The sequence below is a fragment of the Nocardioides luteus genome (genome assembly GCF_000960475.2).
Taxonomy (GTDB): domain Bacteria; phylum Actinomycetota; class Actinomycetes; order Propionibacteriales; family Nocardioidaceae; genus Nocardioides; species Nocardioides luteus_A.
In genome coordinates this window covers 1-57,487 of record NZ_JZDQ02000036.1, presented here as the reverse complement: position 1 = coordinate 57,487, position 57,487 = coordinate 1, and the positions used below count along the sequence as shown (strand labels likewise).

Genomic DNA, 57,487 nt, shown 5'->3' with positions numbered 1-57,487 from the left:
AGCCAGCCGTCCAGGCGGCGTACGCCGGCCGGCGGGTCCGCGTACTTGAACGACGGGTCCGGGGTGCGCCACTTCGGGCCGTAGATGAAGGCCAGCATCTCCTCGGGCTCGGCGGGAGCCGGGAAGTCGTAGCCGTGCAGGTTGATCGTCGAGACCGGCACGATCGCCTCGCGGCGCAGCCGGCCGGAGCGGTTGCCGAGCTGGTAGAAGACCGGCTCGCCGTCCTTGTCGGGCACGTAGAACGCCACGAAGATGTCGATGTGCACCTTGCGGCCGTCGGAGACCTCGAGCAGCACCTTGATGTCGCCGCCGGACATCCGCAGGATGCTCCAGCCGCGCTCGCGCATGGTGCGCTCGATGGCGTACGACTCGGTGATGATGTCGGCCGGGAAGGTGTGCTTGGAGAGGTAGCAGACGTCGGTGTCGGAGTCGTGGCCGAGCATCCGGCCCTCGCGGATCGCACCGAGCAGCGCACCGTAGTTGAGGTAGGCCTCGACGCCGACGACGTCGCGGAGGTCGGCGAGGACGCGCTGGGTGCCCTCGAGGATCTCGGCGCGGATGCTTTCGTCGGTGGCCTCGAACGAGCGGGTCAGGTGGCCGACCTTGTCGACGCTGAGCGGGTGGCCGCTGCCGTCGACGATCGAGATGGCTCCCTCGCGGGTGCCGAGGGAGACCTTCTCCTCGAAGAGCACCTCACCGTCGTAGTCGGCGATGGTGATCGTCGCGGAGCCGTTCAGGAACCGGGTGAGCACGGTCGGCCAGGGCACCATGGTGCCGCCGTCGACCGCGTGGCCGTCGCGGTCGGGGGTCAGGGACCAGACGTATTGACCGTCGACGGAGAGGACCAGGACCGGCGTCGAAGAGTTCCGGACGAGGACACCCTCGTCGGAGATCTCGAACTGTCCGCCGGAGGTGGGGGCACTGACGGTCACGAGACCTGGGCGCCTTCTCGCGCGATCGCCTTCCGCAGGGCGGTGCTGCTGGTCTGGAGCGTGTAGGGGAAGTAGACGACCTCGACACCGACCGACGCCATCTTCTTCTCGAGCGCGTCGCCCTTCTCGGTGCCCTTCCAGTCATCGCCCTTGAAGAGGTGGGTGAACCCGACCTCACGCCAGGAGTCGACCTTGTCGGTGGTGCGCTCGGCGTAGACCGCGTCCACGATCCCGATCGCCTCGACGATCTCCAGCCTCTCGACGAGCGGGACGGTCGGGATGATCCCCTTCGTCGTCTCGCAGACCTCGTCGGAGACCACACCCGCGATCAACGTGTCGCAGCGCTCTCGCGCCTGGCGCAGCATGTTGAGGTGACCGATGTGGAAGAGATCGAACACGCCAGGTACGTAACCGATGACCGGTCCCATGCCCACGCTTCCTCCAAGTGTTTGTCGATTAGTTTGGGCGACTTTACACCCTGCTCCCCCACGACCTCGAGATGAGGCCAGTATCCATACCACCCTGCGCATCTCCGCAATCACCAACGCGACACGCGGACGTGCACAGGAAGCCCGGCGACCTTACACGAAGATGAACGGCGCATGGCCATTGTTGCCCGATGTGTCAAGCCGAAACGCGGCTGCTGAGCTAGCGTCGAAGCATGGATGTCGTGGAGATCGACGGGCTCAATCTCGCGTTCCGGCGGGCCGGGAACGGACCCGCGGTGGTGTTCGTCCACGGCGGCGCCGAGGACGGTCGCACGTGGTCCCCGCAGCTCGACGCTCTTGCCGACGAGTTCACCGTCATCGCGTGGGACGAGCCGGGAGCCGGCGGATCCTCCGACGTACCCGCGGGCTTCGGGTTGAGCGACTACGCCGACTCCCTGGCCGGCCTGATCCGCGCGCTGGACGTCTCCCCGTGCACCCTTGTCGGGATCTCCTGGGGAGTGACCGTCATCCTCGAGCTGTACCGCCGCCACCCCGAGGTGGTGCGGAGCCTGGTCCTCGCGGACGGCTACGCCGGCTGGCGCGGCTCGCTCGGCGCCGATGAGGCCGACGCCCGCCTCGCCGGCCTCCGCGATCAGCCGGCCGACAGCTTCGACCCGACCCTCCCCGGCCTCTTCGCCGGCCCTCCGCCGGCGCAGTTCATGCCTCTGATGGAGGCGATATCAGCCGACGTACGCCGCCACAGCATGCTCACCGCCCTGACCGCGATGGCTCACGCCGACCTGAACGACGTGCTCGACACCATCCGGGTGCCCACCCAGCTCATCTGGGGCGCCCTCGACGCCCGCTCGCCCTTGTCGGTCGCCCACGAGTTCCGGCGCCGGATCCCGGGCGCCGACCTCGCCGTCATCCCCGGCTGCGGCCACGTCAGCAACCTCGAGGCGCCCCAGGCGTTCAACGACGTCCTCCGCTTCTTCCTCCGCCGCACATGACGTCGTCGTTCACGGGTACCGATCCGAGCATCGGCGTTCATCCTGCGTGCCACTCGAGGTGACCACGCCTCCCCAGGAAGGCCAACCGCGTGAAACCAGCTGATGTTGTGGTTCCTGCTGACGACCGTCCGAGCAGGCACGGACTGGCTCACGCCGTCACCGGCTCGATGGCGCGAACGGGCGGCCGTGTGCTGCAGACCGCCGTCGACGTACTCGCCCGCCTGCGCCCCGCCGACAAGCCCCTGCACCCGCACGGCACGGTGCGCCTGGCCGTGCTGCGGCGACACCCGGGGGCCACCACTGGCGCCGCGTTCCTCGATGAAGGTGGGTCGCACGAGGTGGTGGTACGACTCTCCCGCGCAGTGGGCCTGCCCGAGCCGGTGCCCGATGTCAACGGACTCGCCTTGCGCGTTCCCACCAGCCGCGGTGAGCACGCCGACCTCCTGCTCGCCACCACCGGGCACGGTCGATGGACCCGATTCCTGCTGGCTCCCAGGACCCGTCTCTCCGACGGGTTCTTCAGCACGCTGCTCCCGTACCGCACGCCCACCGGGCCGGTCTGGCTCGGAGCGCAGCTCGTCGGCGAGGCCACGTGGCAACTGGTGTGGGCACGGCCAGGCACGGACTGGAAGTCATTCGCGATGCTCGAGCTGACCACCGAGTCCGACCGCGACCCCCTGCTCTCCTTCGACCCGACCCGCTCGACACCACCCGGGCTCGAGATCTACGAATGGCACCGCCGCCTACGCGCGCCCGCGTATGAGACGGCACGGCAGTCGCGAGCCCGGTAGAGCGGCGGTCGACGCCGATTCACCTGTCTGGCGTTCAAGAGCGCCTCATTGCTGATCGCGCCACGTACCGGTCCATTCATAGAGCGGGGCACTGGTGGCGTACTCACGGAGGTAGGCGAGGCGATCGCCACGGAGCCTCGCGATGGCCGGCCTGGCCTCGCCAGCTGCAAACGCAGTCATCGGTCAGCGTGGCCAGCACCGCGTCGATGTCATAGCCTGATCTGCCGATGCGCAGGTTACGAAACACTGCTCCCCGGGTAGGAGTCGAACCTACGTCGCTAGTCCTGATTCAAAGTCAGGCGGGCCCTGCCGGCAGACCAACCGGGGAACGTACGCCGAAACGCACGGGACAACTGTAGACGGCACAGGCTGCGCTCACCGCACTGACTCAGCATGATCCGGCACCGGACTGGGCGGAGCGCGCTATCGTCGAATCACCGCCCCCGTGTCGCACGCGTCTCCTCGTCGCGTTGTCGGCGGATGCGACACATCCTTTCGAGGAGCTCACGTTGGCTGATGAAGTCACGATCGATGGTTCGACCATTCGTACGTCGCGGGTGCGGCTTCGGCCATGGCGCGAGGACGACGCCCCTGCGGCACTCGAGATCTACGGCAGTGCCCAGGTCTCCCGCTGGCTGGCGCCGGCCATGGAACGGGTCACCGACCACGACTCCATGCTGTCGACGATCAGCAGCTGGCTCGCAGCACCTCCCGGACCTGCCGGCCGAGCGAGCGGCCGATGGGCGGTCGAGGAGATCGAGAGCGGACGTGTCGCGGGATCGGCACAGATCCTTCCGCTCCCTCCGGAGGACGAAGACCTGGAGGTGGGCTACCAGCTCGCCCCCTGGGCATGGGGACGGGGACTGGGCTCGGAAGCCGGGCACGCCCTCGCCCACTACGCGTTCGCCAACGGCGAGGAGGAGATCTTCGCCGTCGTACGACCCGGGAACGAGCACGGCATCCGCGCGGCTCGCCGCATCGGCATGGACTGGGTCGGGGAGACGGAGAAGTACTACGACCTGAGGCTTCAGGTCTACCGCCTGCGCACCAGCGACCTGGACATGTCCGTGCTCAACCCGAGTCCCGTCGAACGCTGACGCGGGCGGCGCGAAGATCGCCTACCGTGAGCACGTGGACCTTCCCGTGATGCCGCCGATCCTGCCGATGCTCGCGAAGCCCGTGAAGGGCGTGCCGACGGACGGAGGCTATGCGTTCGAGCCCAAGTGGGACGGGTTCCGGTGCATCGTGTTCAAGGACGGCGACGAGGTGGAGCTGGCCTCGCGCAACACCAAGCCGCTGACGCGCTACTTCCCCGAGGTCGTGGAGGCGCTCCGCACAACGCTGCCGGAGAAGATCGTGCTCGACGGGGAGATCTTCGTGGCGATCGGCAACCGGCTGGAGTTCGAGGTGCTGCAGCAGCGGATCCACCCGGCGGCGTCCCGGATCACGCTGCTGGCGAAGGAGACACCGGCTGCGTACGCGGCCTTCGATCTGCTCGCGGTCGGCGAGGAGAGCTTCCTGGAGAAGCCGCTGACCGAGCGGCGGGCGGCGCTCGAGGAGGTCTTCACGACGGTGGCCTCCGACAACGTCCATCTGTGCACGACGACGACCGACCCCGAGATGGCCCAGGACTGGTTCACCCGGTTCGAGGGCGCCGGGCTGGACGGGGTGATCGCCAAGCCGCTGGACGCGCCCTACTCCCCCGACAAGCGGACGATGCTGAAGATCAAGCACTCGCGTACGGCCGACGTGGTCGTGGCGGGTTACCGCGAGCACAAGACGTCGACGCCGGAGAAGCCGCTGCTCGGGAGCCTGCTGCTGGGCCTGTACGCCCCCGGGGAGGACGGGCAGCCGGAGCTGCAGCACATCGGCGTCTCGGCCTCCTTCACCGCCGCGCGACGCGCCGAGCTGTGGCAGGAGATGCAGGAGCTGGTCGTCCCCATCGAGGAGCACCCCTGGGGCCGCTGGCAGGAGTTCCTGACCGCCAACCCCGACCGCGTCCCCGGCACCCAGAGCCGCTGGTCGCAGGGGAAGGACCTGTCCTTCACGCCGCTGCGCCCGGAGCGGGTTGTCGAGGTGGGCTACGACCACATGGAGGGACGCCGGTTCCGGCACACCGCGCAGTTCAAGCGCTGGCGCCCCGACCGCGACCCGGAGTCGTGCGGCTACGAGCAGCTCGAGGAACCCGTGGCATACGATCTGTCGGAAGTGCTCGGTGGTCCTGCTGAACAGCACCGTTAAATCCGGCTAGGGTCGGTGGCATGAGCTACGACGTCGTTCTCCTTGTCGAGCAGGCGATCACCCTCGACGACGCGACCCGGGTCCACTCCCTCCACGAGGGAGTCGAGGACCCGGTCTACCACGTGCTGCTGCCCCTGGAGGACGCCGCCGCACGGATCGAGTCGGCGATGGGCACGCTCAGCGCGGCCGAATACCTCGGCTCGGCCATGATGATGAACGAGGTCGACCTCGACGCGGTGCGCGAGGAGGCCAAGGAAGAGGCCGAGAAGGCGCTCGAGCAGACCCTGAAGGTCCTGAAGAGCTCCGGCGCCTCCGCCCACGGCGAGCTCGTCCAGGACCCGGTCAAGGCGCTGCGCGCCAAGGTTGCGGAGGTCGACGGTCGAGAGGCGATCATCATGACCCGGCCGCACGTGGTCGCCGAGTTCTTCCACGTCGACTGGACCCACCAGGCCCGCCGCCACCTCCACGTCCCGGTGCTGCACCTGATCGAGCACGAGAACTTCGACGAACAGGCCGGCGAGGGCGAAGGAATCAACGGAATGTGAGGCGTTTCGCCTCCATTACCGCGAAATCCGCAAATGTGACAGAGGGCACACGAAAGGTTACCGCTCTGTTACCGGGTTCCCGTGGCAGTTGTGGACCGCATTCCCCTAGGATCTTGGGGTTCGCTGTTCCGGGGGGATCCAGCGACAAGGAAGTGCCTGCTCGTGCGATCGGGGGATCCGCGCTGAGCGGGCACTTCTGCTATTTCCCGCCGACTACGTGTCGCCGATCCGGTTGCCCTCCTCGTCCCAGTGGGACGCGACCTTCTTGCTCGGCTGCACCCGCGGCGGCTCCCCCGGCATCTTCGGGTAGTCGGGCGGGAAGTTGAGCTCACCCCCGGGCAGCTTCTCCCACAGCTCGAGCAGAGGCGTGAGGTCGTACGCCTCGTCGTCGATCTGTGCCCAGCGGTCGCCGTCGGCGAGGAGGTCGGGGACGGTGAAGAGGTTGAGCTCGCGCGGATCCTTCAGGTCGGCCAGCTCCTCCCAGGTGAGCGGCGTCGAGACCGGTGCGCCGGGCTTGGGACGCAGCGAGTACGCCGAAGCGATCGTCCGGTCCCGGTTGTTCTGGTTGAAGTCGACGAAGATGCGCTCCCCGCGCTCCTCCTTCCACCACGCGGTGGTCACTCCCCCGTCACGGCGCTCCAGCTCGCGGCCGAAGCCGATCGCGGCGTGGCGCAGCTCCTCGAAGGTCCACTCCGGGCGGATGCGTACGTAGATGTGGACGCCGCGGTTGCCGCTGGTCTTCGCGAAACCGCGCAGGCCGAGCTCCTCGAGGGTCTCCCGGGCAACGCCGGCGACCCGCACGACGTCGGCGAAATCGGTGCCCGGCTGGGGGTCGAGGTCGATGCGCAGCTCGTCGGGGTGGTCGACGTCCGCGCGGCGGACCGGCCACGGGTGGAAGGTGAGCGTGCCCATCTGGGCGCACCAGACCGGGATCGCGAGTTCGGTGGGGCAGATCTCTCGCGCCTTACGCCCGCTCGGGAAGGTGATCTCGACCTCCTCGAGGTAGTCGGGGGCACCCTTGGGCGTGCGCTTCTGGTAGAAGCCGTCGCCCTCCTTGTCGGTCGGGCCGGTGGCCAGCTTCATGCCCTCACGCCAGCCGTCGGGCCAGCGCTCCAGGGCGGTCGGGCGCTCGCGCAGCGCCCGCATCAGCGGATCGCCGACCGTCGCGAAGAACTCCGCGACCATCAGCTTGGTGACCTCCGGGGTGCGGTCGGTCGCCTCGTAGATCACCCGGTCGGGGCTGGAGATCCGCACCTCGCGCTCGCCTGCCTGCACGTGTGCCGCCGGTGTCTTCGCCATGGCGCCAACCTAGCCCGCCCCAGGCCCCTCCCCTACCGAAATCGCCCGGACGAGTTCCGCAACTCGCTGGCCAGTACGTCTCGGGACCGGCATGATCCCCTGCAACGTTCGGCGCTCGCCACGATCTCGGAGGACCCCCACATGTCGACTCGAACCACGGCACTGACCGCCGCCACGGCGGCTCTGGCCGCCACCCTCACCCTCGGCCTCACCGGCGCGCCCGCGACCGCGAGCGCCGGCCCGGCCTGCGGGACCGTCGCCTCGCCCGACACGCGGGTGGAGCACTCCCGGCTCGCCGACCCGGTCGTGACCGACATCCTGACCCGCTCCGGGTTCGACGACGTCGCCGGTGCGCTGCGGACGACCCTGTGCGCGGCGCGCGACAGCAGGGCCGCCACCGCTGCGGCACGGCTCGCCGGCCAGGCGCTGTGGCAGCGCGCGGTCGACCGGGTGCAGGGTCGCGGCGACGCCGGCGGCGACCTGCCACGGAGTGACGACCGGCCGCTCTACTGGGCCCGACTGGCGGGCGAGCTGGAGATCGCCCGCGTGGCCCCGGGATTCCCGACCTGGTCCGAGGACGCCCGGGCGAAGGTGCTGGCAGCCTTCGACCGGAGCTCACGCGGGATCGAGTCAACCGCCTTCGCGGGCGGTGAGGCCGGCCGGTCACGGCAGGTGCTGGCCTCCGGCTTCGACCCGTTCACCCTCGATCGCAACATCCGCCAGTCGAACCCGTCCGGGGCGACGGCCCTGGCGATGGACGGGCGCGTCGTACAGACGGCGAAGGGTCCCGTCGAGATCCAGACCGTGGTGTTCCCGGTGCTGTGGGAACCGTTCGCCCAGGGCATCGTCGAGCGCGCCTTCCTGCCGCACCTGGTCCCCGGCAGGCGTGACGTGGACACGGCCATCACCATCAGCCAGGGCCGCGCGGGCCGCTTCGACCTCGAGGTCTGGAACGGTGCCCATCGCGGCACCTTCCCCGACAACGACCGGGTCAGCGTCAACGAGACCATCCCGATCCCCGAGGACGTTCCTCACGCCGACCCGCAGCCGCAGTGGACGCGGACCACGCTGCCGGTCGAGGCGATGAAGGCGGCCGTGCCCGGCACCTTCCCGGTGAACATCAACCGGGTCGTCACCGAGATCCCGGCCGGGTCGACCTCGCCGGTCACCCGCGAGGATCCGACGCCGGGCTCCACAGCGGTCGCCGGTGGCGGCGGTGACTACCTGTCCAACGAGTCGGCCTACCGCACCACCGCCCTCCGCGACGCGCTCGAGGCCGGCACCAAGCAGGGTCACATCCACGTTCCCGTCCTCGACGGGGACGCCACCGGCGAACCGCTGCCCGGCATGCGGGCCGACATCGTGGCGCAGGCCGTCGCTCTGGTCGCCGCTGCGGCGACGAGCTGATCCGGAGACGGCCTGAAGAGATGGCCCGAAGGAACTAGCCGTCTGCCGCACCGTTTTCATGCCCCCGGGCGTACTGAGGGCATGAAAACAGCAAAGGTCAGGCCTATCTCGGGTGCGGCCCTTGTGATTGTCAGCATCTTCGCCCTCGGCGCCTGCGGCGGGTCGAGCGGAGCCGACGAGTCCTCCGCCGACTCCGGATCGGCCACGTCGCTCTCCGACACGTCGGCTGGGAAGGCGGCCCCGGAGGTGGCGGAGCCCGACGCGGCGGCACCGAAACAGGCCGTGATGAAGGCGTCGGTCATCTCCACCGGCTCGGTCGCGCTCAGCGCGAAGGACGTCGGAAAGACACGTACGCAGGTGCAGCACGTCTCCGACAGGTATGCCGGCCAGGTCACCGAGCAGGAGACCAGCGACAGCGACGACGACGGCCCACGCCATGCCCGGATGGTCCTGCGGATCCCGTCGAAGTCCTTCGACGAGGCGATGGCCGACCTGGAGGAGACCGCCACCCTCGTCGACTCCAACACCACCTCCACCGACGTCACCACCGAGGTCGTCGACACCGAGGTGCGGGTGAAGAACGCCCGGACGAGCATCGAGAGGATCCGTACGCTCCTCTCCCGTGCCGAGCGGATCGGCGACGTCATCTCGATCGAGTCGGAGCTCGCCCGGCGGGAGGCGGACCTCAACTCGCTGCTCGCCCAGCAGGCCGCCCTCGAGGACCAGACCTCGTTGTCGACCATCACCGTCGACATCGACCGGGCCGGTCCCGGTGGCTCCGACGACGACGCCGGTTTCCTGTCCGGGCTGAGCGCCGGCTGGGAGGCCCTGGGTGCCTCGGCCCGCGTCCTCGCGGTCGCCCTCGGCGCCGTCATCCCGTGGGCGCCGGTCGTCCTGCTCGTCCTCGTGCCCTTCTGGCTCCTCAACCGACGCCGGAAGCAGGCGGCCGGGCCGGTGGCCGGGTCGGTCGCCGGGCCGGTGCCGGCCGACGGGCCGACGGAGGAATAACCGGTCGAGATCGGGGTGCTCGGCGGCGTACGTTCTGATCATGAGCGCGCTCGAGCACCCCGGTCTCGTCTTCCGCAGCCTCGACCCGTTCGACGGGGACGAGGCCCTGCTGAAGGGGTGGTACGAAGCGACGCGACGTGGCTTCCACCAGTCCCGCGGCAACGACGACGGGATCCAGGTCTGGCGCGACCACACCCGCAACGACTCGGTGACGCTGCTGGGCGCGTGGACGGAGAGCACGGAGTTCTCCTCGGCCACCATCCCGGTCGCGACCTTCTCCTCGTGGACCTCGCCGATCAACGTCAGCGGCGGCGCCAGTCTGCCGGCGCTGCTGATCAGCGACGTGACCGTCTCTCCCACCCACCGGCGCCAGGGGCTGCTGCGCAAGCTGATGACGGTCTCCCTCGCCGACGCGGTCGCCTCGGGGGTGCCGCTGGCGGCGCTGACGGTCTCCGAGGGCTCGATCTACGGGCGCTTCGGGTTCGGCACCGCCACCCACCTGCGCCACATCGAGGTGGATGTGACCGCGAAGTTCCGCTACCGCCCCGAGGTGCCCGCCGACGACGGTTCGGTGACGCTGATCGAGCCTGCCGACGCCTGGAAGACGGTCGCCGAGATCTACGCGACGTTCCAGGAGCGCACCCGCGGCTCGGTCACCCGGCCACAGTTCTACGAGCCGTGGCTCTCCAGCGCCTACGACTTCGACGGCGACTCGAAGGGCGAGTCGAAGCAGCGCGCCGTGCTGCACCTGGACGCCTCCGGCACGCCTGACGGTTACGCCATCTACAAGACCGCCGACGAGCGCAACGACTCCGGGCTGCGGATGGCGCGGGTCGTCGACCTGGTGGCGCTCACCCCGGCGGCCTACCTGCGGCTGTGGCGGTTCCTCGCCGACATCGACCTCGTCGAGCGCGTCGCCTGGCGCCGGGCACCGGTCCAGGACCCGCTCTACTGGGCGCTCGCCGAGCCGTTCGCGGTCAAGAGCGCCGAGCTCGACGACATGCTGTGGATGCGCGTGCTCGACGTGCCGGCCGCCCTGCAGGCCCGACCCTGGTACGCCGCCGGCGAGATCGTCCTCGGCGTGGACGACCCGCTCGGGCACGCTGCCGGCGCCTGGCGGATCGCGGTCCGCGACGGCCTGGCCGAGGTCACCCCGACCGACGCCGCCCCGACCGTGGAGCTGGCCGCCGACACCCTCGGCGCCCTGTATCTCGGCGGCGTCGACGTACGCACCCTGGCGGCCGCCGGCCGGGTCACCGGCTCGCCCGAGGCGATCGAGGCCTGGGCGGCGATGGCCGACGGCGGCCCGCTGCCCTACTGCATCACGGGCTTCTGAGCATCAGGCGCGTCCGGGCTCGGCGCCGATCAGCGTGATCCGGTCGCCGAGAAAGCGGTAGTTGTGCATCGCGTCCAGCCTCGGCGCGTACGCGTGCAGGCTGATCGCCGGGCGCGAGCCGACGTTGCGTACGTCATGGACGTGGCCGGCGGCGTGCGCCCGGGCGTCGCCGGGGCCGATGTCGGCGATCTGCAGTCCCCCGAGCCAGTTGTGCTCGACCAGGCTGCCCTGGAGGACGGTGAAGGCGGTGGTCGCGGTGCCGTGGTCGTGGAACCCGGTGCTGGCGCCGGGGGCCCAGACGATCATCCAGACCTCGACGTCGTCGTCGCGGCGCAGCAGGTGGAACTCGCGCCCGGTCACGGGCACCTGGACCCGGGCGAGCAGGTCCTCGTCGTCGGCGTAGGTGCGGATGGCGTCCAGCAGGGGCTGCATGGCAAGTGCGGTCAAGGTGGCCTCCTCCAGAAGCGTCGTACGTTTAAGTATAGTAGTTTGCTCGACTTTGGCAACGGCTCTGGCAATGGCGGGCCGCTCCCACCCCAGACGTACCATTTCAACCATGGGTTACAACGTGGAGAAGTCCGACGAGGAGTGGCGCGCAGAGCTGTCGCCCGAGGAGTACGCGGTGCTGCGCCAGGCGGGCACCGAACGGGCGTTCACGGGTGAATACACCGACACCGAGACCAAGGGCGTCTACTCGTGCAAGGCCTGCAAGGCCAAGCTCTTCGAGTCCGACACCAAGTTCCACTCCGGTTGCGGCTGGCCGTCGTTCTACCAGCCGATCTCGGACACGGTCGAGTACGTCGAGGACAAGTCGCACGGGATGGACCGGGTGGAGGTCCGCTGCGCCAACTGCGGCTCCCACCTCGGCCACGTCTTCCCCGACGGCTACGGCACCCCGACCGGTGACCGGTTCTGCATCAACTCGATCTCGATCTCGCTGGAGCCTGCAGACCCGGCCTGATCCGGCTAGCGTGGCGCCGTGACGGTGCGCATCGCGATGTGGTCGGGACCCAGAAACCTCTCCACGGCGCTGATGCGCTCGTTCGAGAACCGGCCCGACTGCACGGTCGTCGACGAGCCGCTGTACGCCGCCTACCTCTCGGCCACCGGCCTCGACCATCCGGGGCGCGACGACGTGCTCGCCTCGCAGCCGAACGACTGGCGGGTGGTGGCCAAGGAGATCACGTCCGGGCCGGTCGGCTCGGCGGTGCAGTACCAGAAGCACATGACCCACCACCTCCTCCCGGAGATGGACCACGGCGCCTTCGCCGGGCTCTCGCACGCGTTCCTGGTCCGCGACCCGGAGCGGGTGCTGACCTCGTACGCGAAGGTCCGCGAGGAGCCGACGCTGGAGGACCTCGGGCTGCCGCAGCAGGTGGCGCTCTTCGAGGAGTTCGGCGGGCCGGTGGTCGACGCCGCCTCGATCCTGGCCTCGCCGCGGGCCGCTCTCGTCGGACTGTGCGAGGCGTTGGGGATCGAGTTCGACGAGGCGATGCTGTCGTGGCCGGCGGGCCGGCGCGACTCCGACGGGGTGTGGGCCCCGCACTGGTATTCAGGCGTGTGGGCGTCGACCGGTTTCGCGGCCTCCTCCCCCGGCGCGGCCGACCCGCTGCCCTCGCGCCTGGCGCCGCTGCTGGAGCGCTGCCTGCCCTACTACGATCGTCTCGCCCCCTATGTCATGAAAGTTGACTGATGCTGCAGACATACGACCCCCGCAACGACGACCTCCAGGTCTGGATCAACGGCGAGCTCAGCCACCGCCTGGAGGCGCGGATCTCGCCGTTCGACTCGCTCGCCCAGGGTGGCGACGGGGTCTGGGAGGGCCTGCGGCTCACCCAGGGCCGCATCTTCAAGCTCTCCGAGCACCTGCTCCGGCTGCGGCGTTCGGCACGGGCCATGGCCTTCTCCGACATCCCGTCCGACGAGTTCATGACCCAGGCGATCCGGGAGTGCCTGGCGGCCAACGGGATGCGGGACGACGTCCACATCCGGCTCACGCTCTCGCGCGGGGTGAAGGTCACCTCCGGCATGGATCCGCGGCTCAACCAGTCGGGTCCCACGCTGATCGTGCTGGCGGAGTTCAAGTCGCCGGTCTACGACGACTCCGGGATCACGCTGATCACCGCGGCGCAGCGCCGTCCTCGCGCCGACATGCTCGACCCGAAGATCCACCACAACAACCTGATCCCCTCCATCCTGGCCAAGGTCGAGGCCAACAGCGCCGGCGCCGACGACGCGCTGATGCTCGATGACCTGGGTTTCATCGCGGAGACGAACGCCACCCACTTCTTCCACGTACGCGACGGCGTGCTGCGCACCTCGACGACCCGGGCGTGCCCCGAGGGGATCACCCGGGCCACCGTCCTGGAGCTCGCCGCCGACCTCGGCCTGCCGGTGGACGTCGGTGACTTCTCACTCACCGACGCCCACACGGCCGACGAGGCCTTCGTCACCGGCACGATGGGCGGTATCACCCCGGTCGTCTCCCTCGACGGCCGCCCGATCGAGCGCGGGCCGGTGACCCAGCAGCTCGCCAAGGCGTACGCGGACCTGCAGGCGACCTCGGGGACGGTCGTCGTCTAGGCCTCAGCCGACCGAGTCGCGCCAGGCGACCAGGTCCTCCAGGGGCTTGAGGTCGTAGTCGGGGCCGCCGACACCGTAGGTGAACAGCCGGGCACCGGCGTCGTAGAGCGGCTTGGCGGCCTCGGCGCTGTCGGCCGCGGTCGAGACCTCGATCTCGGTCACGTCGCGGCCGATCGCCTCGCAGTGACCGGCGAGGATGCCGCGCTTGCGCTCGAGGGTCTCCACGTCGGAGAAGGAGTGCCAGATGTCGGCGTGCTTCGCGACGTACTTCAGGGTCTTCTTCTCCCCACCGCCGCCGATCATGACCGGGATCTTCCCCGAGCCCGATCGGCCCAGCGGTGCGGGGTTGAGCTCGGACCAGCGCTTCTCGATGCGGGGAAGCGCCTCACCGAGCGCGTCGAGGCGCGAGCCGGCGGTGCCGAAGTCGTAGCCGTACTCGGTGTAGTCGCGCTCGAACCAGCCCGAGCCGATCCCGAAGATCAGCCGGCCCTCGGAGATGTGGTCGACGGTGCGGGCCATGTCGGCGAGCAGCTCGGGGTTGCGGTAGGAGTTGCAGGTCACCAGGCAGCCGATCTCGACGCGCGTGGTCTGCTCGGCCCAGGCCGCGAGCATGGTCCACGCCTCGAAGTGCTTGCCGTCGGGCTCTCCGTAGAGCGGGTAGAAGTGGTCCCAGTTGAAGATCACGTCGACGCCGATCTCCTCCGCGCGGCGTGCGGCCTCGCGGATCTGGGCGTAGTCGGCGTGCTGGGGCTGGATCTGGACTCCGATGCGGATGGTCATGTGTCCAACCCTACGGAGCATATGGCTTCCGTCCTCGCGTGAATCGGCCCTATCGTTCGGCGAGCGGCGGATCGAGCCGTACGAGAGCTGAAGAGGGTGCGAGATGCGATTCGGTTGGGACCTGCACGAAGACGGCAAGAACGTACGTGAGGGCGCGATCGTCAAGCCCGGCGAACGGCTGAGCTGGCCCCGGACGATCGGCTTCGGCGGTCAGCACGTGGTCGCCATGTTCGGCGCCACGTTCCTGGTGCCGCTGCTGACCGGCTTCCCGCCGACCACCACCCTGTTCTTCTCCGGCCTCGGCACGCTGCTGTTCCTGCTCATCACGCGCAACCGGCTGCCCTCTTATCTCGGCTCGTCCTTCGCCTTCATCGCGCCGATCGGGGCTGCGATGGGTGGCGGCGGGATGGGAGCGGCGCTCTTCGGGATCCTGGTCACCGGTGCGCTGCTGGCGCTGGTCGGGGTGATCGTGATGATCACCGGCACCAGGTGGATCGAGGTGCTGATGCCGCCGGTGGTGACCGGTGCCATCGTCGCGCTGATCGGCCTCAACCTGGCCGGCGCGGCCACCAACAACGTGGTCGGCGGTGACCCGGCCAAGCCCGACAACGGCTCGGTGCTCGTCGCCGCGATCACCCTGGCGACCGTCCTCGTCGTCGCGGTCGCCTTCCGCGGCCTGATCGCCCGGCTCTCCATCCTGGTCGGCGTCGTCGTCGGCTACGTCGCCGCGCTGCTCCTGGGCCAGATCGACACCTCGGCCTTCGAGAAAGCCGCCTGGTTCGGGCTCCCCGACTTCGCCGCGCCGGACGTGACCTGGTCGGTCGTGCCGATGTTCCTGCCGGTCGTGCTCGTCCTCGTCGCCGAGAACGTCGGCCACGTGCGCAGCGTCGCCCACCTCGCCGGTGACGACACCATCAACCGTGAGACCGGCCGGGCCCTCTTCGCCGACGGCCTCGCCACCACCATCGCCGGTGGCTTCGGCGGCTCGGCGACCACGACGTACGGCGAGAACATCGGCGTCATGACCGCGACGCGGGTCTTCTCCACCGCCGCCTACTGGGTGGCCGGCGTGGTCGCGATCCTGCTGTCCCTGTCACCGAAGTTCGGGGCTCTCCTCAACACGATCCCGGCCGGCGTGCTCGGCGGGATCACCGTCGCGCTCTACGGCCTCATCGGCCTGATCGGCATCCGGATCTGGCTCGACAACCGGGTCGACTTCGCCGACCCGGTCAACCAGTTCACCGCCGCGGTCGCGCTGGTCATCGGCATCGGCAACCTCACCCTGACCTTCGGCGACCTCACCTTCACCGGCATCGCGCTCGGAACCATCGCGGCGGTCGTGATCTACCACGGGATGCGCGCGCTGGCGCGGCTGCGGAGGTAGTCGTGAAGCTGAGAGTGGCCTAGGGGGCACTCTCAGCTTCACAACCTCTGCCGAGCAGATCAGATGTTCATCGGATCGGGGTGAGGCGTCGCGCCGGGAACGTCGGACCAGACCAACCGAACCTCGATGTCGTCCTCGCCCACCGCTTCGACGATCTTCTTCGCCGCCCATTCGTTCCAGAACACGAACTCCCGCGACTCCGGGATGCGGAACGCGGGAGCCGCTGTCGGGATCCGGTCCGGGACGAAGACGACTCGCTGGATGATCTCGAGCCAGCCCTCCGGCTCCGAGGAGCGCTCACGGTCCAAGCAGTCCACGAGATCCGTGGGCACGTACATCTCGTAGGCCCCGGTCCCCTCACCTCGCAGGTCGACCGGGATGAAGTATCCGTGTTCGCCGAACTCGTCCCGAACGGCATCCGCGACCCGTTTGCTGAGCACGGGGTATCCCTGGGCGAACGACGGAAACTCCGTACGCCGCAGCGACTCGTCGGACTCCCAGTAGGCGGCGATGGTCGCCGGCGGGTCCTTCGGGAACCCGTCGAACAGCCAGTTCGCGTAGGTCTGGTCCTGGACCAGCACGTGCAGAGCAGCGTCGTTGCCACGGGCGAGCATCGCGTAGACAGAGACCACCGGCCCAACCTATCCCGTCCACACCGAGCCGGGAGCCGGCGAGCCACCTGCGAGCTCGCTGGCCACCGCCCGGCCGATGACCCGCAGCTGGTTCTCCATCGCGGCGCCGATCTGATCGACGCTCGCTCCTCTGCGGATACCGGCCGACTCGATCTGGAGGAGGCTCTGCTCGACCCGCGTGAGGAAGTTGCCGCGGTGGGTGTAGTTGTGCGGCGAGGGGTGTCCCAGGGGCAGACCGTTCGCGGCGCCGTTGATGTCGACACCGTAGTAGTGCAGCAGCTGCCGCGCCCGCGCGCCCGGCGCCCAATGGCCGTTCGACGCCGTGGAGGGGACGATGTGAGCAGCGGCCTCGCCGGGCTGAGGCGGTCGTCCGTCCGCGTTCAGGTTGTCCCGTAGCTCCTGGGCGTTCTTCTTGCAGGCGCTCGGCGCCAGACCGAGCGGGTCGGCCCACATCAGTGGGTTGCGGACGTAGGTGTTCGGGTTGGGTGCCGGAAGGAGACCGAGCGGGTCCTGGCTGAGATAGCGGCCCGTGGCCGGGTCGTAGTAGCGCTGGTTGTTGTAGTACAGGCCGGTCTCGGCGTCGGCGTACTGACCGGCGAAGCGCAGCGGCGTCGGCGCCGAGGTGTCGTCGCGCGGGGCTCCCCAGATGGTCCGACGGGCATGCCAGACGAGCTCGGCGTCGGCGGTCAGCATCTCCGACGGCGCGCCCACGAGGTCGGTGACGATCGCGAAGAACCGGGCGTCCGCCTGGTCCTGGGTCAGCTCGACCTGGGCGAGGGCACGCTGGCCGTCGTGGGCCCATGCGGTGGTGCTCCCGTCGGCAGAGGTCTGCTCGACCATCGTGAGCCCGTCCCAGGCGAAGACGGTCTGCTCGACGATGGCACCGGCCTCGTCGTGGCGCCGCTTGGCGGTTCGGCGACCGAGTGCGTCGTAGACGTAGGTCCAGCGGGTGCCGTCGGGAGTTCGTACGGCCGCGAGACGGTCCTTGGCGTCCCACTCGTACAGCCACGTGTCCGGCTTGGCCGACAGCCGGGTCCGGGTGTGGCGGACGAGGCGTCCCTGGTCGTCGTAGGCGAAACGGCTGCGACCGGCACGGGCGAGGAGGTTGCCGTCGTACTCACGGCGTTCCGCGTCGCCACCGTCGGCGGCCGAGCGGGTGATGTTGCCGAGCGGGTCGTAGGAGTAGGACTCCGTCACCGAGCCGTCGAGCGCGACCGAGGTGATCTGGTCGGCGAGATCGAGCTCGAACCGTCGGGCGCCGGTGAGCCGGTCCTCGACCCCGATCAGACGACCCGCCGACGCGTAGGCGTAGGTGCGCTCCTGGAGCACATCCACCGGCGAGGAAGCAGCGGTGCGCTCGACGCGCTGGGTCAGGGGCTGACCCAGAAGGTCCCAGGTGTGCTCGAGGACGAGGTCGCCGGTCGTACGCCGGGTCTCGCGGCCGGCCAGGTCGTGCTCGAAGGCGATCTCGTGGCCGGCGACGGTCATCCGCTCCGGCGCGGGGCCGGCACCGTAGTCCCAGGTCGTCTCGACGCCCGCGGGCGTCGTACGCCGCGTCGGACGGCCCAGCGCGTCGTACTCCTTCACCAGCGTGCGACCGTTGATCGACTCTGCGAGCACCCGGCCGAGCGGGTCGCGTTCGATGACGAGATCGACGCCGAGGGAGGTCGCACGCAGGAGACGGCCGATCGGGTCGTACGCCATCGTGGTGGTCTGGTCGCCGGCCTGCTCGGAGACGACGTTGCCGAGGATGTCGTAGCCGTAGACCAGCCGCTGACCTGCGCCGTTGACCTGCTCGACCATCTGGCCGGCGGTGTCGTAGGTGTAGGTCAGCGTGCGGCCGTTGTAGTCGGTCTCGGTCGTGAGGCGACCGGCCTCGTCGTAGACGTAGGACCAGACCGAGCCCTGCGGGTTCGTCACCGAGGTGAGACGCAGCTCGGGGTCGTAGGTGTAGCGCGTGGTCGTGCCGTCGGGTGCCATCACCTCGGCAGGCATGTCGAAGTGGGTGAACCTGGTCATCGTGGTGCGACCGGCCGGGTCGGTGTAGGAGACCGGGTTGCCCTCGCCGTCGTACGTCCAGGTCTCCCTCGAGCCGTCGGGGAGGACCCGAGAGGCGAGCTGACCGTCGGCGGTCCACGAGTAGGCCGTGCGCGTGCCCAGGGCGTCCGTGCTGGCGACTACCCGCCCGAGGTGGTCGCGCTCGAACTCGGCCCAGCGGCCGTCGGGCTCGACGACCCGACGCGGCAGACCGGCCGCGTCGGTCTCGATGGTGCGGACCCGACCGAGGGGGTCGGTGACCGAGGCCAGATGACCGTCGGCGCCGTAACCGAACGAGGTGGTCGCACCGGTGGCGTCCGTGGTCGAGGTGCGTCGCCCGGCCTCGTCGTAGCCCAGCGTCGTCACCGAGCCGTCGGCCAGCGTCTGACGGGCCATCCGCGGCCCGGCAGGAGTGTCGACCCACTCCATCGTGACCTGGCTGCCGTCGGGACGGGTGACCTCGGTGAGATTCCCGGCGCCGTCGTAGACGAAGGTCGTGCGGCGGCCGAGCGGGTCGGTGCGGGCGAGGAGCTGGTTCTGCTCGCTCCACTCCGAGCTGGTCGCGCCGCCGAGCGGGTCGATGGTGGCGACGACCTGGAAGCGGGAGTTGATCTTGAAGACCGTGGCGAGGCCGCGGGAGTCGGTGACCCGGGTCTCACGCAGACCGCTCGCGTTGGGCTCTCCGTACTCGAAGGTGTTGCGCATGACGCCGTCCGAGCCGCCCTGACTGATACAACGGCCCTGCGCGTCGTACACGTAGTCGTAGACCGTGCCGTTGCGGTCGACCCAGCGGGTCAGACGGTGCTGGTCGTAGGCGAACTCCATCTCCTCGCCGGAGCCGTTGACGACCCCGGCCAGGTCACCGTCGGCGTCGTAGCGGTAGCCCGCCACCTGCACCGCGTCGGCGCCGTCGGGCCGGGTCACCGACAACCCGGTGACCCGGTCTCCGCCGGTGGCCACCTGCACCCGGTAGCCGGCGCTGTGGGTGACCTCCGTGGGAGCACCCAGCTCGTCGCGCGCAAACCGGATCCGATCACCCGAGGCGTTCGTGATCGACGACAGCCACGCAGTGCCACCCGGGCCGCCGATGCCGGCGTAGTGGCGGGTCTCGCCGGTCGTCTCGTCGAGCAGGTGATACTCACCGGCCTCGCTGACCTGCAGCCGCAGCGCCCCGCCCGCGACCGGCCGGGTCCACTCGCCGGGCCTGAGGTTCTTGAAGACATGGGCCCTGGTGTCCGCGGCCACCACGACCGCCGAACGCCGCCCGACCAGGTCGGTGTGGACGTCGATCCGCTCGTCGAACGTCGAGGACCACGACGGGCCGAACCAATGGCCGTAGGTCCAGTCGCTCGAATGCTTCCGGCTCAGGATCAGCGGGAGGTCACCCGGGAGCGTCAGGTCGTTCCACTGGAGGAAGACCGCGCCCGTGGCCACGTCGACCGGGTCACCACAGCCCTGCTGGTCCCGGCCTCCGTCGCGCGAGGAGCCGTCCGTGGTCGTGGAGTCGCGGGTGTTGCCACCCGGACGGTCGGAGCCGGAGCGCGCCATGTCGCTGTCGAGGTCGCGACGGGCATCCGCGTGCTTCCGGATCCCGTCGGCGACGTCGTCGGCGTTCTTCTTCAGCGCGTGTCCGACGTCCCGGAGAGCCTTGGTCGCCGCCTCGCGGAGCTCCTCGACGACGTCATCCATCTTTCTGGCCATCGAGGTACTCCTAGGACTGGAAGAAGGGCAGGTCGGACACTTCGGCGGCGAACGTGGCACAGAGCTCGTACTGGTCCGCGCCGCAGTCGTTGAGCGCGGAGGCGATCTGCTCCATCACGTCGTAGCTGAGCTCGGTCGCCGCGGTCGCGTCGCCGTCGGTCACCAACGGGGCCTCCGCGATCGAGATGGCGAGCTCGGCGATCGTGCCGGTCAACGGCTCGATCACCATGGAGGCGAGCTGGCCGATCAGCTCCTCCATCGCGAGGTCGGTGGCGATGTCGAGCGCCTTCTTCCGCACCGCGATGAGTGCGGCGTTGCCGGCGACGCTGAGGCCGGCGGTGACCACGGCGGTCGCCGCGGCCGCCGCGATCTGGGCGGCCGTGATCGTCAGCTCGGCGATCACCTTCACCTTCAGCGCGACGATGGCGTCGGCGGCGATGTCGATCCCGGTCGCGACCCCCGGCAGCGCGTCGAGCACCGCGTCCATGTTGGAGGTGCGGTTCTCGGTCCAGGCCCGGATCAGCGCGTTGGTCGACTGCGCCTTGGCTCCGTCGCCGAGCTCGTTGACCCGGACCTGCAGGTCATCGAGGGTGCCCCGCAGGTCCGCCTCCAGGCCGCGCACCAGCTGTGCGGCGTCACGGACCGCGTCCTCGTCGACGTTCGGCCACTCGTAACCGAGCAGGTCGAGAACGAAGTCCAGCTCTCCCGGGATCGTCATCCCCACACTTCTGCCCTCCCGCGGTCGTTCGGAGATCAGGCGACCATGACGGGATCGGCAATCGAACCCGAGCACGAGCCACCGCGACGGAAAAGGCTAGTGGAGGCGTACGGGGGCGGACAGCGAATTTCCCGGACGCGTCCGAGGGGTCAGGGAAGCCGCTCCAGGAGGTCGGCGACGTCGACGCGGGCACCGGTGTAGAACGGCACCTCCTCGCGTACGTGGCGGCGGGTCTCGGAGCCGCGGAGGTGGCGCATCAGGTCGACGATGCGGGAGAGGTCGTCGGCCTCGAAGGCCAGCATCCACTCGTAGTCGCCGAGGGCGAAGGAGGGGACGGTGTTGGCCCGGACGTCGGGGTAGTCGCGCGCCATCTGGCCGTGCTCGGCGAGGAGGCGGCGGCGCTCCTTGTCGTCGAGGAGGTACCACTCGTAGGAGCGGACGAACGGGTAGACCGCGACGTAGTCGTGGGTGCGCTCGTCGGCCAGGAACGCCGGCAGGTGGCTGCGGTTGAACTCCGCGGGACGGTGCAGCGCCATCTGCGACCAGACCGGGACGAGGCGCGCACCGAAGGTGGTGCGGCGGATCCGGTGGTAGGCCGACTGGAGCTTGTCGGAGGAGTCGGCGTGGAGCCAGAACATCACGTCGGCGTCGGCGCGCAGGCCGGCCACGTCGTAGGTGCCACGCACCACGATGTCCTCCTCGGCGAAGGCCGCGAAGAGCTCCTCGACCTCGACCGCCTCGGCCTTGCGGTCGGCGTCGCCGAGCGTCTCCTCGAGGGAGAAGACCGACCACATCGTGTAGCGGATGGTCTCGTTGAGCTCGTTGATCTTGGCTGCGTTGGACTTGATGTCGGCCTGGGGGTCGGTCATGCCCCCATTTTGCGCCAAGGCCGGTCACCGGGTGCCCACCGGGCTCTATGGTGAGCGCATGCTGCCGCTGCGTACCCGCATCTTCGCCTTCCTCCAGGAGCGCCTGGTCAAGACGCCGCTGAACGCCGAGGAGATGATCGCCCTGCGCGCCCAGCGCGAGGGATTCCGCACCGGACCCGTCACCGCCTTCCTCTTCGGCCGTCCCGCGGACGTCGAGACCCGGGAGACGTACGTCGACGGGCGCCGTTTCGCGATCTACACGCCTCGCGGCGTCGGCGAGGCCGCGCCGGTCGTCATCAACTACCACGGCGGCGGCTGGTGCCTGGGCACACCGGAGCAGAGCGCGTGGGTCTCCTCGCACGTGGCCGCCGAGACCGGGTCGATCGTGGTCGCGCCGTCCTATCGGCTGGCCCCCGAGCATCCGTTCCCGGCCGCCGTCGAGGATGCCTGGTCCGCCCTGGAGTGGGTCGCGAAGCACGCTGCCGACCTGGGCGGGGACCCGTCCCGGATCGCGGTGATGGGCGACAGCGCCGGCGGCAACCTGGCGGCGGTGGTCTCGCTGATGGCTCGTGACGGGGGCGGACCCTCGGTGCGGGCGCAGGTGCTGATCTACCCGGCGGTGGAGATGTATGAGAAGTTCCCCTCCGAGGCGGCCAACGCCAACGGGCCGGTGCTCACCTCGACACAGATGAGCACGTTCGGCCACCTCTACATGGGCGAGCGCTACGGCGACGAGTCCTGGCAGGCCTCTCCCATGCGCGCCGCGTCGCACGCCGACCTGCCGCCGGCCCACATCATCACCGCGCTGCACGACCCGATCCGCGACCACGGCACCCGCTATGCGGAGGCGCTGCGTGCCGCCGGCACCCCGGTCTCGCTGGTCGACTACGACACCGCGTTCCACGGGTTCATGTCGCTGCCCGGGGTCGCGCCGGCTGCGCCCGAGGCGCTCGCGGGGATCGTCGCGTTCCTGCGGGATGTCGACCGAGGTGACTCGGTCAGCGGCCACTGACGTCGCGGAGTTCCACGAGGTCAGTAAGGCCTCGCCGAGTCACCCTTCGACAAGCTCAGGACATCGCCTCGGTGAGCATTCACCCGATCTCGGCCGCGGCGCGGTGGGCCGAGCCGATCGTGGCCGGGATGCCGACGCCGTCGTAGGAGGCGCCGGCCAGAGCGAGACCGGACACCCCGCGGAGCCCTTGGCGGATCCTGGCGACGCGGTCGAGATGGCCGACCGGATACTGCGGGAGCGCGTCGGGCCAGCGCTGGACGTGCACGTCGGTCGGCGCGGCGGTGATGCCGACGATCTGCTCGAGGGCAGCCAACGAGTCGGCGATCAGCCGGTCGTCGTCGTCCGAGGGCGGCTCGCCGTGGCGCCCGACGGAGGTACGCAGGTAGTTGCCGCGCTCCCCCACCCACGCCCACTTGGCGAAGGAGAAGGTGGAGGCCTTGATCGCACACTCCTCGACCGGAGGGACCAGGAACCCGGACCTGCCGGCCAGCTCCGCGGGGAGCTCGGGGAAGGCGAAGGTGAGCACCGCGACGCTCGCGGTCTCGATCGCGGACAGCTCGCGCGCGACCGCCGGGGCGGTCGAGCGGAGCAGCTTCGCGGCGACCGGGGCGGGGGTCGCGACCACCACGGCGTCGGCGGCCTCGACCTCGTCCCCCATCTCGATCAGGAAGCCCTGAGGGGTCCGGGTGACGGTGTCGACCGGGGTGTCGAACCGGACGTCGAGACCCTCGGCGAGGGTCTCGGGAAACCGGGACATCCCGCCGTCGATCCCGGCGAAGACCGGCACGTCGGAGGTCGGCAGCGCGGCGGCGGCCTCCAGCAGCGACCCCTTCTCGGCCAGCATGAACAGCTGCGGGGCGGCCGCCTTCACCGAGATCGCGCGGGCGTGGCCGGCGTAGACGCCCGCCAGCAACGGGTCCGCCAGGCGGTCGGCCGTCTCGTCCCCGAAACGGGACGCGATGAAGTCACCGACCGAGATGTCCTCGTCCGTCTTCGCAGGTGGGAGCGTGGGTTCGCGGCGTACGACCTCCAGGGTCTCCTCGGAGAGGAGACCGGCCGACTCCAGCGCGGGCAGGTCGAGGGGTACGCCCATGATCGAGCGCGGGATCGGCCGCAGCGCGCCGCGCGACCAGATCGACGACTTCGCATCCGTCGGGTGCACGACCTCGAGCCCGAGCTCCCGGGCCAGCGAGACGCCTTCCGGGCGGCGGTTGAGCATCGCCTCGGCACCGACGTCGACCAGCTGCCCGGCGACGGACTCCCCGCGGATCTTTCCCCCGACCCGGTCCGAGGCCTCCAGCACCGTGACCCGGTGCCCCTTCTGCGACAGGTCGCGGGCCGCGGTCAGCCCGGCGATCCCCGCTCCGACGACGATGACACGCACACCAGCAGTCTCCCACCCATGCCTGAGGCGATGCTGATGAGGTCTGCTGGCCAGGTGAACCCCGCCGAGGCGTCACCCCCGTCGGCCGAGTGGGCACCGCGATGCCAACTCGGCCGACGTACGTGACGTCTCGGCCGACGTAGCCGACGGCTCGGCGGGATCGGGTCAGCTGGCCAGCTTGCCGAAGTTGGAGCGGTGGAAGACCAGGGGCTGGCCGGCGCCGTGGTCGGCGGCGTGGAGCTGGAGGAGTACGACGATGTGGTCGCCGGCCTCGACCTCGCGGTAGACGGTGCAGTCGAAGCGGGCGAGGCCCTCGTCCAGGGTCAGCGCTCCGTCGACGGTCTCGCTGACGACCAGCCCGTCGAACCGGGAGTCGACCGGGCCGGCGAGCTGGCGGCAGACCTCGCCGTGGTGCTCGGCGAGGACGGTGACGCCCAGGTGCGAGGAGCGGCGCAGGTCGGGCCAGGTCTTCGAGGTCCTGGCCACCGAGAACGAGACCAGCGGCGGGTCCAGGGACACCGAGGTGAACGAGGACGCGGCCAGGCCGACGGGGCGACCGTCGACGACGGCGGCGACCGCGACCACTCCGCTGGGGAAGACCCCGAAGGCCTGCCGCAGCGCGGCCGGGTCCAGATCCTGATTCGTACGCAGCGGACCGGACATCACGCCACCACCTCTCTCGCGGGCTCTGCCCGCGCCTCGTCCACCGCCGTGTCCCGCAGCCTCTCGCCACGGGTCTCCGGCAGCAGCCACATGCAGGTCAGACTGATCGCGGCGACCACGACGTTGTAGCCGGCCACCCACCACAGCGAGCGGTCATCGGAGAGCGCCACCAGGGCGGCCGCGATCAGCGGCGTCAGCCCGGAGGCCACCACTCCTGAGATCTGGTAGAGCGCGTTGAGCGCGGAGAACCGGTAGCGGGTGTCGAACAGCTCGCTCCAGAACGCCGCCAGCGGCCCGTAGACGGTGCCGTAGACCAGGCCCAGCCCACCGATGAAGGCCGCCACCGACGGCACCACCGCCCCGGACTGGACCGCGGCAGCGACCGGGAAGGCGATCACCAGGCCGAGGGCGGCCCCGACGGTGTAGACCGGGCGACGACCGAACCGGTCGCTCAGCGCTCCGGCGACGACGGTCGTGACCACCCCCAGCAGCGCGCCGGCCATGATCGCGTTCAGCACCACGGACCGGCTCAGGCCGGCGTCGGCCACGGCGTAGGAGAGCAGGAAGACCGAGTAGAGGTTGTAGGTGAACCCCTCCACGAAGCGGGTCCCCATCCCGAGCAGCAGCGTGCGCGGCTGACGCCGGAAGAGCTCGCCGACCGGCAGCTTGGAGACCTTCTTCTCCGCCTGCACCTCCTGGAACGACGGTGTCTCCATGATCGAGAGCCGGATCCAGGCGCCGATGGCGAGGAGCACGATCGAGATCAGGAAGCAGACCCGCCACCCCCATGCCAGGAACGCCGCGTCGGGCAGCTGCGAGGCAATCGCGAACGCTCCCGAGGCGAGCACCAGCCCGCCCGGCACGCCGATGTGCGCGAAGCTGCCGTAGAGCCCGCGCCGGCCGTGCGGCGCGAACTCGGTCGCGAGCAGCACCGCCCCGCCGTACTCGCCGCCGACGCCGATCCCCTGCAGGATCCGGAGCACCACGAGCGCGATCGGGGCGAGCACCCCGATGGAGTCGTACGTCGGGAGCAGCCCGACCAGGGACGTACCGACGCCCATGATCACGAGCGTCCAGATCAGCATGGTCTTGCGTCCGATCCGGTCGCCGAAGTGACCGAAGATCAGGCCGCCGACCGGGCGGGCCAGGAACCCGACGGCGAAGGTGCCGAAGGAGGCGAAGGTCGCGGCGGTGCCGCTGAGCCCGTTGAAGTAGAGCCTGTCGAAGACCAGGCCGGCGGCGGTGCCGTAGAGGAAGAAGTCGTACCACTCGATGGTGGCGCCGACGGATGCGGCGAGGGCGACCCGCTTCGGGTCGGCGGTGGCTTTGTGGGGGACGGACATGGGTTCTCCTACTGGGCGGCGGCGCCGAACGGCACCGCCGCTCCTCGGCCGACGACAGGGGCGGGGTGGGACCACAGGCCCCGGCGGGCGAGCTCGGGCAGGACGCCCTCGCCGAACCAGTAGGACTCCTCCAGGTGCGGGTAGCCCGAGAGCACGAACTCGGTGATCCCGACGGCGTGGTAGGCCTCGATCAGGTCGGCGATCTCGGTGTAGGAGCCGACCAGCGCGGTGCCGGCGCCGCCGCGGACCAGGCCGATGCCGGCCCACAGGTTGGGGTGGATCTCGAGCCCGTCGCGCGAGCCCTGGTTGAGCTCCAGCATCCGCCGCTGACCCTCCGAGACGCTGCGGGAGAGCCCGGCCTGGACGCGCTCGATGTCCTCGTCGGAGATGTTCTCGAGCAGCCGGTCGGCCTCGGCCCAGGCGGCCGAGGCGGTCTCGCGCGCGATCGAGTGCAGCCGGATCCCGAAGCGGAGCTCACGCCCGCGGTCGGCGGCCAGCTTCTGCACCCGGGCGATCTTCTCGGCGACCGCCGCCGGCGGCTCGCCCCAGGTCAGGTAGACGTCGGCGTGCTCGGCGGCGACCTCCAGCGCGGCCGGCGAGGAGCCACCGAAGTAGATGTCCGGGACCGGCGTCGGCCGCTGCTCGAGCCGGGCGTTCTCCACCGAGAGGTGCTTGCCGGAGAAGGTCACCGTCTCCCCCGCCCAGAGCCGGCGGACGATGTGCAGGAACTCCCCGCACCGCTCGTAGCGCTCGTCCTTGGCGAGGAAGTCGCCGTACATCCGCTGCTCGTGGTCCTCGCCGCCGGTGACGACGTTGAGGAGCAGCCGCTGCCCGGACAGGTTCTGGAAGGTGCCCGCCATCTGCGCGGCCAGGTAGGGCGAGACCGAGTCGGGCCGGAAGGCGACCAGGAACTTCAGCCGTTCGGAGAGCGAGCTGAGCATCGCGGTCGTCACCCAGGCGTCCTCGCACCACGCCCCGGTCGGCGTCAGCGCCGCCTCGAAGCCGAGCTGCTCGGCGCTGCGGGCGATCTGGCCGAGATAGGGCACCGTCGCGGGACGGCCGGCCGCCAGCGCGCTGACGCCGTGACCGCCGCCGATCACATGACGGCCGTCGCCGCCGTTGGTCGGGAGGAACCAGTGGAACGTGAGGGTGCTCATCACTGCCTTTCGCGTGGGATGTAGGGATGTCAGATCTGCCCGTGCCGAGGCGGCGGGGTGCGGTCGACGGCCCAGCGTCCGAGGTGCTGGACCTTCCAGGCGGCCGGGTCGTGCAAGGTGTGGGTGCGGGCGTTGCGCCAGTGGCGGTCGAGGTTGGTCGTCGTCAGGGCCGACCGGGCGCCGGAGACCTCGAGCAGGCGGCTGGTGACGTCGACCGAGACCTTGGCGGTCGACGCGCGGGCGGCCGCGACGGCGAGGCTCGCCTCCGCGGCCGACTTCTCGGTGAGGTCCGCGTCGGCCTCGTCCACGCGCCGCCCTGCCTCGGCGAGGAGCGCCTCGGCGCTGCGTACGGCCAGCTCCATCTCGCCGAAGGCCTGGACGACCAGCGGGTCCTGGGCGGCGGTCTCGGCGCCGGCGAGCGCGACCGCGTCGGCGTAGGGGCGGGACTTCGTGCACACGAACGTGGAGGCCTCGTCCAGAGCCCGCCGGGCGATCCCGGCGTCGATGGCCGCGTGCAGCAGCTGCGCGAAGGCGCCGTAGGTCGTCGGTACGTCGAAAGTGACCGCGAACGGCGTGATCCACTCCTCCGCGACCACGACGTCGGTGAGGCGCACGGTGCCGGACCCGGTCGTACGCTGCCCGACGGCGTCCCAGTCGTCGACGATCTCGACGCCGGGGCTCTCCGCGCGGACCCACGCCACCTGCAGCGGCCCGTCGACGTCACGTCGGGCGAGGACGGCGAGGTAGTCGGCGAAGAGCGAGCCGGTGCAGTAGAACTTCTCGCCGTTCAGCAACCACTCCCCCTCCTCCCGACCCGGCGTGAGCGTCGTCCGGATGTCGCGCACATGCTTCGTGCCGAACTCCGACTGTGCGTTGGCGACCAGCGCACCGGCCCGCACCTCGCTGTAGATCCGCTGCTGCTGCTCGCGCGTGCCGTTCAGCCGCAGCTGGTTGAGGAAGACGAAGTGGCTGTGCGGCACCTGGCCGACGTTGGGATCACCCCACGAGACCAGCCGGAACACCTCGGCCACGGACGTGGCCGGCAGCGCCGGGCCGCCGAACTCGAGCGGCACGGTGAGCGCGCCGAGCCCGGCGGCGGCGTACGCCCTGACCTGGTCGTGGGGCAGCGTTCTGCCCCGGTCGCGGGCGCCGTCGCCGAGCGCGAGCTCGTCGGCCAGCCGCCGCGCCACCACGGGCGCGGTCTCGGCATCGAGCAGGGAGATCTCCGTCGTGCTCAAGCCACGGGCTCCAGCTGCTGCGCCTCGAGCTCACGCACGAGCGGGAGCACCCGCTGGCCGAAGTACTCCACGTCCTCGAGGTAGTGCAGGAAGCCGCCGAGGATCAGGTCGGCCCCGGCCCGCTTGAGCTCCACGATCCGCTCCGCGACCTGCTCGGGCGTGCCGATCAGGCCGGTGCGGAAGCCGTCGTTGTACTGCACCAGGTCCTCGAAGGTGGAGTCCTGCCACATCCCGGTCTTGTCGCCGGTCGACTGCCCGGCCTGCTTGACCGCGGAGCCGAAGCCCTCGACGGCCTCACGGTCGGCCTTGTCGATGATCTCCCGGACGGTGTCGCGCGCCTCCTTCTCGGTGTCGCGGGCGACGATGAAGCCGTTGATGCCGAACCGGACCCGGCGACCCAGCGGCCCGGCGACCGCGTTGACGTCCTTGATCTGCGCGGCCAGGCCCTCGGGGGTGTTGCCGTTGGCGAAGTACCAGTCCGAGACCCGGCCGGCCATGCCCTTGGCATCGGAGGAATTGCCGCCCTGGAAGATCTCCGGGTGCGGCCGGCCCTCGCTGGCCAGCGGCTTGGGCTTGAGGTCGAAGTCGTGGAGCCGGTAGAAGTCGCCGTTGAGCTCGGCGGCGTCGCTGGTCCAGATCTCGCGCAGGTAGCGGATGAACTCCTCCGAGCGGCGGTAGCGCTCGCCGTGCTCGAGCCACGGCTCGCCGAGCTTGGTGAACTCGTCCTTGAACCACCCGGAGACCACGTTGACGGCCGCGCGGCCGCCGGAGATGTGGTCGGCGGTGGCCAGCCACTTGGCGAGCACGCCGGGCTGCCAGAGCCCCGGGTGGACGGCCGCGATCACCTTCAGCCGCTCGGTGGCCAGCAGGAGCGCGAGGGAGAACGAGGTCGACTCGTGCTGGTAGGCCGCGCCGTAGGAGGCGATGTAGCGCACCTGGGAGAGGGCGTACTCGAAGCCGTTCTTCTCGGCCAGCTGCGCGAGCTTCTTGTTGTAGTCGTAGCTCCAGTCGGTGCGCTGCTCGATCTTGCTCACCACCAGGCCGCCACTGACGTTGGGCACCCAGTAGGCGAACTTCAGGGGCTCGGTTGCCGGTGAAGTCATGCTGGTCTCCTTGGATCGCGAATGTCTATTAAACTTATCTGATTAAACAGATCGCGAGACCGGATCTCCCGATGTGGACCACCGGAAGACCCGATCCCGTGATAGGTGCCGCCTATCAGGAGGCGGTGGGGCGAGAGGTCGTGCCGATCGCCCAGGCGTACGGCGGCGGGGTGCCGTTCACCAGGTGCGCACCGACGACCTTCGCCTTGAGGATGCGCGGGTTGTGCGAGGAGACCGTGCGGGCGTTGCGCCAGTGCCGGTCCAGGCCCCGCTCCCGCTCCGTGCCCGAGGCGCCGAGCGTGTCGAACAGGTTCGTCACCGCAGTGAGCACCTGCTCGGTCACGACCACCTGGGCCGCCGAGGACTCGAGCTCGGCGAGCTCGTTGGCCGCCGCGATCGCCTCCCGGTCCCCGGAGCCGGCCAGGTCGGCGTTCTCCTGCAGCGCCGTCGCGGTGCGGATGGTCGCCGCCTCCACGACGTACGCCGCCGAGGCGATCTCACCCACGCGCGCGAGCACCTGCGGGTCGTCGCGCACCCGCGCGGCGTTGGCGTGGGAGTAGTTGCGCTCCCGCGCCCGCACCGCCTCGACCGTGTCCGCCGTCGCCGCCCGGGCGATGCCGGCCAGCGTCGCCAGCAGGTTCAGCTGGTAGAGCGCGGTCTGGTAGGGGTAGCGCTCCCCGAACGGGAGCACGTTCTCGGCCCGCACGGTGACGTTCTCGAACGTCGTCGTCCCCGACCCCGTCCCGAGCTGGCCGAAGCCTGCCCAGTCATCGGTCGTGGTGACGCCGTTCTCCCGGGCGTCGGTGATCGCGATGACGAACTGCTTCTCACCCGGCTCGTCCAGCAGGGCGTAGACGTCGGCCCACTCCGCGAAGATCGTCCCGGTCGTGTAGTACTTCGACCCATTCAGGACGTACGTCCCGTCCGACCGCTTCGTGAGCACGGTCTGCTGGGTGTCGATGGTCGTCGAGCCCACCTCCGACCACGCGTTCCCGGCGATCTCACCGGACACGAAGCGCTCGAACCAGATCTCCTGCGACGTCCCGGCGCGGTGGTGCCAGAGCCGGTCCTCCGCGAAGGCGAAGTGCCCGCGCAGCGCCTGGGCGAGGTTGGCGTCGGCCGCGACCAGGTCGATCCAGAGCTGCGTGAGCTCCGGAAGGGTCGCGCCCGCGCCACCGAACTCCTCAGGGACCCGGACGGCGCCGAAACCGGCCCGCTTGAGCCGGTCGACGGCTTCGGTCGGCAGCTCTCCGGACAGCTCGCGCTCGAGGGCTCCCGCCGCGATCTCCTCGAAGACCGGTGCGAAGCGGGCGCGCAGCTTGTCGAGCCGCTCCGTCCTGATCGTGGGCCGGGTCAGGAAGGTGTTGTCGAGTGTCGTCAACGCCGCCCCCTCACGTGTACCAGGTCGGTGCCGGGATCTCGCCGAGCAGCGCGTAGCGCCCGACCTCGGCCCGCTTGTGCGCCACCGGGTCGTGCAGCGAGTGGGTGCGGATGTTGCGCCAGGCGATGTCGAGACCGACCTTGTTGGAGGTCGCCCGGGCGCCGGTGAGGTCGTAGACCTTGGTGCCGATCTCGAGGCCGACGTCGATCGCGACCTGCTTGGCCGCCGCGATCACGACCGCCGCCTCGCCGCGCTCCTGCTCGGTGACCTCGTCGGCGTGGGAGTTGATCGCCTCGATCAGGGTCGCAGCCCGCTCGACCAGCGCCTCGGCCGCCCACAGCTTGGAGGTGAGGTCGCCGTAGGTCTCCTGGATGTAGAACTCCTCGCTCGCGCTCTCCTTCACGTCGCCGGCGTACGGCCACGCCCGAGTGGTGTCGCGGGTGTAGGTCGCCGCGGTCTTCAGCGCACCCTCGGCGATCCCGATGTAGAAGTTGGCGAAGATGATCTGGACGAGCGGGACGTTGAGCGTGTTGTAGACCCGCGGCTGGAACTCGAACGAGCCGTCGGCCTGCTTCACGTAGCCGGCCGCCGACTCCCACGGGACGCGTACGCCGTTGATCTCGACGGCGCCGGACTCGGTGAGCCGCTGGCCGAGGTTGTCCCAGTCGCCGGCGAAGACGATGGCCTCCTGCTGGGTCGGGACGATCGCGAAGACATGCTTCTCGGTGCCCTCGATGACGCCCTCGAGCACCGTCAGGTCGGAGATGCGCCCGCCGGTGGAGAACGACTTGCGACCGGTGAAGACGAGCTCGTCGCCCTCGACCTTGATCACCAGGTCGTCGTCGCGCGGGTTGACCGCGCCGCCGAAGAAGAAGTTGTTCTCGGTGTAGAGCTGCTCGACGGCGGCGATCTGCTCCGGGGTGCCGACCAGTCGCGCCGCCCAGGCCCACAGATAGTGGTAGCCGAGCAGCTGCCCGATCGAGCCGTCGCCCGCGGCGACCGCCCGGACGACGCGCAGCGCGGTCGTCCAGTCCTGGCCGGCGCCGCCGTGCTCGACCGGACCGAGCAGCGTGACCAGACCGCTCTCCTTGAGCAGGTTCACCTCGTACGTCGGGACCTGGTTGGCGCGGTCACGGGCGACCGCGTCCACGGAGAGGCGGGTGGCCACCTCGCGTGCCCGGTCGACCCAGCCCTCGGGGGTGGTGGGTGCCGCATCGAAATCCGCGGCGTTGCGTACAGCCTCTGTGGTCATCGCGCCCTCTCAGTCTTGTGTCGTGGAACCTTGCATCCTTAGTCGACTAAATTAGTAGAGAATGAGCGGGTGGGCGTCGGCTGGACGCCAGCGATCACCGATCACCCGCTCGGGATGACCGATCACCGCCAAGGGAGTGCCATGAGGATCGAGCAGCTGGAGTACATCGCGGCCGTGACCCAGCACGGCTCGCTGCGCCGCGCGAGCGAGCAGCTCCACATCTCCCAGCCGGCCCTGAGCGAGGCGATCACCAAGCTCGAGCGCGAGCTCGGCGTGACCCTGCTCGACCGACGCCGGGCGGGCGCCCGGATCAGCCGCGAGGGCCAGGACCTGCTCCACTCCATGTCCGACGTGCTCGAGGCCGTCGACCGGCTCCGCCTGGCGGCGGGCGACCAGCACGCCGGGGTCAGCTCGGTCCGGGTCGGCACGGTCCATGCGGGCACCTCGACGGTGCTGCTGCCGACGTTGCGGAGGTTCGCGGACGAGCACCCGCGCACGAGCGTCGAGGTGCGCACGATGGTGCAGGAGGACATCTACCTCGCCCTGACCGAGGGCACGATCGACATCGGACTGGTCAACCTGCTCGACGGCGACGACCTGCCGCCGACGGTCGAGGGCACGGTGCTCCTCCACGGGCGGCCGATCGTGGTCCTGCCCGCCGGCCACCCTCTCACCTCACGCGAGGAGATCACCGTCGACGAGCTCCGCGAGGAGCCGTTCGTCGGGATGCGCTCGGGCTACCTGATGTACCGCTTCGCCCACCGCGTCTTCGGCCGCCGGCTCCCCCATCACTGGCACGCCACCGACGGCGCCGAGATGGGCAAGATGATGGTCGGCGAGGGCCTCGGGCTCACTCTCCTGCCCGACTACAGCGTCGTCGGCGACCCGCGCGAGACCGGCGGGCACATCACCGTGCGCCCGCTCGCCGGGGACCGCTCCCGGGTGACGATGGTCGCGGTGCAGCGGCACAACGCGCGTACGACCTCGGGGGCGCGCAGCCTGCTCGATCTGCTCGCCGAGACGGCTGCCCGCTCTCAACCCTCGGCCGGCTCGTAGCTCTGGACGAACTCCGTCAGCCGGGCGAGCTGGTCGGGGTCGGTGCTCGGGATGACGCCGTGGCCGAGGTTGAAGACGTGGCCCTTGGCGCGGCGCCCGGTCTCGATGATCTTCCCGGCCTGCTCGAGCATCACCTCGGTGGGTGCGAAGACGAGGGCGGGGTCGAGGTTGCCCTGGACGCCGAAGCCATCGCCGAGCTGGTCGATCGCCCAGTCCAGCGGGGTGCGCCAGTCGACACCGACGACCTCGGCACCGGCGCTGCCCATCAGCGGCAGGAGCATGGCGGAGTTGACGCCGAAGTGGATCCGCGGGACACCGAGCTCACCGATCCGGGTCATCACCTCGGTGGAGTGGGGCAGCACGTAGCGCTCGTAGTCGGCGGGCGTGCAGGCGCCGGCCCAGGAGTCGAAGAGCTGCACCGCGGAGGCACCGGCGCGGACCTGGACCTCGAGGAACGCGGCGGAGATCCCGGCGATCTTGCGCATCAGGGCCTCCCACACGTCGGGAGCACCGAACATGAGCGCCTTGGTCTTGGCGTACTCCTTCGAGGGGCCGCCCTCGACCAGGTAGGAGGCGACCGTGAACGGGGCGCCGGCGAAGCCGATCAGCGGGGTGCCGCCGTTGATGCCGGCCAGCTCACCGGTGAGGTTCTGGACGGCCTCGGTGATGTAGGGGACGTGCTCCGGGGTCAGGTCCGGGATCGCCTCGACGTCGGCCATGGTGCGCACCGGCTCGGCGACCACGGGGCCCACACCGGGCTTGATCTCGAGGTCGACCCCGACCGCCTTCAGCGGCAGCACGATGTCGGAGAAGAAGATGGCCGCGTCGACCCCGTAGCGGCGTACGGGCTGGAGGGTGATCTCGGTGATCAGCTCGGCGTTCTGGCAGGACTCGAGCATGCCGATGCCCTCGCGCACCTTCAGGTACTCGGGCAGCGAGCGGCCGGCCTGGCGCATGAACCACACCGGCGTACGGCTCGGCTTCTGCCCCGCGAGCGCCTGCAGGAACGGGGAAGATGCGAGCACGTCGGAGGTCTTCCCAGGAGTATTCACAGCGGCCACCGGGCAATGGTCCCATCCGGTGCGGCGTGTACGCACATCGCGAATCGCGCAGAAGACATACCCTGTTCACATGGTCGTCCGTGGAGAGTCGCGTCCCGCCGCGGGACCGGAGAGCGGTCCTGCCGTGTTCCGGTCCGCCGCGGCAGGAATGCACGCCGCGACCTTCCGCCCCGAGGTGCTGGCCGAGGAGATGCCGGCGCCCCAGCGGATCGCTCCGTACGCCGCGGCCCTGTCGGCCGATGTCACCGTCGACGACGTCGACGTGGCGACCGGACGGCTGATCCTGCTGCACGACCCGGACGGCAACGACGCCTGGGGCACGGTGCACGGACTGCCCGGCACGTTCCGGCTGGTGGCGTACGTCCGGGCCGACATCGACGTCGAGCACATCAGCGACCCGCTGCTGGGCGAGGTCGGCTGGTCCTGGCTCCTCGACGCGCTGTCCGGTCACGGCGCCTCGCACGTCGCGGCGGCCGGCACCGTGACCCGCGTCGCCACCGAGTCCTACGGCGGGATGGCCGACGAGGACGGCACCGCCCAGATCGAGATCCGCGCGTCCTGGACACCGGTGGGCACGCCGTCCGGCGAGCTGGACCTGCGACCGCACACCGAGGCGTGGGGCGAGCTGCTCTGCACGGCCGCGGGACTTCCTCCGGTGCCGGAGGGCGTCACCGTCATGCCGAGCCGGCGAGGGCAGCGAGGCGCGTGATCGAAGAGAACACCGAGGCCGAGACGGGGCCGGACACACCAGAAGATGCTGCTCCGGCGCCGCTGCTGACCCTGCGCGACGGGCTGCCTCCGGTGACCGACACCGACGAGGGCTTGGCCAAGGCCGCCGCGGCCATCGCCGCCGGGACCGGACCGGTCGGGATCGACGCCGAGCGTGCCTCCGGCTACCGCTACTCCAACCGTGCCTACCTGATCCAGCTGCGCCGCGAAGGTGCCGGGATCTGGCTGATCGACCCGATCGAGCTGACCACCATGCAGCCGCTGGTCGAGGCGCTCGAGGGCACCGAGTGGATCCTGCACGCCGCCACCCAGGACCTCCCCTGTCTCAGCGACCTCGGCCTGCATCCGTCCGCCCTGTTCGACACCGAGCTCGCGGGCCGGCTGCTCGGCTATCCGCGGGTCGGGCTCGGCACCCTGGTCGAGACGGTGCTGGGCTTCACCATGCTCAAGGAGCACTCCGCGGCCGACTGGTCGACCCGGCCGCTGCCGGACGCCTGGCTCGAGTACGCCGCGCTGGACGTCGAGGTGCTCGTCGAGCTGCGCGACGCGCTGGCCGACGAGCTCGTCGCGGCGGGGAAGGACGCCTGGGCCCGCCAGGAGTTCGACTGGCTGCGCGGGTTCGAGGCGCCGGTGCGTACGGATGCCTGGCGGCGCACCTCCGGCATGCACCGGGTCCGCGGCCGCCGCGGTCTCGCCGCCGTACGTGAGCTGTGGACCGAGCGCGACCGGATCGCGCAGCAGCGTGACGTCACCCCGAGCCGGATCATCCCCGACGCTGCGATCGTGGCCGCCGCGCAGGAGCTGCCGCAGGACAAGGCTTCGCTGCTCGCGCTGAAGGGGTTCCACGGCCGCGGTGCCGAACGCTACGCGACCTCCTGGGTGAAGGCGCTCAACCGCGCGGTCACGATGGACGAGGACGAGCTCCCGGTGCGGACCCCGCGGGCCGAGGGTCCTCCCCCGCCGCGCGCCTGGGCCGACAAGGACCCCGTCGCCGCCCGACGGCTCGCGCTGGCCCGTGAGTCCGTCAACGCGCTCGCCGAGGCCCGCAACCTGCCCGCGGAGAACCTGCTCACCCCCGACTTCCTGCGCCGCGCCATGTGGACGCCCCCGAAGACCCGCGACCCCGGCGCCCTCCTCGACGGCATCATCGAGATCCTCTCCGGCTTCGGCGCCCGCGGCTGGCAGATCGCCCTCACCGCCCCGCTCCTCACCGACGCCGTCCTGCACGCCGAGACGAACTGAGCGAGGTCGAGCGGCGAGCTTGCTCGTCCGCTCGCGCCGAGCGAGGGAGTGACCGCGCGAAGCGCGGATCTCGAGTCCTGACCCCGGACCTCGGTTCTGCCGAAGCGTCAGCCCCGTCGGCCGAAGCGTCAGCCCCGTCGGCCGAGATGGCAGGGCTCTGCCGTCTCGGCCGACGTACGCGACGTCTCGATCGACGTACGCGACGCCTCGACCGACGTACGTGACGTCTCGGCCGGCCGCAGTGACGTCTCGGCCGGCCGCAGCGACCTCTCGGCCGGCCGCAGCGACCTCTCGGCCGCTAAGAGCTGGGTGAGGTGGAGGGGGACGGGGAGTTCGACGGGTTGTGCTGGGGGAAGACGGTCTTGGAGAGCTCGTCGATCTGGACCGCGAAGTCCTCGACCTGGTCGGGCTCGGTGACCGCGAACGAGCCGCGGACGGCGACGGCGGCGACCTTCTGGAGCTGGGCGAGCTGGGTGGCCTCGGGGAGGACCTGCATGTCGCGCACGGTGTCGGTGAAGATGCGGGCGTTCTTCGGGTTCCGCTCGGGCTGGGTGAAGACCGGGGCGTAGCCGACCTCGGAGTTGACCGGCACGAAGTGGCCGGTGCGGACCATCTTCACGACCGACTCGGTCGAGATGAGGTAGGTGAGGAAGTCGGCGGTGGCGTCGGGGTCGGCGGCGTCCGAGCCCATGCAGAGGCCGGCGTAGTCGCCGGTGGTGCCGTTGCCGCCTGGCATCGGCATCACGTCCCACTCCATCCCCTCGGTGGCCCGAAGGTCGGAGACCAGCGAGCGGTCACCGGCCAGCGCGACCAGGCGGCCCTGCTTGAAGGCCTGGAACGGGGTGCGGCCGTGGAGATCCTTCGGGGTGGCCAGCACGTTGGGCTGGGTGAGCGTCTCGACCAGGTCCTCGTAGGCACCGGCCGAGTCCTCCAGCGCCGTGGTCGTCGGAGCCAGCGGGTCGTCGAAGAGGGTCGCACCGGCACCGGCGAGCCAGGGCATCAGCGCGGAGAGGTTCTGCTCGACGTAGGTGCCGCGGACACCCTTGTGGTGCTCGGTGGCGTACTTCATCACCGAGCCGAACTGCTCCAGGCTCCAGCCGCGCAGCGAGCCGTCGGCGCGGACGGTGGGCGTGGGCAGGCCCTCGTCCTTCATCGCGTCGAAGTCGATCAGCCCGGTGTTGACGTAGACCACCTGCGGCGAGACCGAGTAGGGCATGCACTCGAGCCGGCGCTCGACGGAGAAGTCCTCCATCGCCTCGCGGGAGTACTTGTCGCCGAAGTCGACGTTGCGGGCCTCGAGCAGGGTGTCGACCGGCTGGATCCGCTTGTCCTCGGCGAACGTGGCGACATCGGCCCGCGGGGTGAGCACCACGTCGACCTTCTCCCCGCTGCTGACCGCCGCGGCGAGCTGGTCGGCGGTCGGCCAGGACTTCACCTCGACGGTGACGTTGGGGACCTCTTGGGTGTATTCGGCGGCCAGCTGCTTGTAGGTGTCGACCAGCGTCTTGTGGCCGGAGACCCCGAAGACGAGCTTCACCTTGGCCGGTGGCTTGGTCGTGGTGCTCGGCGAGGGCTTCGCTGACGGATCACCGCCGCAGGCGGCGAGGGACGCCGAGAGAACCGTCACCAGAAGCGCCGTTGCCAGCCGCGTGCGCCGCACCATTTCCTCCATCTCAACACCAGGACCGGGTCTGCGATCGAACCACAGACCCGGTTTACCAGCGATTCACTTTACGATACGTACCTGGACACTTCCTGAGAAAGCACAGCGACGGAGACCTCAGGCGAGGTGATCGCGTGCGGCCTTGATCACATCGTCGAAGATCTCCTTGGCCAGCACATCGCCCTCACGGCGTACGTCTGCGGGGTCCATCCGGATGAGCCGGTCCAGGCGCACCTCGGAGGGCCGGCCCTGGCGGTCCCAGCCGCCGGTGCCGACGTCCATCCAGTGCCGGCCGTAGCGGGCCTCCTGGGCCTCGTCGCGGTCGTGGTCCTTGCTGGTCAGCATCAGGCAGAGGAGTACGCCGGCCTTCTGCCCGATCACGAGGACGGGCCGGTCCTTGCCCTGGGTCGCGTCGTCCTCGTAGGGAACCCAGCCCCACACGACCTCGCCCGGGTCGGCGTTGCCGTCCCCGATCTCGGGATCGTAGGAGATGGCACCCTCGTTCGGTGCGGGGTGGGTGTCGGTCACTTCGGCTCCTCGGTCGGTGGCTGCGTGGCCGCCCGTCCCGAGGAACATCGACAAAGTAGATGAACACGCCGGACCGGGAGCGCCTCACGGCGCAAGGCCGCTCGTAGCGGCTGAAGTTGGGACCCGGGGCTGCCGCAGCCCGACGTGTTCGGCCACCAGTGTAACGGTGCCGCCAACCTCAGCCACATCAAAGCGAGCAGGAGGCTACCGCACGCATGGCGACACCTCAGGTCAGCCGGTGATCGAGCTCCGCATGTCCCGCGGCCTCGAGCTGCTCGGAGAGCTGCAGCATGTTGCGTACGTCCTTGGCGGCCGCATCCGGGTCCAGGGCCGCGCGCCCGGCGGCGATGACGCGGGAGAAGGCCGCAGCGCGAAGGAGCACCACGGCGAAGTCGCTGCCGGCGATGCCGCGCAGCACCTCGTCGACCATCGCCTTGAGCTCCTCCGGTCCCGGAGGCTCCGCGACCCCGGCCACGACCTGCGCGACCTGGGCCTTCGCCCGCCCGGCCTCGAACTCGCGCGCGGCGCCGACCGGGTCGGCGTAGACCCAGCTGCGGAGCAGGTAGAGCCGCCACAGGCAGCCGGCCAGCGACTCCGCCGGCGAGTTCGACCAGACCTCGGCGATCGTCTCGATGCCCTCGGACTCGGCCAGGTGGAGGATCCGCTCGGCGACCGCGGGATCCTCGCTCTCCCGCGCGCCGCGCACGAGCGCCGTCGCCGCCGCGTCGGCCGCCTCCTGCACCAGCGCAGGGTCGTTGCCCCCGAGGAGGGAGTCGAAGAAGCCGTCCCCGGGACGTATCGGCGAATGGAACTCTCTGGGCATCCCTACGAGCGTAGCCACCGTGATCGCCGGGCGCATCCTGATCGGACGGGTCGATCAGCCGAGCAGCTTGCGGATCCGCGCGTCCGAGACCTTCTCGGCGGTGCCGAGGTGCTGGGCCCAGAGCTGGACGCGGTACTCCTCGAGCATCCATCGCACCTGTCGCAGCCTCGGCCCGGGCGGCCGGCCCTCGGGAAGCGCCTCGACCTGATGCAGGTAGGCGTCCTGGAGCGACGCGATCCGGTCGTGGGTGGCGCGGTCGGCGCGCAGGTCGGCGTCGAGCTTGCGACGGCGCTCGACGATGGCCTTCAGATAGGTCGGGTAGCGCCGGATGTGCTGGGCACCGGCCTCGGCCACGAAGCCGCGGTGGACCAGCCGCGCGAGCTGGTCCTTCATGTCGGTCAGGGCCGGGAGCTGGAACATGTCGGCCCGCCCGGAGAGCGCCTTGTCGGTCTCGCGGTAGGCCTCGAGCGCCCGCATCACGTCGGCCAGGACCGCACGCACGGCTGCGACCAGGTCGGCCGGGGTGCCTGCGGCGGCCAGCACGGCGGCGTACGCCTCCTGCGTCCGCGGCAGCGGACGGGCATCGACCAGCTGGCGGACGACGGCGGCGCGGCAGTCCTCGACGAGCTCGGCGGCGCTGGGGTAGGGCGACCCGGCCAGCGCGAGCTTCTCCATGGTGGAGAGCCCGTCGACGACCTGCTTGCCGACGTCGGGCAGGGCCAGGAGCAGCAGCCGGACGACACCGAGACGGTGACGCGCCTCGGCCTCCTCGGCGGAGCCGGCGACGACGAGTCCGACCGTGGAGCCCTCGTCGGAGAGACACGGGAAGACGGTGACCTCGTGGCCCGCGCGCTTCTCGGTGACCGTGGCCTCGATCGACCCGAAGACCCACGAAGTCTCGCCGGTGCGGGTGTGGCCCGCGGAGGCGGCGACCTCGGCGATCGCGGCCTCGAACTCGCCCTCGAGCGGAGCCTTGAGCGCGTCCAGGTCCTTGCCGCGGGCGGTCTCCCGGCCGTCCTCGCCGACGACCCGGTAGGTCGGCCGCAGGTGCTCGGGCACCTTGTCCCAGTCCCAGGCCTCGCGCGGGATGTGCACACCCGCGGTCGAGCGCGCCCAGCGCTCGAGCGCGGTCAGCAGCGGCTCCTCCCCCGGCGGCGTCTCCTTCAGGAAGGCACGGGCCTTGTCGGGAGCCGGCACGAAGCTGACCCGCAGCTGCTTGGGCAGCGACCGGATCAGGGCGGTCACCAGCTCCTCACGCAGCCCCGGCACCAGCCAGGAGAAGTCGTCGGCGCCGACGCGGTTGAGGGTGGCGACCGGGACATCGATCGTGAGCCCGTCGTCGGCCGCACCCGGCTCGAACTGGTAGCTCAGCGAGAACGTCAGCGGGCCGGCGTCCCACTCGGCCGGGAAGTCGGCCTCGGTCACCTCTCCGGCGGCGTCGTTGGTGAGCATCGAGAGGTCGAAGGTGAGCAGATCGGGGGTCTCCCGCCGGGCCTGCTTCCACCACTGGTCGAAGTGGGCACCGGAGACGATGTCCGCCGGCAGCCGGCGGTCGTAGAAGTCGAAGAGCGCGTGCTCGTCGACCACGATGTCGCGGCGGCGGGCCCGGTGCTCGAGCTCCTCGGCCTCCTCCATGAGCTTCGCGTTGTCGCGGAGGAAGCGGTGATTCGTACGCCACTCGCCATAGACCAGCGCATGCCGGATGAAGAGCTCGCGGGAGAGCTCGGGATCGATCTTGCCGAAGGCGACAGGACGGTCGGCGACCAGCGGGACGCCGTAGAGGGTGACCTTCTCCCGGGCCATCACCGAGGCGCGCTTCTGCGACCAGTGCGGCTCGGAGTAGGTGCGTTTGACCAGGTCACGGCCGAGGCGCTCGGCCCACTCGGGCTTGATCGAGGCGTTCTGGCGGGCCCAGAGCCGGGAGGTCTCGACGAGCTCGGCGGACATCACGAACTGCGGGTTCTTCCGGTGCAGCGCCGAGCCGGGGAAGATCGCGAACTTCGCGCCCCGGGCGCCCAGGTATTCCCGCGGTCCCGGCCGCCGCTTCTCCCGGGCCCGTGCCGCGTCGGCCTTGGAGTCGCGCTCCTCCAGCGCCCCGATGTGCGAGAGCAGCCCGGAGAGCAGCGCCTGGTGAATGCCGTCGGCGTCGTAGGCAGCCTTGTCCTCGCCGTCGTCGTGACCGACGTCGCGGTGCCCCTTGCCCAGGTCGATCTTCATCTCCCGGCACACCTGCCGCAGCTGCGACTCCAGGTCCTGCCACTCCCGGACGCGGACGTAGTGCAGGAACTCACGCTTGCACAGCCGCCGGAACGCCGAGGAGGAGAGCTCGTGCTGCTGCTCCTTCAGATAGCGCCACAGGTTGAGCCAGGTGAGGAAGTCCGAGGTCTCGTCCTTGAACCGGGCGTGCAGCTGGTCGGCCTGCGCCTGCTCCTTGGGGTGGTCCTGCCCCGGCCGCTCACGCGGGTCCTGGAGCGAGAGGGCGGCCGCGACGACGATGACGTCGCGTACGCAGCCCAGCCGCTCGGCCTCGAGCACCATCCGCGCGAGCCGCGGGTCGATCGGCAGCCTGGCCAGCCGCCGGCCCAGCTTCGTCAGCCGCTGCCCGCGCATCGCGCCGAGCTCCTCGAGCAGCTGTACGCCGGCGGTGATGTTGCGCCGGTCCGGTGCCTCCACGAACGGGAACCGGGCGATGTCGCCCAGGCCGAGGGAGGCCATCTGCAGGATGACGCTGGCCAGGTTCGTACGCAGGATCTCCGGGTCGGTGAACTCGGGTCGCCCGAGGTAGTCCTCCTCGGAGTAGAGCCGGATCGCGATGCCCGCCTCGACCCGCCCGGTACGTCCCGACCGCTGGTTCGCGGAGGCCTGCGAGATCGGCTCGATGGGCAGCCGCTGCACCTTGGTGCGTGCGGAGTAGCGCGAGATCCGGGCGACACCGGTGTCGACGACGTACTTGATCCCGGGGACGGTCAACGAGGTCTCGGCGACGTTGGTCGCGAGCACGATCCGGCGGCCGGTGTGGGGCGAGAAGACACGGTGCTGGTCGGCGGCCGACAGCCGCGAGAACAGGGGCACGATCTCGACGAGACCCGTCGAGGGGCGCCCCCGGTTCAGGCCCAGCGCATCGCCGAGCGCGTCGGCCGCGTCCCGGATCTCCCGCTCGCCCGGCAGGAAGACGAGCACGTCGCCCGGCCCCTCGGCGGAGAGCTCCTTGACCGCGTCGACGATCGCCTCGGTCTGGTCGCGGACGACGACCTCGCCCTCGCCGTCCTTTTCGGGCCCATTCTCCTCGGAGAGCTCCATCAGCGGCCGGTAGCGGACCTCGACCGGGTAGGTGCGCCCGGAGACCTCGATGATCGGCGCCGGCTCGCCGGTCCTCACGTCGGAGAAGTGGGCCGCGAACCGCTCCGGGTCGATCGTCGCCGAGGTGATGATGAGCTTCAGGTCGGGGCGGCGCGGCAGCAGCCGGCGCAGGTAGCCCAGCAGGAAGTCGATGTTGAGCGACCGCTCGTGGGCCTCGTCGATGATGATCGTGTCGTAGCGGCGCAGGTCGCGGTCGCGCTGCAGCTCGGCGAGCAGGATGCCGTCGGTCATCAGCTTGATCCGGCTCGCGGCCGACGACTTGTCGGTGAACCGCACCTGATAGCCGACCAGGTCGCCCAACTCGGTGCCGAGCTCGGAGGCGATCCGCTCCGCGACCGAGCGTGCCGCGATCCGGCGCGGCTGGGTGTGCCCGATGATCCCGTTCGAGCCCCGGCCCATCTCCAGGCAGATCTTGGGCAGCTGCGTCGTCTTCCCCGACCCGGTCTCACCGGCGACGATCACGACCTGGTGGTCGCGGATGGCAGCGGCGATGTCCTCTCGGCGCTGGGTGACCGGGAGCTCGGCGGGATAGGTGATCGCCACGGAGACGGCGGCAGGCTGGTCGGTGGACATGAGGTCACCCATTCTCCCCCGGCGTACCCCTCGACCGCACATCGGTTTCTCCCCCGACCCGGTGGAGGCCCGGTGGAGGCCCGGCGGCGGCCCGGCCCGCCGGATGGCGGGAGCGATCGATGTGATTCCCGCCACAGGCCGGGTTCCGTGAGGTATGACACCGGGAGGACGCTGGGTACACCCCCGTTCACCGAAGGAGTGTCCCCATGACCGAGACGACCGCCGACCAGATCTTCGGCGACGCGCCCGCCCGACCGCCGTTCGACCCCGAGCTCGTACCGGTCCTCGAGGCAGTACGCCAGGCGATGCCGTCCCTCTCGGCCGAGACCCTCTCGCTGGCACGGCAGCAGAGCGCCGACGGCTTTCCCGGCATGGAGCCGGTGGACCTGACCGTCGGCGGTGCCGTCACGGTCGAGGAGCGCCAGGTCCCCGGCCCGGAGGGCGACCCCGACATCACGCTGCTGATCCTGAGCCCCGCCGCCGACGGGCCGCCGCGCCCGGCGGTCTACCACACCCACGGCGGCGGGATGGTGATCGGCAACCGCCGGCTCGGGGTGGAGATGTTCCTCGACCAGGTCGCGGCCGGCAACGCCGTGGTCGTCTCGGTGGAGTACCGCCTCGCCCCCGAGCATCCCGACCCCGCGCCCGTGGAGGACTGCTACGCCGGCCTGGTCTGGACGGCCAAGAACGCGGCCGAGCTCGGCATCGACCCCGGGCGCATCATGATCGCGGGAGCGAGTGCCGGCGGCGGCCTCGCCGCCGGCACCGCACTCCTCGCCCGCGACCGCGCCTTCCCGAGGCTGAGCCATCAGATCCTGATCTGCCCGATGCTCGACGACCGTTTCGAGACCCACAGCAGCCGGATGCTCGACGACGAGGGCGTCTGGGACCGCGAGGCCAACCTGTTCGGCTGGACCGCGCTGCTCGGCGAGCGCCGCGGCGGCCCCGACGTCTCCCCGTACGCAGCACCCGCACGCGCCACAGACCTCACCGGCCTCCCCCGCACCTACATCGACACCGGCTCGGCGGAGACGTTCCGCGACGAGACGCTGACCTACGCGCGGCGGCTCTCGGAGGCCGGCGTCAGCGTCGATCTGCACATGTGGGGCGGCGGGTTCCACGGCTTCGACCTGATGGCCGGCCACGCGGCGGTCTCCCGCGCCTCGGTCGCGACCCGCGACGAGTTCGTCCGCAGGGCGCTCGAGGGCTGATCCGCTGGCCTGCTCGGCTCCGGTGGGCGAGAGTAGGCCGGGGAGGTTCAGGTGCGAGATCTGATCGGCAAGCTCGAGGTGGTCGACGACGACACGGCCAGCGCGCTGCGCGTCATCGACCACTTCGACCGGCTCGTGGACGAGCGGGCCTCGACCGCCGCGGTCGTACGCGCCGCCGCGGCGCTCGCCGGCGCCACGGCCGGCCTCCACGACGCCGCCAGGGCGGTGGTCAAACGGTTCGCCCCCGACGGCCGGGCGCGGACCGGCACGACCGAGGGCGACTGGCGGCACGAGCCGGTCCCCGGCCACCCCGGCTCCTGGCTCTGGCTCGAGCGCGCGGGCGAGGACGGTCCGCTCGACGCACTCATCCTCGAGCGCGCCGCCCGCGCCCTGCAGGCGCTCAGCACCGGCTCCTCGAGCCCCTCGGCCGGCGGGCTGGTCCGGATCGCGTGCGACCCCGACGCCACCGAGGCCGACCGGCGGGACGCGGTCGCGCGACTCGGCCTGACCGGCCCGGTCACGGTCGTGCTGAGCCCCTCCGCCAACCTGCGGGCGACCCTGATCAGCAGCGTCGGGGCCCTCGTCGTCGCGCTCCTTCCCGGCGCGGCCACCATCCCGGAGGGTGTCCGCGCCGGAGCAGCCACCGCGTCCGACCCGATGCGGCTGCCGACCGCGCTGGAGCAGGCCCGGACGGCCCTCCGGCTGGCCGGCGAGGTCGGTGGACTCGCGCCCGCCGTGGTCCGCTACGAGGACCTCGGCGCGCTGGCCGTCATCGCCGAGCGGATCAGTGCCGAGGAGGCGGCGGGGGTGGGTGACGTACGACGTCTCGACGAGCTGCTCGCCGGGCATCCCTGGGTCGTGGACACGCTGCACGCCGTGCTGGACCAGCCGAGCCTGCGGCAGTCGGCCGCGATGCTCCACGTGCACCACTCGACGCTGCAGGAGCGGCTGACCTGGCTGAGCGGACAGCTCGGCTACTCGCCGGCCAAGGGCCGAGGACGGCAGCGTGCGGCGGTCGCGGTGCTGCTGTGGCGGGTGGCCCACGGCACCGACCCTGAGACAGTGGCGGAGTCGCACTAGGCGCTCTTGGCCCGGACACCTAGATTATGTGTCCATGACAGGGGAGCCGAGCGAGACCGAGGTCCAGGAGGCGCTGCGCGCGCTCCGCGGAGAGGACGAGACCCAGGACGGGCGGTCGGTGAAGACCGTTCTCGACCTTCATCGGCTGCGCGACGCGCTGACCCGGTTCGGCGACGACGAGCCGGCCGGCGACACGAAACCGGCGCGGGACAAGTTCCGGCTCTGAGTCGAAATCGGCCAATGGGTGGGACGCCGAGTTACGAAGGCGATTTCAAGAGGGTTACCGTTACTGATCGTGACCGAATCTCTAACAGTGCGTGACAACCGCACCGGGGTGGAGTACGACATCCCGATCACCGACGGCACCATCCGCGCCGCCGACCTGGGAAAGATCAAGGCCGCGGACCCGGCTAACAACGAAGAGGGGCCCGGCCTGGCGGTCTATGACCCCGGTTTCGTCAACACCGCTTCATGCCGATCTTCCGTCACCTATATCGACGGCGACAAGGGGATCCTCGAATATCGGGGCTATCCGATCGAGCAGCTTGCGGAGAATTCCAACTTCCTCGAGGTCTCCTACCTCCTGGTCCACGGCGCGCTGCCGACCAAGGAGGAGTACGACGCGTGGGTGCACGAGATCACCTACCACACGTTCGTGCACGAGAACATCAAGGAGTTCATGCAGGGCTTCCGCTATGACGCCCACCCGATGGGCATGCTCATGGCGTCGGTCGGTGCGATGTCGACGTTCTACCCGGACGCGGCCAACATCTCCGACCCTGACAACCGTCGCCTGCAGATCATCCGGCTGATCGCCAAGATGCCGACCCTCGGCGCCTGGGCCTTCCGGCACGCGCAGGGCAAGCCCTACGTCTACCCGGACAACGACCTGTCCTACACCGGCAACTTCCTCTCCATGCTCTTCAAGATGAGCGAGTCGAAGTACGCCCCCGACGAGCGCATCGAGAAGGCGCTCGACACGCTCTTCATCCTGCACGCCGACCACGAGCAGAACGCCTCCGCCAACGCGGTCCGGAGCGTCGGCTCGACCCAGGTCGACCCCTACTCCTCGGTCGCCGCCGGCGTCGGCGCCCTCTTCGGCCCGCTCCACGGTGGCGCCAACGAGGCCGTGCTGCGGATGCTGCGCCGCATCGGCAAGGTCGAGAACATCCCCGCCTTCATCGAGGGCGTCAAGGCCGGCAACGAGCGGCTGATGGGCTTCGGCCACCGGGTCTACAAGAACTACGACCCGCGGGCGAAGCTGATCAAGCAGCAGGCCTACAACGTGTTCGAGGTCACCGGGACGAACCCGCTCCTCGACATCGCCCAGGAGCTGGAGAAGATCGCGCTCGAGGACGAATACTTCGTCAAGCGCAAGCTCTACCCGAACGTCGACTTCTACTCCGGCCTGATCTACGAGGCCCTGGAGTTCCCGCCGGAGATGTTCACCGTGCTGTTCGCCATCGGGCGTACGCCGGGCTGGCTCTCCCAGTGGCTGGAGCTCGTCCAGGACAAGGAGCAGAAGATCGCGCGTCCGAAGCAGATCTACACCGGCGAGCGCGGTCTCAACTTCGTCCCGCGCGACGTTCGCTGGGCGTGACGAGCGCTTAGCCAGGCTCGAGTCGGCGCAAACGGACCGGAGCGAAGCGAGACGACCGGAGCGAGGCCGAGCGGCGAGCTTGCTCGTCCGCTCGCGCCGAGCGAGGGAGTAACCGCGCGAAGCGCGGAGGACCGGATTGCGCCGACTCGAGACGGGCAGCGCGAGGAGCGACATGACTAACGTGGACGGGGTCGTCTGGGATTTCGGCAACGTGCTGATCCGCTGGGACCCGCTCCCGGCGATCGCGGAGGGGATCGGCGACGCCGACGCCCGCGCCTTCCTCGAGTCCTACGACTTCGGCGCGTGGAACTACGCCCAGGACGCCGGCCGCACCTGGGCCCAGGCGCTCACGGTGCTCGAGCAGGAGGCGCCCGAGTGGGTCGCAGCCGGAGCGGCGTACGTCGACAACTTCCCGCTCTCCCTGCTGGGTCCGGTCCCCGGCACCCATGAGCTGGTCCGCGAGCTCGCCGCGACCGGCTTCCCGCAGCTCGGACTGACCAACTGGTCGGCCGAGCTCTATCCGCATGCCCCGGCGACGTACGACGTGATCGGGCTGCTCCGCGACGTCGTCGTCTCCGGCGAGGTGAGCCTGGCCAAGCCGGACCCGGCGATCTACCGGCTGGTCGCCGAGCGCGCCGGGATGCCGCTGGAGCGGCTGGCGTTCATCGACGACAGCGTCGCCAACGTGGCCGCCGCCGCGGCTCTCGGCATGCAGGCGATCCACTTCACCGGGGCCGAGCAGCTCCGCAGGGACCTGGTCGCGCTCGGCCTCCCGCTCTAGGCGGGCTGGTCGGGCGCGCGCTCGAGGCTGCGTACGCCCGCGAAGGAGATCGACATCAGCGCACTGCCGGAGATCACCGCGGCGACCACGAGCAGCCAGGTGTCGAAGCCCACCGCGACGGCGACCGGGCCGACCAGCGCGAGCCCGACGGGGCGGGCGACGAACGAGCCCACGGTGTCGAAGGCGTAGACCCGGGAGAGCTTCTCCTCGGGGATCTCCTGCTGGATCGCGATCTGCCAGAAGATGTCGAAGACCTGCAGCCCGAAGCCGTGCAGGAACGCGCCGATCACGATCGGCCAGAGCGTGTCCGAGACCGCCATCGCGACCGGGAAGAGGCCGGTCATCGCGAGGAAGCAGACGCCGACGGAGAGCAGCCGGCGCGGACGGAACCTCAGGCAGAACAGGCCGCCGACGATGAAGCCTGCCATCAGCGCGGCGAGCGCGAAGCCCCACGAGGTGCGGCCGACGCCCTCGCCCACGACGATGGGACCGAGCACGCTGTGCGCACCCGACCAGAACAGGTGGTAGAGCAGGGCCTGCAGGATGAGGAACCACAGCCACGAGTGGCGCATCACCTCGCGGAAGCCCTCGGCGAGATCGCCGAGCATCGAGGCCTTGTGGGGCGGGCGCTCGTGGGGCACCCGCATGCCGGCGTAGGCGACGGCGGCGATCGCGAAGGTGACCGCGTCGACGGTGATCGCCCACCCGGGGCCGACGGCCGCGACGAGCACACCACCGAGGGCGTAGCCGATGGTCGCCGCGGTGGTCTGGAGCAGCGACCGGAGGGAGACGGCGGCGCCGAGGTCCTCCGCGGGCACGACCACCTTGGTCATCGCCATCGCCGAGGGCTGGTTGAGCGCGGCGACGACACCCGCGAGGCCACCCATCACCGCGATCGACGGGATCGTGGCGACCCCGAGGATGATCGTCGCCGCCAGCGACCCGACCACGACGGCGCTGATCGCCGCCGTGCCCTCCATCATCACCTTGCGCGAGACCCGGTCGCCGAGCACTCCCCCGGCCAGCGTGGTCACCACCTGGCAGGCCGCGAACACGGCCTCGACGAAGCCGAGCTGCGTCGCCGTGCCACCCAGGTCGAGCACGGCGAAGGCCAGCGCCACCGGGGTGATCGCGTTGCCCAGCTGCGAGGACGCCGTACCGGTCACGAGCCGGCGGAAGTTGCGGTGCCTCAGCGGTGAGCGACGCCCGGTCGGCGGTTCGGTGATGACGGTCATGTCGGGAAGCTACTTCGCTGGCGAACTATTCGTCAACGAATTATTCGGTCGCCGAAGGTAGGATCGGCGCATGCCCGCGACGCGAACTTCCTCCGAGACGCCCGGCGAGACGACCGGAGCGAGGTCGAGCGGCGAGCTTGCTCGTCCGCTCGCGCCGAGCGAGGGAGTGACCGCGCGAAGCGCGGACACGGAGGACCGGGCCGACCGCCACGTGGCGAGGTGGCGCGACCACTGGATCGACGTCGACTTCGACGACGAGATCGAGGCGATCACGGTGCGGATCGGGTTGATCTCGAAGTTCTTCGACGACGCACGCGCGGCGGCGGCGAGCGAGGTCGGACTGGCCGACTTCGAGTACAAGACGCTCCACATGCTGATGATCCGCGACACCCCCGGCCACGCCTCGCCCACCGCCCTGGCGAAGGACCTCGACATCAGTCCCGCCGGGATGACGGGCCGGCTCGACAGCATGGAGAAGGCCGGGTGGGTGCGGCGTACGGCATCGGTGGAGGACCGGCGCAAGATCAGCGTCGAGGCGACGAAGGCCGGCATCGAGATCTGGCGGCGCGCCATGGACCTGCGCGGCGAGGCCGAGACCAGGCTGCTGGAGACGCTGAGCCCGGAGCGGCGTACGGAGCTCGCGGCGCTGCTCAAGCAGCTGACCCTGCGGATCGAGGACGAGTAGGCGGCTGCGCAGATCTGCGTACGCCGCCACCGCCCGCGGACGGATCCGCTTGCGGCCCATCAGGTCGAGCCTGGAGGCATGACCACCACACCTGAGACCAGACCCTTCCGCTTCGGCGTCGTCGCCGCCCAGACCGCGACGGGCGCCGCCTGGACCGACCTCGCCCGCCGCGTCGAGAGCGCGGGCTACGACACGCTCGTGATGCCGGACAACGTGTCCTTCGGCCATGCCGTCTTCCCCGCCCTGGCGACCGCCGCGGCGGTGACCACGAGGCTGCGGGTGGGGACGTACGTCCTGGCCAACGACTTCCGCCACCCCGTCCAGGTCGCCAAGGAGGCGGCCACGCTCTCGGTGCTCTCGGGCGGCCGCTTCGAGCTCGGTCTGGGCGCCGGACGCCCAGACTCGGAGCGCGAGAACGCGATGCTGGGACTGGGCTTCGACCGCCCCGGCGTACGCGTCGAGCGGCTCGTGGAGTCGATCCACCTGATCAAGCGGCTCCTCGCCGGCGAGACCGTCACCGTTGACGGACCTCACCACCGGGCCGTCGAAGCCTCGGTGCTCCCCTATGGGACCGCTCCTCAGCAGGTGCCGATCCTCGTCGCCGGCGGCGGTCCGCGGATGCTGCGGATCGCGGGCGAGCATGCCGACATCGCCGCCCTGGGCATCCCGTTCCACGCCGAGGAGCTGGCCGTCCGGGCCGCCGTCGACCAGGTACGCTCCGCCGACCGTCCCGACGCCGGCACTCCCGAGCTCAACATGAACCTGATGGCCGTCGGCGACGTCGTGCCGCGCTACCTGGCCGGCCGGCTCGATCCCGCCGCGCTCGCCGCCCAGGGCGCCGTCGGTGTCGTCAGCGGCTCGCCGGCGGAGATGGCCGACCAGCTCCGCGAGCGCCGGGAGCGGCTGGGCATCTCCTACCTCCTGGTCGGCGACGAGCTGATGGAGGCGTTCGCCCCGGTCGTAGGACTCCTCGCGGGGTCCTGAATCATCTCTTCGTGACCGCATAGCGCTGTCTCAGCCGGTTCACAGGGATGCTGGCCAGACTCGAAGACATGACCGAACTCCCTCCTCAGCAGCCGAGTGGGACCCCGCCGCAGTGGACTCCCCCGGCTCCTCCCGCCGGCCCCACTCAGCCTCCCGCCGGCCCGTTCGCGCCCTCGCCGGCGCAGACCTCCGTCATGCCGCCGGTGCCCGGCACCCCTGCCAAGAAGCGGGCCGGCGGCCGTGCCGGTCTCGTCGCCGCGGTCCTGGCCGGCGCCCTGGTCGCCGGTGGCGCAGCCGGTGTCGGCGGCGCGGCGATCTACGGCGCCCTCGACGGTGAGGGCAGCCCCGGCGGGGCGAACACCCCGGCCACCTCCCAGGTCGTCGACGCGAAGGCCCCCGAGGGCAGCATCGAGAAGGTCTCGGCCAAGGTGCTCCCCTCCGTGGTGAAGATCGAGGTCAGCTCCCAGCAGGGCTCGGGCTCGGGCTCCGGGGTCGTCCTCTCCTCGGACGGCACGATCCTGACCAACAACCACGTGGTCGAGCTGGCCGCCAACGGCGGCACGGTGACGGTCGACTTCAACGACGGTACGTCGGCCCCCGCCGAGGTCCTCGGCACCGACCCGCTCACCGACACCGCCGTGATCAAGGCGAAGGGCGTGACCGGCCTGACCCCGATCACGATCGGCAAGTCCTCCAACCTCACCGTCGGCCAGAGCGTCGTGGCGATCGGCTCCCCGTTCGGGCTCGACTCGACGGTGACCACCGGCATCGTCAGCGCGCTCGACCGCCCGGTCAACGTCGGTGTCGACCAGAACGGCGCCGCGACCGTCTACCCCGCGGTGCAGACCGACGCGGCGATCAACCCGGGCAACTCGGGCGGCGCGCTCGTCGACCTCAACGGCAACCTCGTCGGCATCAACGCTTCGATCCGCTCCGGCGGCGGCGCGAGCAGCGAGGACGCGGGCTCGATCGGCATCGGGTTCGCCATCCCGATCGACGAGATCAACCCGATCGTCGAGCAGCTCGAGAAGGGAGAGCGGGCCACCCACGCCCAGTTCGGCATCTCCGTCTCGGACGCTCCCGCGGCCCAGAACGGCCAGACCTCGGTCACCGGCGCTCAGGTCCAGGAGGTCAGCGACGGCAGCACCGCCGAGAAGGCCGGCCTGGAGAAGGGCGACATCATCACCAAGGTCGACGACCACATCATCACCGGGTCGGACTCGCTGGTGGCGACCGTCCGCTCCTACCGGCCCAACGACCAGGTCGAGGTCACCTGGTCCCGCAACGGCGAGGAGAAGACCGCGAAGGTCACGCTGGACTCCGACGCCTCCTGATCTCCCCGCGTGACGCTGGGGTCCGCAGGGCCTCAGCGTCGCGGGGTGCCAACCGGCCACGACGCCTCATGCCCGGTCTCTGACCGGGGATGAGGCGTTCGCGGTCAGGAGACCTGCTTCTGCACGCTGCACAGCCACTCGACCGGCTCGAAGCCCATGGCCTCGTTGACCTGGATCATGTGGGCGTTGACCTCGGCGTTGTACGTCGTCAACGTCGGCACCTCGGGGCGCTCGGCCTGGAGCAGCCGGAGGTTGGCGACCTTCACCGCCAGCCCGAGCCGGTGGCCGCGGTGGGCCGCCTCGACCAGCGTCCCCCACTGATAGCTCTTACCGTCCTGGCTCGAGTAGCCGATCACCGTGTAGGCCACGACGCGGCCCTCCGGATCCAGCGCCACCGAGTGGTAGAGGGTCCGCTGCTGGGCCGCGACCAGCTCCTCGGTCTCGCGCACCCGCGCCACGTCGGGCTCGGGCGCCTCGACGTCGAGGTCGCCGGTCGGCGCCTCGGTCTCCAGGCTGGCGTCGAGCACCGCCCAGCTCTCCACGATGTCGTCGGGAACCCGGCCGACCCAGGAGCGCAGCGTGTAGCCGGCATGCCGTTCGGCTGCCTGCGCCGCCAGCCGGTCGAGGACGCCGTCCGGGACCGGGAGCCGCAGCAGGCGGCGTACCTCCACCAGCGCGGGCGCATAGCCCCGGGCGACCCCGAAGTCGCGGCCGGGCGAGCCCTCGCCGCCGGAGCCGAGCGACCAGGGCCACCAGACCTCACCGGTCAACGACGTACGTCCCTGGGCGCGGGCCTCCGCCTCGACGTGGTCGAGCAGAGCGGTGCCATGGCCACGCCGACGGTGGGCCGGCAGGACCGCCACCACGAGCGTCGCACGGTGCAGGTTGTCGAGCAGCGGCATCGCGACCCAGGCGGCGGCCACCGCCTCCCCGCCGACGCGCCCGAGGTAGGCGCGACGGTCGCTCTTCCCGCTCTGCTGCTGCAGCTCGACGCGCTGCTCCTCACGGGCCCACAGGTCCGCGTCGGGGCCGCGGACGTCCAGCCACGACGCGGTCATCACGTCGTACCACGCGTCGAAGGCGTCGTCGTCGAACGGGTCGACCCGCTCCATCACCAGCTCGCTCATCGTGACCTCTCCACTCGCGTCTCGTCCCAGACCGGCTCCGGGGACTCGTAGACGTCGCCGTTGGCGCCGTAGACCAGGAACCGGTCGAAGCCGCGGGCGAACCAGCGGTCGTGGGTGACCGCGATGACGGTGCCCTCGAACGCCTCCAGCCCAGCCTCCAGCGCCTCGGCCGACTGGACGTCGAGGTTGTCGGTCGGCTCGTCGAGGAGCAGCAGCGTGGCGCCCGAGAGCTCCAGCAGGAGGATCTGGAAGCGCGCCTGCTGCCCGCCCGAGAGCGAGTCGAAGGTCTGCTCCGCGGCGTGCGCGAGCTCGTAGCGGTCGAGCACCCGCGAGGCGGCCTCCCGGCCCATCCCGGCGCGTCCACGCCCGTCCGGCGTGACGTCGCCGCGGTGCAGGATGTCGAGCAGCGTACGCCCCACCAGCTCCGGGTGGGCATGGGTCTGCACGAACCAGCCCGGCCGCACGCGGGCTCCCAGCCGGGCGACACCGCGGTGGCGTACGGGCTCGATCACGACCTCGCCCACGGGCTCGTGCTCCTTGTCGGGCATCGAGCCGCCGCCGGCGAGGAGGCGCAGGAAGTGGGACTTCCCGGAGCCGTTGGAGCCGAGGACCGCGACCCGCTCGCCGTACCAGACCTCGAGGTCGAACGGGTGCATCAGGCCGGTGAGCTCGAGCGACTCGCACACGACCGCGCGCTTGCCGGTCCGGCCGCCGCGCAGCCGCATCACGACCTGCTGCTCGCGCGGCTGCTCGATCGGCGGCCCGGCCTCCTCGAACTTCTCCAGCCGCGTCTTCGCGGCCTGGTAGCGCGAGGACATGTCGGAGTTGTAGGCCGCCTTCTGCTTGTACATGAGCATCTGGGCCCGCAGCTTGGCGTGCTCCTCGTCCCACCGCTTGCGCAGCTCCTCGAAGCGCTCGAACCGCGCGGTGCGGGCGGCGTGGTAGCTCTCGAAGCCACCGGGGTGGGTCCAGACCAGGTTGCCCGCCGAACCGAGCTCGACGGTCACCACGCGGGTGGCGGTGTTCGCCAGCAGCTCGCGGTCGTGGCTGACGTAGAGGATCGTCTTCGGGGACTCCCGGATGCGCTCCTCGAGCCACATCTTCCCGGGCACGTCGAGGAAGTTGTCGGGCTCGTCGAGCAGCAGCACCTGGTCGGGGCCGCGGAGGAGATACTCCAGGACGAGGCGCTTCTGCTCACCGCCGGAGAGGGTGTCCAGCGAGCGGTAGCGGGCGCGGTCGTAGGGCACCCCGAGCCCGGCCATGGTGCAGACGTCCCAGACGACCTCGATGTCGTAGCCGCCCGCGTCGGCGTACTCGGCCAGGGCGGTGGCGTAGCGCATCTGCAGCCGCTCGTCCTCCGACGACATCAGCTCCAGCTCGCAGGCCTCCACCGCCGCGGCGGCCTCGCGCACGCGCGCGGGTGCCACCGAGAGCAGCAGCTCACCGACGGTCGAGGAGCCCCTGCCGACCATCTGCCGCATCACCCCGAGACCACCCGAGCGCACCACGGACCCGGCCGTCGGGGTCAGCTCGCCGGTGACGATCCGCAGCAGCGTCGTCTTTCCGGCGCCGTTGGCGCCGACCAGCGCGACCTTCGCGCCTTCTCCCACCCGGAAGGAGACGTCGTCGAGCAGCACCCGTCCGTCAGGCAGCTGGAACCGCACCCCAGCAACATCCACATGTCCCACAGCCCTCCAGTCTGGCACCCGTGTCGAATGGTTATTCCCGGCCGCGTTCGACAAATCGGTCCCATCAGTAGAACGTGATGCTCGACACATTTTGGCGATTACCGATATGACTGACGCCATGCCTCCGCTCGACAGCCAGATCGCTGACCTGCTCACCCTCTTCGCGAAGGGCCAGCCCCTGGAGTCCTACGATCCGCCGACGGCACGCGCGCTCTACCGTGCGCTGGGCGAGGGCGTCCCACTTCCACCGGTCGGCTCGGTCGAGCCATCGGTGATCCCAGGGCCGGCCGGCGACATGCCGGTACGCATCTACCGGCCCATCGCGCAGGGCCCGCTGCCCACGATCGTGATGTTCCACGGCGGTGGCTGGGTGGTCGGCGACCTCGACACCCACGAGGACCAGGCCCGCAACCTCTCCACCATCTGCGACGCCGTGGTCGTCGCGGTCGACTACCGGCTCGCTCCCGAGCACCCATACCCCGCCGCCTACGACGACGCAGTGGCGGCCGCCCGCTGGGTCAGCGACAACGCGGCGACGCTCGGTGGTGACGGCCGGGTCGCGGTCGCCGGCGACAGCGCCGGTGGCAACCTGTCCGCCGCCGTGGCCCAGGCCTTCCGCACCGAGGGGCGCGAGCTCGTCGGCCAGCTGCTGATCTACCCGGCGACCGACATGACCAGCGGCTACCCCTCCTACGCGGAGAACGGCCACGGCTACTTCCTCGAGCTGCCGACCATGAAGTGGTTCTCGGACCACTACGTGGGCGACGCCGACCGCTCCGACCCGCGGCTGAGCCCGATCAAGGGGTCTTTGGAGGGTCTGGCGCCGGCGGTGGTGGTGACCGCGGAGTTCGACCCGCTGCGGGACGAGGGCATCGCGTACGCCAAGGCGCTGGAGAGCTCGGGGGTCCCCACGACCTACCACCACTGCGACGGGCTCATCCACGGCTTCTTCGCGATGGGCCATCACTCGCAGGCGGCGCAGCGCGCGATCGAGGAGACGTGCGCGCTGTTCCGGACCGTCCTCCACGGGTGATCTCGGGGGTGATTCAGGACACACCCTCAAACCAGGGGTATTCCTGATGACCGTCGTCTGAGGATGGTCCAGACTGGCCGCATGCCGATTGCTGCCCTGGTCAGTTCCTCTCTACGGGCGATGACGCGACCGCTGACCGAGCGTGCCCGCAAGCTTGCCCTGCAGTTCGCGATGCGGGGCAAGGAGTCACCGATCCCCGACATCACCACGCTGCGGAAGATCCCCGAGCACCTGACCTTCCCGCTGCGCCGTGACGGCGTCGACCCGGTCCCGCTGCTCGCCGAGAGCCGGGAGCAGGCGCCGGTCACCAAGCTCGGCTCGGTGCTCGGCCTCGACATCGTGCTGGTCACCGGGCATGCCGAGTCCAAGCACGTCCTGGCGGACAAGAACGCCTACTCCAACGACATGCGCCACCTGCTCGGCACCCGCAAGCGCACCGACGCCGAGGGCATCGGTGGCCTCGGCATGACCGACCCGCCCGACCACACCAAGCTCCGCGGACTGCTGACCCCCGAGTTCACCATGCGCCGCCTCGGCCGGCTCAACGAGATGATCGACCGGATCGTCACCGACGCCCTCGACGACATGGAGGCCCACGGCCCCGAGGTCGACCTCGTCCAGCGCTTCGGCTTCGAGATCCCCTTCCGGGTGATCTGTGAGCTGCTGGGCATGCCCGAGGACGTACGCGACGAGTTCCACAAGCTCGGCATGGCCCGTTTCGACCTCTCCGAGGGCGGTGCCGGCGCCTTCGGGGCCGCCACCGAGACCCGGACGTTCCTCATCGAGCAGGTCCGCCAGCAGCGGGCCAACCCCGGCGACGGAATGATCGGCGAGATCATCCGCACCAAGGGCGCCGAGTACGACGACGTCGAGCTCGGCGGCCTCGCCGACGGCGTCTTCCTCGGCGGCTACGAGACCTCCGCCTCGATGCTCTCCATGGGCGCCTACGTCCTGATGCAGAACCCCGAGGCCTACGAGATCCTGCGGTCGGGCGACCGGGCCGAGGTCGACAAGGTGGTCGAGGAGCTGCTCCGCTACCTGTGCCCGGTGCAGATCGCGTTCCCGCGGTTCGCCCGCGAGGACCACGACCTCTTCGGCGTGCCGGTCAAGAAGGGCGCGGTCGTCCTGGTCAGCCTCACCGGCGCCAACCGCGACCCCGCGGTCGTGCCGCGGCCGGAGCAGTTCGACCTCCGCAACGCCGACACCATGCACTTCGCCTTCGGCCACGGCATGCACCGCTGCGTCGGCGCCGAGCTCGCCCGGATGGAGCTCCGTGCCGCCCTCACCGGCCTCGCCCGCCGCTTCCCCGACCTCTCCATGGCCACCGACGACCCCGGCGAGCTCGGCTGGCGCGACCTCTCGGTCGTCTACAGCCTCGACCGCCTCCCCGTCCGGCTGGCCAAGGACCCGGTCCCGGCCTGACCCGCACCCCGTCGAGTCGGCGCATCCTGACACGAAAA

At 70.5% G+C, this 57,487-nt stretch carries 51 protein-coding genes and 1 tRNA gene (1 of these 52 cut by a window edge); 26 read left to right on the top strand and 26 right to left on the bottom strand.

All coding sequences use genetic code 11. From position 1 onward, the window contains the following. Both UG56_RS22175 and UG56_RS22170 read right to left on the bottom strand, forming a co-directional pair. Positions 1–932, bottom strand: the 5' portion of a protein-coding gene (locus UG56_RS22175; protein ID WP_045550833.1) for a mucin-5AC. The gene continues 682 nt to the left of window position 1, outside the view; only the first 932 of its 1,614 coding nucleotides appear in the window; its start codon is at positions 930–932; its stop codon lies beyond the left edge, outside the window. Then, positions 929–1,360, bottom strand: coding sequence for an adenylyltransferase/cytidyltransferase family protein (locus UG56_RS22170; protein WP_045550834.1), 432 nt, complete (start codon positions 1,358–1,360; stop codon positions 929–931). The genes UG56_RS22175 and UG56_RS22170 overlap by 4 nt, the downstream gene beginning before the upstream one ends. A 233-nt stretch (positions 1,361–1,593) precedes the next feature. On the opposite strand from UG56_RS22170, the gene UG56_RS22165 reads away from it, so the two are divergent. Next, entirely contained in the window at positions 1,594–2,370 is a 777-nt protein-coding gene (locus tag UG56_RS22165; protein WP_045550835.1) for an alpha/beta fold hydrolase, read from the top strand. A gap of 188 nt (positions 2,371–2,558) precedes the next feature. Continuing rightward, entirely contained in the window at positions 2,559–3,161 is a 603-nt protein-coding gene (locus UG56_RS22160) for a hypothetical protein (RefSeq protein ID WP_052694001.1), read from the top strand. A gap of 249 nt (positions 3,162–3,410) precedes the next feature. On the opposite strand, the gene UG56_RS22155 is transcribed toward UG56_RS22160, so the two are convergent. Then, positions 3,411–3,489: transfer RNA gene (locus UG56_RS22155), tRNA-Gln, on the bottom strand. A gap of 181 nt (positions 3,490–3,670) precedes the next feature. On the opposite strand from UG56_RS22155, the gene UG56_RS22150 reads away from it, so the two are divergent. The 3 genes from UG56_RS22150 to UG56_RS22140 are packed head-to-tail and all read left to right on the top strand — an operon-like array spanning position 3,671 to position 5,947. After that, entirely contained in the window at positions 3,671–4,258 is a 588-nt protein-coding gene (locus UG56_RS22150) for a GNAT family N-acetyltransferase (RefSeq protein WP_045550836.1), read from the top strand. Between the two features lie 34 nt (positions 4,259–4,292). After that, the gene (locus UG56_RS22145) at positions 4,293–5,402 is read left to right on the top strand and encodes an ATP-dependent DNA ligase (protein ID WP_045550837.1); all 1,110 of its coding nucleotides are present in this window, start codon (positions 4,293–4,295) and stop codon (positions 5,400–5,402) included. A gap of 20 nt (positions 5,403–5,422) precedes the next feature. Beyond that, positions 5,423–5,947, top strand: a complete 525-nt coding sequence (locus UG56_RS22140) for a hypothetical protein (RefSeq protein WP_045550838.1) — start codon at positions 5,423–5,425, stop codon at positions 5,945–5,947. Between the two features lie 213 nt (positions 5,948–6,160). Here UG56_RS22140 and UG56_RS22135 read toward each other — a convergent pair whose 3' ends face one another. Continuing rightward, positions 6,161–7,246 carry a DNA polymerase domain-containing protein gene (locus tag UG56_RS22135; RefSeq protein ID WP_045550839.1) on the bottom strand — a complete coding sequence of 362 codons (1,086 nt, stop codon included), beginning with the start codon at positions 7,244–7,246 and terminating at the stop codon, positions 6,161–6,163. A 141-nt stretch (positions 7,247–7,387) separates the two neighbouring features. Between UG56_RS22135 and UG56_RS22130 the strand changes: the two genes are divergently transcribed. The 3 genes from UG56_RS22130 (at position 7,388) to UG56_RS22120 (ending at position 10,997) form a co-directional block, all read left to right on the top strand. Then, complete coding sequence (locus tag UG56_RS22130) at positions 7,388–8,653, top strand: hypothetical protein (RefSeq protein ID WP_218145263.1); 1,266 nt, start codon at positions 7,388–7,390, stop codon at positions 8,651–8,653. A 123-nt stretch (positions 8,654–8,776) separates the two neighbouring features. Then, positions 8,777–9,661: a DUF4349 domain-containing protein gene (locus UG56_RS22125; RefSeq protein WP_052693421.1), complete on the top strand. Its 885-nt coding sequence runs from the start codon at positions 8,777–8,779 to the stop codon at positions 9,659–9,661. Positions 9,662–9,701: 40 nt separating this feature from the next. Beyond that, a complete protein-coding gene (locus tag UG56_RS22120) occupies positions 9,702–10,997 on the top strand; it encodes a GNAT family N-acetyltransferase (protein ID WP_045548204.1) in 1,296 nt (431 codons plus the stop codon). A gap of 3 nt (positions 10,998–11,000) precedes the next feature. Here the strand turns inward: UG56_RS22120 and UG56_RS22115 are convergent, their stop codons facing one another. Beyond that, complete coding sequence (locus UG56_RS22115) at positions 11,001–11,444, bottom strand: cysteine dioxygenase (RefSeq protein ID WP_256206830.1); 444 nt, start codon at positions 11,442–11,444, stop codon at positions 11,001–11,003. A gap of 109 nt (positions 11,445–11,553) precedes the next feature. On the opposite strand from UG56_RS22115, the gene msrB reads away from it, so the two are divergent. From msrB to UG56_RS22100, 3 genes are read left to right on the top strand one after another with little or no spacing between them, the layout of a single operon-like run. After that, positions 11,554–11,958 (top strand): peptide-methionine (R)-S-oxide reductase MsrB, encoded by a 405-nt coding sequence (msrB, locus tag UG56_RS22110; RefSeq protein WP_045548203.1) that lies wholly within the window; start codon positions 11,554–11,556, stop codon positions 11,956–11,958. Between the two features lie 18 nt (positions 11,959–11,976). Then, entirely contained in the window at positions 11,977–12,690 is a 714-nt protein-coding gene (locus tag UG56_RS22105) for a sulfotransferase family protein (RefSeq protein ID WP_084101427.1), read from the top strand. Further along, entirely contained in the window at positions 12,690–13,580 is an 891-nt protein-coding gene (locus UG56_RS22100; protein WP_045548202.1) for an aminotransferase class IV, read from the top strand. Before UG56_RS22105 ends, UG56_RS22100 begins: the two co-directional genes overlap by 1 nt. Before the next feature lie 3 nt (positions 13,581–13,583). Here the strand turns inward: UG56_RS22100 and UG56_RS22095 are convergent, their stop codons facing one another. Further along, a complete protein-coding gene (locus UG56_RS22095; RefSeq protein ID WP_045548201.1) occupies positions 13,584–14,360 on the bottom strand; it encodes an LLM class F420-dependent oxidoreductase in 777 nt (258 codons plus the stop codon). A gap of 103 nt (positions 14,361–14,463) precedes the next feature. Here UG56_RS22095 and UG56_RS22090 point away from each other — a divergent pair, with 103 nt between their 5' ends. Continuing rightward, positions 14,464–15,744 carry a uracil-xanthine permease family protein gene (locus UG56_RS22090; RefSeq protein WP_045548200.1) on the top strand — a complete coding sequence of 427 codons (1,281 nt, stop codon included), beginning with the start codon at positions 14,464–14,466 and terminating at the stop codon, positions 15,742–15,744. Between the two features lie 59 nt (positions 15,745–15,803). Here UG56_RS22090 and UG56_RS22085 read toward each other — a convergent pair whose 3' ends face one another. The 4 genes from UG56_RS22085 to hemQ form a co-directional block, all read right to left on the bottom strand. Beyond that, positions 15,804–16,376 carry a hypothetical protein gene (locus tag UG56_RS22085; RefSeq protein WP_052693417.1) on the bottom strand — a complete coding sequence of 191 codons (573 nt, stop codon included), beginning with the start codon at positions 16,374–16,376 and terminating at the stop codon, positions 15,804–15,806. A 9-nt stretch (positions 16,377–16,385) separates the two neighbouring features. Continuing rightward, the gene (locus tag UG56_RS22080; protein WP_045548199.1) at positions 16,386–20,114 is read right to left on the bottom strand and encodes an RHS repeat-associated core domain-containing protein; all 3,729 of its coding nucleotides are present in this window, start codon (positions 20,112–20,114) and stop codon (positions 16,386–16,388) included. 10 nt (positions 20,115–20,124) lie between these two features. Further along, entirely contained in the window at positions 20,125–20,832 is a 708-nt protein-coding gene (locus UG56_RS22075; protein ID WP_052693414.1) for a WXG100-like domain-containing protein, read from the bottom strand. 149 nt (positions 20,833–20,981) lie between these two features. Continuing rightward, a complete protein-coding gene (gene hemQ, locus UG56_RS22070; RefSeq protein ID WP_045548198.1) occupies positions 20,982–21,701 on the bottom strand; it encodes a hydrogen peroxide-dependent heme synthase in 720 nt (239 codons plus the stop codon). Positions 21,702–21,759: 58 nt separating this feature from the next. Between hemQ and UG56_RS22065 the strand changes: the two genes are divergently transcribed. Beyond that, positions 21,760–22,713, top strand: coding sequence for an alpha/beta hydrolase (locus UG56_RS22065; protein WP_045548197.1), 954 nt, complete (start codon positions 21,760–21,762; stop codon positions 22,711–22,713). Between the two features lie 79 nt (positions 22,714–22,792). Here the strand turns inward: UG56_RS22065 and hemG are convergent, their stop codons facing one another. The 8 genes from hemG to UG56_RS22025 form a co-directional block, all read right to left on the bottom strand. Further along, entirely contained in the window at positions 22,793–24,097 is a 1,305-nt protein-coding gene (hemG, locus tag UG56_RS22060; RefSeq protein ID WP_052693412.1) for a protoporphyrinogen oxidase, read from the bottom strand. A gap of 165 nt (positions 24,098–24,262) precedes the next feature. Continuing rightward, entirely contained in the window at positions 24,263–24,760 is a 498-nt protein-coding gene (locus UG56_RS22055; RefSeq protein WP_045548195.1) for a flavin reductase family protein, read from the bottom strand. Continuing rightward, positions 24,760–26,103, bottom strand: coding sequence for an MFS transporter (locus UG56_RS22050; RefSeq protein WP_045548194.1), 1,344 nt, complete (start codon positions 26,101–26,103; stop codon positions 24,760–24,762). Before UG56_RS22050 ends, UG56_RS22055 begins: the two co-directional genes overlap by 1 nt. Before the next feature lie 8 nt (positions 26,104–26,111). Then, positions 26,112–27,260 carry an LLM class flavin-dependent oxidoreductase gene (locus UG56_RS22045; protein WP_045548193.1) on the bottom strand — a complete coding sequence of 383 codons (1,149 nt, stop codon included), beginning with the start codon at positions 27,258–27,260 and terminating at the stop codon, positions 26,112–26,114. A gap of 29 nt (positions 27,261–27,289) precedes the next feature. Next, complete coding sequence (locus tag UG56_RS22040) at positions 27,290–28,498, bottom strand: SfnB family sulfur acquisition oxidoreductase (RefSeq protein WP_045548192.1); 1,209 nt, start codon at positions 28,496–28,498, stop codon at positions 27,290–27,292. Then, a complete protein-coding gene (sfnG, locus tag UG56_RS22035; protein ID WP_045548191.1) occupies positions 28,495–29,601 on the bottom strand; it encodes a dimethylsulfone monooxygenase SfnG in 1,107 nt (368 codons plus the stop codon). The genes UG56_RS22040 and sfnG overlap by 4 nt, the downstream gene beginning before the upstream one ends. A gap of 115 nt (positions 29,602–29,716) precedes the next feature. Further along, positions 29,717–30,982 carry an acyl-CoA dehydrogenase family protein gene (locus tag UG56_RS22030; RefSeq protein WP_084101425.1) on the bottom strand — a complete coding sequence of 422 codons (1,266 nt, stop codon included), beginning with the start codon at positions 30,980–30,982 and terminating at the stop codon, positions 29,717–29,719. Positions 30,983–30,992: 10 nt separating this feature from the next. Continuing rightward, positions 30,993–32,234: an acyl-CoA dehydrogenase family protein gene (locus tag UG56_RS22025; protein ID WP_045548190.1), complete on the bottom strand. Its 1,242-nt coding sequence runs from the start codon at positions 32,232–32,234 to the stop codon at positions 30,993–30,995. A 141-nt stretch (positions 32,235–32,375) separates the two neighbouring features. Here UG56_RS22025 and UG56_RS22020 point away from each other — a divergent pair, with 141 nt between their 5' ends. After that, positions 32,376–33,290 (top strand): LysR family transcriptional regulator, encoded by a 915-nt coding sequence (locus tag UG56_RS22020; RefSeq protein ID WP_045548207.1) that lies wholly within the window; start codon positions 32,376–32,378, stop codon positions 33,288–33,290. On the opposite strand, the gene hemE is transcribed toward UG56_RS22020, so the two are convergent. Beyond that, positions 33,269–34,351: a uroporphyrinogen decarboxylase gene (gene hemE, locus UG56_RS22015; protein ID WP_045548189.1), complete on the bottom strand. Its 1,083-nt coding sequence runs from the start codon at positions 34,349–34,351 to the stop codon at positions 33,269–33,271. The genes UG56_RS22020 and hemE overlap by 22 nt on opposite strands. 70 nt (positions 34,352–34,421) lie before the next feature. Between hemE and UG56_RS22010 the strand changes: the two genes are divergently transcribed. Beyond that, on the top strand, positions 34,422–35,060 hold the full coding sequence (locus tag UG56_RS22010) for a DUF3000 domain-containing protein (RefSeq protein ID WP_084101423.1): 639 nt from the start codon (positions 34,422–34,424) through the stop codon (positions 35,058–35,060). Continuing rightward, positions 35,057–36,322: an HRDC domain-containing protein gene (locus UG56_RS22005; protein ID WP_045548187.1), complete on the top strand. Its 1,266-nt coding sequence runs from the start codon at positions 35,057–35,059 to the stop codon at positions 36,320–36,322. Before UG56_RS22010 ends, UG56_RS22005 begins: the two co-directional genes overlap by 4 nt. A 298-nt stretch (positions 36,323–36,620) precedes the next feature. Here UG56_RS22005 and UG56_RS22000 read toward each other — a convergent pair whose 3' ends face one another. From UG56_RS22000 to hrpA, 4 genes are all read right to left on the bottom strand, one after another. Next, the gene (locus tag UG56_RS22000) at positions 36,621–37,949 is read right to left on the bottom strand and encodes an ABC transporter substrate-binding protein (protein ID WP_177191529.1); all 1,329 of its coding nucleotides are present in this window, start codon (positions 37,947–37,949) and stop codon (positions 36,621–36,623) included. 153 nt (positions 37,950–38,102) lie between these two features. Continuing rightward, positions 38,103–38,513 (bottom strand): type II toxin-antitoxin system PemK/MazF family toxin, encoded by a 411-nt coding sequence (locus UG56_RS21995; protein ID WP_045548185.1) that lies wholly within the window; start codon positions 38,511–38,513, stop codon positions 38,103–38,105. 226 nt (positions 38,514–38,739) lie between these two features. Next, positions 38,740–39,336 carry a hypothetical protein gene (locus UG56_RS21990; protein WP_256206828.1) on the bottom strand — a complete coding sequence of 199 codons (597 nt, stop codon included), beginning with the start codon at positions 39,334–39,336 and terminating at the stop codon, positions 38,740–38,742. Positions 39,337–39,390: 54 nt separating this feature from the next. Next, complete coding sequence (gene hrpA / locus UG56_RS21985; protein WP_256206827.1) at positions 39,391–43,269, bottom strand: ATP-dependent RNA helicase HrpA; 3,879 nt, start codon at positions 43,267–43,269, stop codon at positions 39,391–39,393. Positions 43,270–43,475: 206 nt separating this feature from the next. On the opposite strand from hrpA, the gene UG56_RS21980 reads away from it, so the two are divergent. The 5 genes from UG56_RS21980 (at position 43,476) to UG56_RS21960 (ending at position 47,941) form a co-directional block, all read left to right on the top strand. Next, entirely contained in the window at positions 43,476–44,480 is a 1,005-nt protein-coding gene (locus tag UG56_RS21980; protein ID WP_045548183.1) for an alpha/beta hydrolase, read from the top strand. Positions 44,481–44,531: 51 nt separating this feature from the next. Next, complete coding sequence (locus tag UG56_RS21975; protein WP_071327256.1) at positions 44,532–45,560, top strand: helix-turn-helix domain-containing protein; 1,029 nt, start codon at positions 44,532–44,534, stop codon at positions 45,558–45,560. Positions 45,561–45,594: 34 nt separating this feature from the next. After that, a complete protein-coding gene (locus UG56_RS21970) occupies positions 45,595–45,786 on the top strand; it encodes a hypothetical protein (protein ID WP_045551699.1) in 192 nt (63 codons plus the stop codon). A gap of 69 nt (positions 45,787–45,855) precedes the next feature. Then, on the top strand, positions 45,856–47,160 hold the full coding sequence (locus tag UG56_RS21965) for a citrate synthase (protein WP_084101420.1): 1,305 nt from the start codon (positions 45,856–45,858) through the stop codon (positions 47,158–47,160). Positions 47,161–47,332: 172 nt separating this feature from the next. Beyond that, positions 47,333–47,941: an HAD-IA family hydrolase gene (locus tag UG56_RS21960; RefSeq protein ID WP_045551698.1), complete on the top strand. Its 609-nt coding sequence runs from the start codon at positions 47,333–47,335 to the stop codon at positions 47,939–47,941. Here the strand turns inward: UG56_RS21960 and UG56_RS21955 are convergent. Continuing rightward, positions 47,938–49,176 carry an MFS transporter gene (locus tag UG56_RS21955; protein ID WP_045551697.1) on the bottom strand — a complete coding sequence of 413 codons (1,239 nt, stop codon included), beginning with the start codon at positions 49,174–49,176 and terminating at the stop codon, positions 47,938–47,940. The two genes, UG56_RS21960 and UG56_RS21955, sit on opposite strands and share 4 nt — an antisense overlap. Before the next feature lie 70 nt (positions 49,177–49,246). Here UG56_RS21955 and UG56_RS21950 point away from each other — a divergent pair, with 70 nt between their 5' ends. From UG56_RS21950 to UG56_RS21940, 3 genes are all read left to right on the top strand, one after another. After that, positions 49,247–49,861, top strand: a complete 615-nt coding sequence (locus UG56_RS21950) for a MarR family winged helix-turn-helix transcriptional regulator (RefSeq protein ID WP_256206826.1) — start codon at positions 49,247–49,249, stop codon at positions 49,859–49,861. Positions 49,862–49,939: 78 nt separating this feature from the next. Then, a complete protein-coding gene (locus tag UG56_RS21945; protein WP_045551695.1) occupies positions 49,940–50,845 on the top strand; it encodes a TIGR03621 family F420-dependent LLM class oxidoreductase in 906 nt (301 codons plus the stop codon). Positions 50,846–50,913: 68 nt separating this feature from the next. Beyond that, positions 50,914–52,179 (top strand): S1C family serine protease, encoded by a 1,266-nt coding sequence (locus UG56_RS21940; protein ID WP_071327255.1) that lies wholly within the window; start codon positions 50,914–50,916, stop codon positions 52,177–52,179. A 104-nt stretch (positions 52,180–52,283) separates the two neighbouring features. Here the strand turns inward: UG56_RS21940 and UG56_RS21935 are convergent, their stop codons facing one another. After that, positions 52,284–53,306 carry a GNAT family N-acetyltransferase gene (locus UG56_RS21935; protein WP_045550337.1) on the bottom strand — a complete coding sequence of 341 codons (1,023 nt, stop codon included), beginning with the start codon at positions 53,304–53,306 and terminating at the stop codon, positions 52,284–52,286. After that, positions 53,303–54,994, bottom strand: a complete 1,692-nt coding sequence (locus tag UG56_RS21930; protein ID WP_045550336.1) for an ABC-F family ATP-binding cassette domain-containing protein — start codon at positions 54,992–54,994, stop codon at positions 53,303–53,305. The genes UG56_RS21935 and UG56_RS21930 overlap by 4 nt, the downstream gene beginning before the upstream one ends. 118 nt (positions 54,995–55,112) lie before the next feature. On the opposite strand from UG56_RS21930, the gene UG56_RS21925 reads away from it, so the two are divergent. Then, the gene (locus tag UG56_RS21925; RefSeq protein WP_045550335.1) at positions 55,113–56,027 is read left to right on the top strand and encodes an alpha/beta hydrolase; all 915 of its coding nucleotides are present in this window, start codon (positions 55,113–55,115) and stop codon (positions 56,025–56,027) included. 81 nt (positions 56,028–56,108) lie between these two features. Then, positions 56,109–57,449, top strand: a complete 1,341-nt coding sequence (locus UG56_RS21920) for a cytochrome P450 (protein ID WP_256206825.1) — start codon at positions 56,109–56,111, stop codon at positions 57,447–57,449. The last annotated feature ends 38 nt before the right edge of the window (positions 57,450–57,487 follow it).

Coding starts and splice junctions, on each gene's coding strand:
- hrpA (WP_256206827.1), bottom strand. CDS start 43,269: ATGTCCACCGACCAGCCTGCCGCCGTCTCCGTGGCGATCACCTATCCC.
- UG56_RS21935 (WP_045550337.1), bottom strand. CDS start 53,306: ATGAGCGAGCTGGTGATGGAGCGGGTCGACCCGTTCGACGACGACGCC.
- UG56_RS22130 (WP_218145263.1), top strand. CDS start 7,388: ATGTCGACTCGAACCACGGCACTGACCGCCGCCACGGCGGCTCTGGCC.
- UG56_RS21990 (WP_256206828.1), bottom strand. CDS start 39,336: ATGCCCAGAGAGTTCCATTCGCCGATACGTCCCGGGGACGGCTTCTTC.
- UG56_RS22065 (WP_045548197.1), top strand. CDS start 21,760: ATGCTGCCGCTGCGTACCCGCATCTTCGCCTTCCTCCAGGAGCGCCTG.
- UG56_RS22055 (WP_045548195.1), bottom strand. CDS start 24,760: ATGTCCGGTCCGCTGCGTACGAATCAGGATCTGGACCCGGCCGCGCTG.
- UG56_RS22100 (WP_045548202.1), top strand. CDS start 12,690: ATGCTGCAGACATACGACCCCCGCAACGACGACCTCCAGGTCTGGATC.
- UG56_RS22080 (WP_045548199.1), bottom strand. CDS start 20,114: ATGGCCAGAAAGATGGATGACGTCGTCGAGGAGCTCCGCGAGGCGGCG.
- sfnG (WP_045548191.1), bottom strand. CDS start 29,601: ATGACTTCACCGGCAACCGAGCCCCTGAAGTTCGCCTACTGGGTGCCC.
- UG56_RS22135 (WP_045550839.1), bottom strand. CDS start 7,246: ATGGCGAAGACACCGGCGGCACACGTGCAGGCAGGCGAGCGCGAGGTG.
- UG56_RS22170 (WP_045550834.1), bottom strand. CDS start 1,360: ATGGGACCGGTCATCGGTTACGTACCTGGCGTGTTCGATCTCTTCCAC.
- UG56_RS22075 (WP_052693414.1), bottom strand. CDS start 20,832: ATGACGATCCCGGGAGAGCTGGACTTCGTTCTCGACCTGCTCGGTTAC.
- hemQ (WP_045548198.1), bottom strand. CDS start 21,701: ATGACCGACCCCCAGGCCGACATCAAGTCCAACGCAGCCAAGATCAAC.
- UG56_RS22050 (WP_045548194.1), bottom strand. CDS start 26,103: ATGTCCGTCCCCCACAAAGCCACCGCCGACCCGAAGCGGGTCGCCCTC.
- UG56_RS21925 (WP_045550335.1), top strand. CDS start 55,113: ATGCCTCCGCTCGACAGCCAGATCGCTGACCTGCTCACCCTCTTCGCG.
- UG56_RS22120 (WP_045548204.1), top strand. CDS start 9,702: ATGAGCGCGCTCGAGCACCCCGGTCTCGTCTTCCGCAGCCTCGACCCG.
- UG56_RS22025 (WP_045548190.1), bottom strand. CDS start 32,234: ATGACCACAGAGGCTGTACGCAACGCCGCGGATTTCGATGCGGCACCC.
- UG56_RS21945 (WP_045551695.1), top strand. CDS start 49,940: ATGACCACCACACCTGAGACCAGACCCTTCCGCTTCGGCGTCGTCGCC.
- UG56_RS22140 (WP_045550838.1), top strand. CDS start 5,423: ATGAGCTACGACGTCGTTCTCCTTGTCGAGCAGGCGATCACCCTCGAC.
- UG56_RS22020 (WP_045548207.1), top strand. CDS start 32,376: ATGAGGATCGAGCAGCTGGAGTACATCGCGGCCGTGACCCAGCACGGC.
- UG56_RS22045 (WP_045548193.1), bottom strand. CDS start 27,260: ATGAGCACCCTCACGTTCCACTGGTTCCTCCCGACCAACGGCGGCGAC.
- UG56_RS21960 (WP_045551698.1), top strand. CDS start 47,333: ATGACTAACGTGGACGGGGTCGTCTGGGATTTCGGCAACGTGCTGATC.
- UG56_RS22095 (WP_045548201.1), bottom strand. CDS start 14,360: ATGACCATCCGCATCGGAGTCCAGATCCAGCCCCAGCACGCCGACTAC.
- UG56_RS22090 (WP_045548200.1), top strand. CDS start 14,464: ATGCGATTCGGTTGGGACCTGCACGAAGACGGCAAGAACGTACGTGAG.
- UG56_RS21920 (WP_256206825.1), top strand. CDS start 56,109: ATGCCGATTGCTGCCCTGGTCAGTTCCTCTCTACGGGCGATGACGCGA.
- UG56_RS21970 (WP_045551699.1), top strand. CDS start 45,595: ATGACAGGGGAGCCGAGCGAGACCGAGGTCCAGGAGGCGCTGCGCGCG.
- UG56_RS21955 (WP_045551697.1), bottom strand. CDS start 49,176: ATGACCGTCATCACCGAACCGCCGACCGGGCGTCGCTCACCGCTGAGG.
- UG56_RS22165 (WP_045550835.1), top strand. CDS start 1,594: ATGGATGTCGTGGAGATCGACGGGCTCAATCTCGCGTTCCGGCGGGCC.
- UG56_RS21950 (WP_256206826.1), top strand. CDS start 49,247: ATGCCCGCGACGCGAACTTCCTCCGAGACGCCCGGCGAGACGACCGGA.
- UG56_RS22010 (WP_084101423.1), top strand. CDS start 34,422: ATGGTCGTCCGTGGAGAGTCGCGTCCCGCCGCGGGACCGGAGAGCGGT.
- UG56_RS21980 (WP_045548183.1), top strand. CDS start 43,476: ATGACCGAGACGACCGCCGACCAGATCTTCGGCGACGCGCCCGCCCGA.
- msrB (WP_045548203.1), top strand. CDS start 11,554: ATGGGTTACAACGTGGAGAAGTCCGACGAGGAGTGGCGCGCAGAGCTG.
- UG56_RS21940 (WP_071327255.1), top strand. CDS start 50,914: ATGACCGAACTCCCTCCTCAGCAGCCGAGTGGGACCCCGCCGCAGTGG.